We start from the raw sequence: 46,546 nt of genomic DNA, 5'->3' as shown, positions 1-46,546 counted from the left end.
CATCAGAGATGTGTATAAGAGACAGGTTCAACACCGACCTCCAGCACACGATCGAGACGCGCAACCTGATCGACGTCGCAGAGACGATCGCACTCGGCGCACTCGTGCGAAACGAGTTCCGCGGCGCACACTGGCGACAGGAGAACCAGATCCGCGACGACGAGAACTGGCTCAAACACACGCTCGTCTCCTGGGACGACGGTGCGCCCGATATCTTCTACCGCCCGGTCATTCTCGAGGGCCAGGATAAAACCTACGAGCCGAAAGAGCGCAGTTACTGACGCCTCTCTGCGGTTCTGCTCGCGGCCGATTCTTCGAACTCGGTTCCCCGTGTTCCGTTCTCCCGTTTTCCCGCTCTCGACACCCACCAACCACCAGAGCTAAGGCACCCGCCAGGCTATCCTGGGCCGGTATGTTGCTGTCGGGGACCGTCGTCGCCGACGCCGACACCGTGATTCCGGACGGTGCCGTCGTCGTCGAGGACGACATCATCGTTGCCGTTGGAGACCGTTCGACGTGTCGCGACCAGTATCCGGACCACGAGCACCACGCCTGTGACGTGCTCGTGCCGGGCACGGTCGGCGGACACGTTCACTCCGTCCAGAGTCTCGGTCGCGGCATCGCCGACGACACCGAACTGCTCGAATGGCTCTCCGAGTACGTCCTCCCGATGGAGGCCTCCCTCTCGGCCGACGGGATGCGCGCCGCCGCCGAACTGGGGTATCTCGAACTGATCGAAAGCGGGACGACGACCTGCATTGACCACCTCTCCGTCGCCCACGCCGACGAAGCCTTCGAGGCCGCCCGCGAGTTCGGTATCCGCGGACGGCTCGGGAAGGTACTGATGGACAAGGATTCACCGGCCGGGCTGCTCGAAGACACCGACGCGGCACTCGAGGAGAGCGAACGGCTCATTCAGCGGTATCACGGCGTCGACGACGGCCGCATTCAGTACGCCGTGACGCCCCGATTTGCCGTGAGCTGTACCGAGGCGTGTCTCCGCGGCGCGAGAGAACTCGCGGACGCCTACGAGGGGGTGACGATCCACACGCACGCGAGCGAGAATCGCGGCGAGATCGAAACCGTCGAGGACGAAACCGGCAAGCGAAATATCCACTGGCTCGACGAGGTCGGGCTGACCGGGGAGGATGTTGTGCTCGCCCACTGCGTCTGGACCAACGAGGAAGAACGCGAGGTGCTCGCGGAGACGGGGACCAACGTCACCTACTGTCCGTCGTCGAATATGAAACTCGCGAGCGGAATCGCACCGGTGCTCGACTACCTGGACCGCGGGATCAACGTCGCGCTGGGGAACGACGGGCCGCCGTGTAACAACACGCTCGACCCGTTCACGGAGATGCGACAGGCCAGTTTGCTCCAGAAGGTCGACCACCTCGATTCCGAGGCGCTGCCGGCTAAGACAGTGTTCGAGATGGCAACGGTCAACGGTGCGCAGGCGGCCGGCTTCGACCGCGTCGGGAAACTCCGCGAGGGCTGGAAGGCGGACATCGTCGGTCTCGAGACGGACATCACTCGCGCGACCCCGCTTCACGACGTCCTCTCACACCTCACGTTCGCCGCTCACGGAGACGACGTGCAGTTCACGATGGTCGATGGGAAGGTCCTCATGCAGGACGGCGAGGTACTCGTCGCCGACGCTGACGCGATCAGGGATCGAGCCCGCGAGTTCGCGGCCGAGATGGATGTTACTGCGTGACGAATAGTCATTCGACAGTCGACGTGAACTAGCGCCAGAAACCGAGTCGAGAACGCCGAGGCTGAGGCCGGTTGCGGTAACGATGTTGTAGCCGAGAGAGATCTCGACGGTGCCCACGAAACCGGGGAGTTCGGGCGGGGCCGGAATCGGTACGTCGATCAGTGCGAAGAACGCGCCGGTGAGTGTACCGATGAGCAGTCCCAGAACGACGAGTTGGCAGTCAATACCGAGGAGGGCGCAGGAAGCGACAAAAACACGCTGGCTTGCGTTCGACCCACCGTGTTCTCCGTCGACGCGATATCCCCCGTTCTCGTCCTACGCCTTTCGACGAACGACGATACTCAATTTTAATATCGTCGAACAAGGGATGGTGTAGTATGCAACTCAGCGAACGACCGACGGCAGATGTCTCGATCCCGGACGAGTTCGATTCGGCCCAGGCGAAAGTCGTCTATCTCTATTTGCACGTCTGGCCGGAATCGACGGCTGACGACCTCTGTGCGGCATTGAGTATCAACAAGGGGACCGTTCTTTCGATCATCCGGACGCTTCGCAAGCGCGGCTACGTCGAACGGGATGAGGGCCAGTATCGGCTCTGTTGACGGCTATAACTGGCAGTGGGAGGAAACCGGTCGCTGATGCGATCGGGGAAGCGTCTAGAGTTCGATCCGCTCGACCAACTGGTCGTGGTTCTCGTTCGTGTTGACCGCGACGATACGGATCTCGTCCTCCAGCCCCGAGTCGCGGAGTTTCGCCTTGAGGAGGTTGTCCACCTGATAGACGCCGGCGGCGTTGGTCATCGCGATTTCGACCATCACCGGACTGGTTTCGCCTTCGTAGAGCGAAACGCGGCTGATCGCCTGACTCGAGAGCGTGTTGATCCCGCGACCGCCGTGTTCGTAGGGGATGCGCGAGCGGCCGCTTTCCATGTCCAGCGCGTCGGCGACGCGGATGATGCCGGCCTCGGTCGTCAGCGGCGTCTCGGCCGTGTGGTGACAGAGGATCGCGTGCAGAATCTCCCCCTTCATGCGGACCTGTTCGGCGAGTTCGTAGAACTCGGGGAGGATCCGGTCGAGAATGTCGGCAGCGAGCGGGATCGAGTAGTAGACGTGTTCGTCCCGATGGACGACGTGGCCGATGTCGTGCAGCGTCGCCGCGAGGGCGATGATCACCGATTCGTCCGCCTCCGCGAGTCCTTGCTGGCGTGCGCCGTTGAAGTCGACGTTGCCCGCTTTGAGGAGGTCGTACAGACAGAGCGCGCGATTGCGAACGATCTCGATGTGCTTCCGACCGTGATCGTTGTAGCGCATCCGATCGACGGCATTGACGTTCTGGGCCTCGAGATACGTCTGGATCTCCTCGTCTTCTTCGATGCGTTCGAGGACGGCGTTCAGTTTCTCGTCCGGGAAGTTGTGCTCGCTCTCGGGAACGTAGACACGGCTTCCGTTATCGTCACCAGCAGTATCGCTCATACCATCCACGTCGGTTGCAGGCTAAAAAAGCGCTACGCCGGTTGCCGATTCGGTGACGACGCGCTTAGGCGACGTCCTCGACAGCCGCCTCAACCTCCGCGTATTCCGGTTCGACGCCCGGATCGTCGCTGACCCAGGAATACGTAATTTCGCCGTCTGCATCGACCACGAACACCGAGCGCTTGGCGACGCCGTAGACGCCAAGGTCGTCGAAGTCCATCTCGATACCGTACTCGTCGATGATCTCCTTGTTGAAGTCACTGATCAGGCCGAACTCGAGGTCGTTCTGCGCGCGGAACTCGTTAAGCGCAAACGGCGAGTCACGGCTGACTCCGTAAACCGACGCGTCGAGTTCATCGAAAGCAGCGAGCCGATCCTGGAACGTACACATTTCTTCGGTGCAGACGCCCGTGAACGCACCGGGGAAGAACGCAAGGACGATCGGTGCCTCCGCGCCGAGTTCATCCGAGAGACTGAACTCGTCGACGTCGCCGTTTGCGAGCGGTGCGGTAAAGTCGGGTGCGGCATCACCAGTTGCTGGCATCGTTACCACCTTACGTACAGGCAGGAAAGACAGTTTCGTTCGCGGACCGAACCCGCGTGGCGGATCGTGACGAGTTCAGTGAGAGACCGTTCGTGTGGATCATCCGCTTTCTCGCCAGTACAGCACTGAACGGGACTGTAGAGGGCTGCTCACTGACTCTCAGTTCCTTCCGACCGGCTGCTCGGGCGATTCACCGGACAAAACACGTTGTGAATACTGGCGGTGGTCGCTGGCTGAACTCGTCGGAGAGTGACCTGTTGGCGGTCCCTGCAGGACTGCGAGGTCCAAAAAGGTTATAATTGCCAGCGGGTAAGCCACGCATAGAGATGGTAGCCGAAATCGCACCGCTGTTCGCTCCTGTTCCAGGGGGCCCAGAACTACTGATCATCCTTTTCATCGCCATTCTGCTGTTCGGGGCGAACAAGATCCCGCAACTAGCACGCTCGACCGGCGAGGCCATGGGCGAGTTCCAGAAGGGGCGTGAGAAGGTCGAAACAGAACTCGAAGAAATGCGCGACGGTGACTTCGAGGGCGACCTCGACGACGAGGACGACGATTTCGTCGACACGGAGCCGGTCACCACCGAAGACGACGAGACGGAAACCAGCACAGACACCACGACCAACTAACCGTCTTTTGCGGGGCGTGTGGCCTAGCGGAGAGGGCAGGAGGTTCCTAACCTTCTGATCGTGGGTTCGAATCCCGCCACGCCCGTGCAGCGAGCCACGTAGTGACGAGTGAACCGGCGTGGCGGGATTCCTGAACCCTGCAAGTCGCAGCGCCGAGCGAAGCGAGGTGATCGTCTTGCTCCGGTTCGAATCCCGCCCGTGTTACTGCGAGCGCTAGCGAGCGGGTTCTCAAGCGTGGTTCGAATCCCGCCACGCCTAGTCTCTACAAAGTGACTACATACCGTGCGAGTGAAACGCCGATTCTACAGACAGCTCGGTCTCGAGTACGAACCCAACCACCTCGATCAGCGGCTCTCACGGCGTCTCTGCCGAGCCGGCCAACCGAGTTCACCTCCGACTCCGACTGTTCGCGCCGACGCAACGGTCCTTCACCGTGCGGTCCAGCCACCGTCGACCGCCAGACACGACCCCGTGACGTAACTCGCCGCTGAACTCGCGAGGAAGACGACGGGGCCGGCGATCTCTTCCGGATCGGCGAACCGATCGAGTGGAGTTCGATCGAGGATCGATTGGCGGAGGCGGTCGTTCGACTCGAGTTCGGTGGTCAGGTCGGTCGAGACGTAGCCGGGGGCGACGGCGTTGACGCGGACGTCGGGGGCCCAGTCGAGTGCGAGGCTCTTCGTGAGTCCGACCAGGCCGTGTTTGGAGGCGACGTAGGGATGCTGGCGCGGGAGGCCGACGAGTCCGCCGACGCTGGCGACGTTGACGACTGCGCCGCCGTCGTTTTCGTGGAGGGATTGGGCTGCGGCGGTTGTCACCTCGTAGGCACCGGTGAGGTTGACGCCGAGCGTCCGCTCGAAATCCGCGGTCGAGACGTCTTCGGGTCGGCCGAGTGCGTCGTCGGGGTTGAAGCCGGCGTTGTTGACGACGACATCGACGCCGCCGAACTCGGCTTCGGCTCGGTCGACGGCGTCCGCAACGGCGTTTGGATCGGTAACGTCTGCGGTAACGGGAAGGGCGTCGCCGCCGTCGGCGACGATTTCCTGAGCGACTGCTTCGAGTTCAGGTGTCGAGCGAGCGGCGGGGACGACGGCGGCGCCAGCGGTTGCGAGTTCGAGTGCGACGGCGCGGCCGATGCCGCGGCTCCCGCCGGTAACCAGTGCGACGGTGTCGTCGAGATCGAACGGGGTTGTCATGGGGTCTCGTTTGTAGTCCTGTGCGGGGCGTATATCAAACTGGCTTCGGATCCGAAGTGGGCAATCGTCCCTGAATACATACGATATATAATAATTGTGTGGGGGAGATATGCTCGCGAGTTCCGAACGGAGGCAACTGAATCGCAGTACGTGTTGATTCCTTGACTTCCCAAGTTATCAGATATGGTAATGAGCGGATGAATTTTTTGAAGGGTGACTGAGAGGGTAGGTGCAATGGCTATTGACGAAGCCGACCAACCGGATGCAAAACAGGCGTCTGCGGCTGGGGCGTCCGCATCTGGGTCGGGGGACGTGGACTCCGACGAGTCGGATGCCGGTTCGGGATCCGGCGTTCGTGTCGGCGAGTATACGTGGGCGGATTTTATGGAGGAGTATGGGTACGGGGACGAGGTTTCGACGCTCTATTCGGCTGTGCGGGACACCGACGAGCCGACGGATCAACTCGGTCTCGACACCGACGAGAAACCGGAGCCGGCGGTTCCCTCGGGCGGGGACTGGGATCGCGTTTCGTTCGATCCGGAGCCGTATCTCGGCTACCAGCCCGAGGAGTTAGTCGACCGGGTATTGCCGATCGCCGGATCGAACGCCGACGCTCTCGAGACGCCGTTCTTGGAGTACGTCGACCCGGAGACGACGCCCGTCGTCAAGGACGTCTGGACCTGGGAGCACTACAAGTGGGAGTACTACTACGACGAAGACGGAAACCGGCCCCGCGATGACGAGGGTGACATCGTTCGCCACGACAAAGAAGAAGCCCTCGGCTTCGATCCCGACACGCTCGAGGATCGGCTCTCGATCGCCGACGATATCGCGATGGAACTCGACGACGTCGTCGAGGAACGGACCGTCAACATCCAGGAGGACATCGACGAGGACGAGTTCTTCTCGACCGCGGCCGGGAACACGACGGTCAGCAATCGCTACGACCTCGAGAAGACGGTGCCGATGGAGAAGAAGACGCACTTCCGGGAGGTCGAGCGCTACTGGGTGAACAAACCCTACGCCTTCGTCGTCGTCTTCCACTCCGAGAAGGAAAACGAGAAGAAATACTACATGGTCGAGCCGTACCTGAACGAGATCGAGGTGGAACTCCAGGAGTTCCTCTCGGGCAAACTCAGGAAGGCGATCAAGTACTCCGATGACGGCGTCAAGGAGAAGGCAAACGAGGACGGCCGCCGGGTCGTCATCGAGGACGAAACACGACAGTTGTTAAAGCGCTACGACCTCTTCGAGAAGCAGTCGGGGAGCAAGAAAGCGGGGCTTCTGGAGACCGTCCAGACGCTGCTGGACGATGATGACGATGCCGATACAGACGAAGACGAAGATGAAGACGAGGAGACGGCGGACGACGTAGCCCTCTCCCAGAACCAACTCGAGGGCATCGAGGTCCGTCCGGAACCGATCCTCCTCGCCGAGGACCCGGACACGCTAAACGAGTACCAGGTCGAGAAGCTCCTGTACTTCCTCAAACGGAACTTCATCGGCTACGAGCGCATCGACGGGATCAAACACGACATCAACGTCGAGGACATCTCCGTCGACGGCTACAACTCGCCCGTCTTCGTTTATCACTCCGAGTACGAGCAGATCATCTCGAACATCTACCACGGTAAGGATGAACTCGACGACTTCGTCGTCAAACTCGCCCAGCGATCGGGCAAGGGCATCAGTAAACGGCTGCCGCAGGTCGACGCGACGCTGCCGGACGGCTCGCGTGCGCAACTGACGCTCGGTCAGGAGGTGTCCGATCACGGGACGAACTACACCATCCGTCAGTTCAAGGACGTGCCGTTTACCCCGATCGACCTCATCAACTGGAACACCTTCAGCTTGGACGAGATGGCGTTCCTCTGGCTCGCCATCGAGAACCACAAGAGCCTGATCTTCGCCGGGGGTACCGCATCCGGGAAGACGACCTCCCTCAACGCGGTCTCGCTGTTCATCCCGAGCAGCGCAAAGATCGTCTCGATCGAGGACACACGCGAGGTCGAACTGCCACAGCGTAACTGGATTGCAAGCGTCACTCGCCCCTCGTTCGCCGACGACGAGCAGGGCGACGTCGACGAGTTCGATCTGCTCGAAGCCGCCCTCCGCCAACGGCCTGACTACATCGTGATGGGCGAGATCCGCGGTGAGGAGGGGCGGACGCTGTTCCAGGTCATGTCGACGGGACACACGACCTACACCACGTTCCACGCGGACTCCGTCGACGAGGTGTTAAAGCGATTCACGACGGACCCGATCAACGTCTCGAAGACGATGTTCACCGCCCTGGACCTGGTCTCGATCCAGACCCAGACCCGAGTCCAGGGCCGGAAGGTCCGCCGGAACAAGTCGCTCACGGAGATCAACCACTACGAGGCCGAACACGACGAGATCAACGTTCAAGACGTCTACCAGTGGCAGGCCGAAACGGACGAGTTCCTCAAGATGGGGGACTCGAACACCTTAGAGGAGATCCAGTTCGACCGCGGCTGGAGCACGGAGAAACTCGAGGAGGAACTGTTCAAACGCGAGGTCATCCTCGCCTATCTCATCAAGAACGGTCTCAACACCTACGCCGAGGTCGCCGCGACGGTCCAGGCGTTCATCAACGATCCCGATACAATCCTGACGCTCATCGCGAACGGCCAACTCGAGGAGAGCCTCGACGACCTCCGGGAGATGGAAAGCGTCCTGATCGACGTCGACCAGGAGAAAGAAGAACTCGTTCCGCGCCCGGATTCGACCTCCGAAACGTACAATCTCTCGATGGACCTCCTCGAGCGAGCCGAGGAGTCGCTGTTCGAAGACTATCGTGGGAAGGTGCCGAGCGGTCTCGCGAGCGCACTGGGAGAAGTCGCCGACGAAGACCCGATCGAAGTCGACGGAACGGACGACGAGTTCGACTTCGAGAGCGGTATCGAGGACGGCATCGCGGAGGAGTGGACGTTCGGCGACGGCGCGACCGACTTTGCGGATACGGCGGCGACGATGGCGATGGGCGCGGACGACGACGAACCGGACTGGTTCGCAGAGACGGACAGCAGCGGGTTTGGTATCGAGGCGACGACCGCCGAGACGACCGCTGGCAGTGGTGCCAGTGCGGGCACCGGTGACGGGGCTAGTGCGGACACCGGAGCGGCCGATTCCGGTGTCAGCCCCGGAACTGAGACCGGCACCGGCACCAGCACCGGAACCGACACGACGACTGAACCCGCGTCTGCGAACTCGACATCCCCCGAGATAGACAGCCTGGAGACGGCGGACGAGTTCGCTGCGGGCGAAGCGCCGGCCTGGAGCGATGGAACTGCCGGAGCAACGGAGTCCGGTTCCGGAGAGACGAGTGACGTTACCGTCTTCCCGTCCGACGATGCCGACGGTGATCTGGGCGGTCTCTTCGACGACATGGGCGAGACGCTCGATGAACTCGAATCGGCGACTGCGGGTGCGGAGTCAGGGGATCGGACCGTCGATACAACCGCGACGGATGAGGTGTTCGCCGGCGACGAGTTCGATGATGTGTTCGATCCAGATCCGGGTTCGGGTTCGGGTCCGGGTCCGGATTCGGATTCGGATTCGAGTTCGGAGTCGATGGACGACTCGGCAGGTGGCGAAACCAACGAGGCGTCGTCACAATCGCCGAGCGGATCGGCCGATCCGAGTGGAGCCGAGGGCGGCCGCCGGACTACCGACGAGTCGGTAACGGAGCCGAACGCGCAGTCAGGGTCAGGGTCAGGGTCAGGGTCAGGGCCAGGGCCAGGGTCAGCGTCTGCGGAGGCCGACCAAACAGCCGCTGACTCGACTGCTGCCGACGAGGAGACAGAATCGGGGCAGCCGACGGTTCCCGAAAGCGCCGTTCCGTCGATCGAACTCGGCTCTGGGACACCGGTCGAAGAGCGAGGGCCTGGACCGACGACGGATGTTTCGACGGGGTCGCCCGATTCGGCGTCAGATCAGGACCGGTCAGACGAGTACGAACACGAGGCGACTGCAGACCCTGGGCCAGATTCCGAGTCCAATCCCGGTCCAGATCCGTCAGCGCCGTCTTCGACCCCTGATAACGGAACGGAGGACGATCAAACAGGCGATGCAGGTGACACAGGCGACGTGGTGACGTTCGACGAGTCGACGATCGAATCAGCCGCTGACGCGGGTGCGGACACGGGTACAGACACCGACGCAGACACGGACAGTGAGAGGGAGAGGGCCGTAGAGACGGGAGACCGAACCGCTGATCCGAGCGCGAACGAGACCGGCGACACATCGAACTCGATCTTCGGCGAGCAATCGGAGTCGGTCTTTAGCGACGACGAGGACGATAGTCGCGCCGATTCCGGCGGCGAGTCGATGTTTGATGCAGAACGGACGACCGAATCCGACTCGAGTATTTTCGCCGCCGAGGACGAGACGAGTGCCGATGCGGACGACGAGACACCGACTGAACCCGCCAGCCAAACCGACGAAGACGAGGCGAGCGACGAATGAGCCTGCAAACCGATACGGGCGACTCCGAAAGTGTTGCCGGCGGATCCGATATCCTCGGTGAAACGTTCTATCCGCTGTATAGCCGTCTCTTCGGCGAGGACAGCGAGTTCGTCGCCGACGTCGAGACGAAACTCGCCCAGGCCCGGATGACCGACACAGTTGAACTCTATCTCTCTCGCGCGCTCGGCATCGGGTTCATCAGCGGCCTTGCACTGTGGCTGATTGGTCTCACACTCGGGTATACGCTCTTTGCGACCGGGCTGATCGCCGTCGATACCATCATCGGGTTCCCCGTCGGGAACGATACGCTACTCGCGATTATCGAGGCGCTCCGAGTGCCGGCGCTCGTCTTCATCACCGGAATCATATTCGGGACGATCGGCTTTGCACTCGGCTTTGGCTCGCTCACTGCGATCCCGTACTCGCGCGCGTCGGCACGCAAGCGCGAGATCAACATGTTGCTGACCGACTCCGTCTCGTTCATGTACGCGCTGTCGGTCGGCGGACTAAACCAACTCGAGATCATCGACGCGATGGCCCAGGCCGACGACACCTACGGCGAGGTCGCAAAGGAGTTCCAGAGCATCGTCAAGGAAACCGAGTACTTCGACGTCGACTACCGGACCGCGATCCGCACTCAGGCGATCGAAACGCCGAGTGACGAACTCTCGCAGTTCCTGACAGATATGCTCTCGATCGTCAACAGCGGCGGCGACATGGAGAGTTTCCTCGAAGACAAGAAGGAAAAGCACATGCGCACGGCCAAGCAGGAACAGGAACTCACCCTCGAGACGCTCGAACTCTTCGGGGAGATGTACATGACGCTGTCGCTGTTTCCGCTCTTGCTCATCATCATCATGGTCGTGATGCAGATGATCCCACAGGCGGATGTCACCAATAACATGCTGTACATGACCGTCTACGGGCTGATTCCGCTTACCGGGGTCGGGTTCCTCATACTGGTCTCGACGGTCAAACACGACGAGCCCGGCGACGGCTACCTCTCGAATGCGACCGGCAACAGATACGTCGAGAGCAAGGCGGAACAGGGACTGCTCAATCTCGGTCTCGTCGAACAGTTCACCGGCGAGCACAGCGTCTTCGATCGGATCAAGAACCGCGAGGGAACCCACGAAACGATAGAGGTCCTAAAGCGACCGCACATCTTCTTCAGGGACAACCCGCTGTACACGGTCGCGCTTACGATCCCACTGGCGCTTGTCGTCGTGACGACGGCGATGATGACCGGTTCCGCACCGCTCTCGTGGAGCGCCCTGCTCGATAACGTCATCTGGGGAACCGTCATCTACGTCTACATTCCGTTCTATATCGTTGCGATTCCGCTCTCGATCTTCCGCGAGTGGAACGTCCGCCACCGAAATACCGTCGTCAACACGCTCTCGGAAGACCTACGGAAACTCTCGAGTGCGAACGATACTGGTCTCACACTCCTCGAATCGTTCAAGTCCGTCGCCGACACGACGAGTGGCAAACTCGCCCGCGAGTTCGAACTCATGCACACGAAAGTCAACTACGGGACGAGTCTGAAGTCGGCGCTCATCGAGTTCAACAACAAGTACCACATTCCGCGACTCGCCCGGACGACCCGGCTCATCACGGAGGCACAGGAGGCCTCGAACCAGATTACGGACGTGCTCCGGACGGCCGCAAGCGCGAGCGAAAACCACGACGACATCGAACGCGAGCGCAAGTCCCGCACGCGGATGCAGGTCGTCATCATCATCATGACGTTCCTGACCGTCCTCGCTGTCATTGCGATCCTCAAGACGCAGTTCATCGATACGATGGCCGGTCTCGAAACCAACAGCGGCGGTGCCGGCGAGGCCAACAGTGAACTCGCACAGGCCGACCTGAGCGACAATATCCAGATCGATATGCTGTCGGCGCTGTTTTTCCACGCGGTGACGCTGCAGGGGATCATCTCCGGATTCATCTGTGGCTATATCCGCGATGCGGACGTACTGAGCGGGCTCAAATACGCGATCATCCTAGTGACGATCGCCCTTCTCGGCTGGACGATGGTGGCCTGACATGCGCGGGAAACGGACAGAGACGAGTTCGATCGAGGCTGAAACGAGAACGCGAACTGGAACTGGAATCGGAACCGAAACAGGAACCGAAACCGGAATCGAACGCCGGTCTCTAACCCGCGGACGGCGTGGACAGACCACGCAAGACTTCGTGGTCGGGATCGGGATCTTCATCCTGGCGATGGCGTTCGTGTTCTCGTTTCTCCCCTCGCTGATCACGCCGTTCGATTCGTCGGCCGGCGGTGCGGAGATCGCACAGGCCGACCGAATCGCAGACCAGGTCGTCACAAACCTCTCCGAGAGTGATCGGCCGAACGAGATCAATGCCAGCGAGTTCGAAGACCGCTATGCGGGACACTCGGCCGCGGAGTTGCGAACTGAACTCGGATTGCGTGCGAGTGAGAACGGGGGTGAAACGGTGGCTTTCGACCGGGTAAACGTAAGCGTTGAGACGCTTACCGATGGACCACCCGACGAACAGTACGTGAACTCGACGGCACTGGCTGCCGGAGAGACGTACAACAATCAGTCAGCAGCAAGTGCCGCGAGAATCGTTACGGTGGCCGATGAAGAGGGGATCCTCGACGACGGTGACTGTGAGCCAGCGTGCAGACTCGTCGTGAGGACGTGGTGACCGTATGAGGAACCGACAGTCACCACCCACGGACTCCACTCACACCGATCGCGGTCAGGCCTACACGCTCGAGGGGTTCATCGGCGCGATGGTCGTGCTGCTGGCCGTCCTCTTTGCGCTCCAGTCAGTGGTCATCACGCCATCATCCGGCGGACTGGCCGACCGATCGGTCCAGTCGCAGGTCCAACAGGAAGCGCAGGATGCACTCGTCGTCGCCGATCACGACGAGAATATATCAGCGTTGCTCCGCCACTGGGACGAAGACGGCGGCTTTGCAGGTACAAACGGGTCCGTTGCACCCGGTGAGGATCACGAGACGTTCACGCAGAACGAGCTGGAGAACGCTTCCGTTCTGGGTGGGATTCTGAACCAACGGTTCGCGAATCAGGGGTGGAACTACAACCTCGAGTTCCACTACACGGACGGAACTGAGATCGAGACCGAACACAAGACGGCAGTCTATCAGGGAAGTCCGTCGGCAGACGCGATTACAGCAAGTTATACTGTGACTTTGTATGATGGCCAGTACGTTACGCCAGCTAACGACCAAACACTCGAGGAGTTTGCATCGGATTCGGAGAACGAGGATCCCGTGATTCCTCCCGCAGAAGGCGTTGATGATTCGGTCTACAACGTTGTGGAGGTGCGACTGGTCGTATGGTAGCGGACCAGCCTGCCGAATCCCAGAATCGGTCCCGGACTCAGAAACGGAAGCGGACTCGTAACCGTGTTCAACCCGTGCAAGGATCTCCCGGTGATCAGCAGCAACGCCACGGCCGGGGCCAGATCATCCTCATCGGCGCTATCGCACTCGCGTTCATCATCCTCGGTATCGTCGTCGTCTTCAACGGCGTTCTCTACACCGAAACCATCTCTTCGAGTTCAACCAGCCAGAGCGCTGCCGATGTCGAGGTGACCCAGTATGAACTCGAAAACGGTGTGGCTGGGATCGTGCATCGATCTAATCTCGATGATGATGACTATAGCATCAACGGCTATCCATCGCTCTTCCGGAACGTAACGGCGAGTGGGGGCGCTGTGATGACCGATATTGGTATCGAATCGAGCCCGGCCAGTGAGGCGACGGGTGCAACTGGAGATGTTGACGATCTCAACGGTGGGAACATCTCTGCCGACGATCACAACGCGCAGGTCGGCCACTTCGTCCTCGAGATCGAGGAGTTCAACGGCGATGGAATAGTTATCGACAACTCGACCGACTCGACGAGGATCGACAGCGGAACGGTCGGGTCGACTCCTGCACGAATCGATCTTGTCGCTGGCACGGTCAATGGAACCTCTCGATCGGACGTTCCGCAGGTGTTCGATCCCGACACGGAATACGACGACGTGACCGTCACCGTCGGCTCGAACGTCGATGGGACGTACGAACTCGTCGCGAAAGGGGATAATAGCCTGGATACCAGGCTGAACACACACAACGGTGCGTGGGCAGTAACGGCCACGATAACCTACGAATCGAACACAGTCTCGTTCGAGCAAACAGACGATGTCTCGGTCTACGGAGGCGGCACATGAGTTTCGATTCCAGTTCCGCCACCCATTCCCTCGAACGGAGCGATACCGATCGGGGGATGTCGATCGCCGTCACGCACGTGTTGACGATCGGGATCACGACCATCTTGATCGCGCTCTTACTCACCAGTGCTGGCGGGTTGCTCGATACGGAGACGGATCGGTCTGCAGAGCACTCATTAGAGACGATCGGTGAGCGGATTGCCGGTGAAATTGAAAGCGTCGACCGGCTTGGCGACGATACCGTGACGATCAGAGCGTCCCACCCACGAACGGTCGCGAACTCCGGATACACCGTCGAGATAGCCGAAAACTGCGAGGCACCGCTTCTGGATGGCGAAACGGACTGTGTCAAACTCACGTCGAACGGGGCCGATACTGTCGTTTACGTCCCCGTTGTCGTCACCGAAGTAGAGATCAACGAGAGTTCAGCGCCGGGTGGAACAATCGAGATCAGCGCCGATGGGGACTTCCTGACGATCGACGGTGGGAACCGATGAGCGGGCACGATCCAAACCCGCCGCGTTCGTTCCACACCGACGAGCGCGCGATCTCCGAAGTCGTCGCGTTTATCCTCGTCTTCGGTATCATCCTCTCGTCCGTCGCGCTCCTCTCGGTGACCGGCTTCCAGGCGATGGAAGACTATCAGGAAAACGAACAGTTGCGAAACGCCGAGCGGGCGATGGACGCTCTCGCGGAGAACTTCAACGACGTCTTACAGTACAGTGGGATCGAAGAACGCGATAGTGAACTCTCGTTACGAGAGGGGACGGTGACGACCGGAGACGGCGGAACCGAACTGAACGTCTCCGTCGATGGAACCCCGATCACAAACCGATACGGTAGCGAGTTCTACGATCCCGATACGGAGACCGTGACGCTCGGCGAGTTCAGATACGCGGCCGGCTCGGAGACGATCGCCTACGATGGCGGTGCCGTCGTTCGAGAGGGCGAGACCGGCAGTGCAGTCGTAAGACAGCCGCAGGTGATGTGTTCGCCTGAACGCGATCGAGCAGTAATCTCGCTGGTGGCGCTCAATGCGACCGAGCGGTCGATCCAGAGCAGTGATGGACTCCAGTTTACGATGACTCCCACTGATCGGACCGTCGAGATTATCGACGTTTCGGAGGATGTCTCGATCGACGTTGAGGAGTCATCAGCCGAACGCGCCTGGGAAGAGGGCGTTCTCGAGCGCAACGGCTGGAATAACGGCGTGTGTGACAGCGTCGATGAAGTGCTCGTGACGGTCGTTGAGGCGACGATCGAGTACTGATATGAGAGACTGCGCTACGCCCACGCTTCCGTCAGCATCGCTCGCAAGCCGGCCCGTGCCGTAAGGGACTCGACGCGAGCAGCGTGCTCGTCGGCAGTGCCCGCCGTCTCGAGATACAGTCCGTTCGAGAGTTGCTGTGGCGACTCCATCGGAGACCCATCGGCGACGATTGGCTCATCGTTCAGGACCGTCCGCTCGCCATCCGGCGGCTGCCACGGCACGGCAACACCACTCAGTCCGCGTTCGAAGAGGTACTCCGCCGCCTGAACGAGCGCCTGGCGTGAACTCGAATGGCCGATTGCGCCGATCGAACCGCGGTCATTGAAAAACCGGACGACGTAGCTGCCGTCGCCGTCGGTCGTTTCGGTTTCCGTCTCGATGCCGAGTTCAGTTTCGGTATCGACCGTTTCGGTCTCTGACTCCGTCGTCTCTGCCGGGCGATCAGTGTCACTATCAGCGCCCGCCGAGGCTTGCGCATCTGCGGCCACTGACCCCGTCCCCACGGTCTCCTCGTCGGTCGCCGACGAGTCGGTAAACTGAAACGATATTTCGGCCGAGTCTTCGCTAGCTGTCGCTACATGGCTGTCATCGTCCGCAAACACCACGATGAGCTGTTCGACGAATCGCTCCGTTAGCGCCTCGAGTTCGTCAACCCTGTCGCCTTCCGACCGCGTCGTCGAAACGAGTTCAGCGACGAGGGCGTCGACGACTGCCCGGCGCTCGAGGGCGAGTTGCCGGGCGACTGCGGAGCGAGCGCTGGGGTCGAGTTGCTGGCCGATGGTCGACCGGGTGAAGTGATCGACCGAGGGAGCGTGGTCGGCGAGCGAGGCGAGGTCACAGACGAGGTGGTCGACGCCGACGGAGACGGTGTCGGTGTCGGTGTCGGTGTCGGTGTCGGTGTCGGTACTGGTACCGGTGCCAGTGGTTCCAGTACTGTCGGCAAGCCAGATGAACTCGTGGCCGTTCGTGTAGAGAGCGCGGTCGATACCGCTCCAGGTCATCGTTTCGAGGAGGGAGACGGCGCGGGATTGGTCGAGTGTGGCCGCGGCTGGTTCGACGGCGACGAGGAAGGCGGGGACGCCTTCGATTTCGAGGACGTACTCGAGTGGCGTGCCGTCGATAGTCGTATCGGTCGTACACGAGTCTGCGTGGACGTTCCAGCCGAGCGTTTCGAGGAGTGGATCGACGAGCCAGACGCGTGTCGAGGGGCGGTCGGCTGGCGGCGAGGAGTCGATCACGGACTGTGATCGAGCGATGAACGACTGAAGCGCAGCGCCAGTCATGAATCTGTCTCGGGAGAGCGTACTCGGCGGAGGATCATGTAACGCTCGACTACTCTCAGGTGTGGAGGACGGATCTCACGCGCACTGTCACTCGGCTCTTACTCCGAGCCGCCCGTTGGCTCGACGACAGCGGTCTCGGCGTCGATTTCGGAGTCAGAATCGGTATCGCCGTCGGCATTGTCGGCATCGTTGGCATCGTCGGCGTCGTCGGTGGTGTCTGTCTCGCTGTCGGCTGCGGAATCTGTGTTCGTCGCCAGAGTCGCGCCACCAGCCGTATCGGTGTCACCCTCGCTACCGGCCGATCGTGTCTGGGTCGGTTGCTGGCGAGTCTGTTGAGCATCGCCCCGCTGGTAGATCCGAAGGCGGGCATCACGGACCTCGAAGGCGGATTTGAGCGTCGGTGGAATCGTCTCTGCTTTCCCGATCACCAGATAGCCGCCCGGCGTGAGCGATCGGGCGATCGTCTCCAACATCGGCCGTTTGTAGGCGTTGTCGATGTAGATAAACAGGTTTCGGCAGACGACGAGTTCGAATCCGGATTTGGGAGCGTCGTTGATCAAGTCGTGTCGTTCGAACGAGACGGAGCGGCGAATCGTCTCATCGACTCGGTAGGTGCGGTCGCGTTGCTGGATGTACTGATCGGAGGGTCCGTAGTCGTCGAGAAACGACAGTTGGTCACCCAGATCGACGGTGCGTGGTTCCTCGTAGATGCCCGTCCGGGCCGTCTCCAGTGCGGGGACACTGATGTCCGTTCCGAGAATCTCGACCCGCTCGGCGTCGATCGCCGGATCGGCGTGTGCGAGCAGCGATAGCGAGTACGGTTCGCGGCCGTCTGCACAGGCGGCACTCCAGATTCGGATCGGCTCGTCGTCTCCCACGGCACTGTAGTGACGAAGGATCTTCCGGATTCCGTCCCAGACTTCGGGGTTCCTGAAAAAGCCGGTTACGTTGATGCTCAACGCCCCGAGCAGCGCCTCCCGTTCGTCCGGGTCGGAGCGCAATGTCTCGAGGTACTCGAGATACGTATCGCTGCGCGTTCGGCGCATCCGCGAAGCGACCCGTCGGTCGAGATAGCTGTCGTTGTAGTGACTCGTCGCGAACGCGAGTTCGTCCTCGACGTAGCCGATCAGGGCAGCGAATCGCTCGGGATCACCACGAACGTCATCGGGGTCGACGTCGGTACCACCGCTCATAGTTCCGTCACACCTTGATTGCCATTCTCGTCAGAACTTTTCACGAGCAGGGTTCCGGTTTCAGGGGTGAACTCGACGGTTCGGCCGCGGTCGCCGCCGAGATCCGACGCGACGAGCGGGACGCCTAACTTCTCGAGTTCAGCTTTGGCGGCGTCGATGTTGCGCTTGCCGACGCCGTCACCGAAGCTATCGAACTCGAACATGTCGCTGCCGCCGGCGAGTTTCGCCTCGACGGTGGTGTAGCTTGCACCGCGTTCGACCATGCGCCGCAAAAGGGCCCGGATAGCGGTATCCGCGTACTTTCCGGGTTTGCGGTCGCTGTTTTCGGCCTCGTCGCCGTCGGGTAACATGGTGTGGGCGAGGCCGCCGATCTCCGTTTCCGGATCGTACAGTGCGATCGCCACGCACGACCCGAGTCCGTAGGATTTGAGTGTATCGTCGCCGTCGCTGACGGTCAGTTCGGAGATTCCGACCTGAACCGACGTCGGCGCGCCCGGTTCTGTGCCGTAGGTCTTCATGTGTCGGTATCGGTATCCGTGCCAGTACCAGCGCCACCGTCAGTGCCAGTACCGGTAACGTTCTGGAATTCGGCCGTCGTCGGTTCCTCTTCGATCCGATCCACGTCGAGATCGTTTAGCGCCCGTTCGAGGTCGGACTCGTCCGGAATCGCATAGACTTCACAGTCGAACTCGCGTCCGGCGGCCACGATAACGGTATCAAAGACGAACGCGAACTCCTGGTCCTCGCCGAGTTGGATCACGACGGGATCGACGGCCGCAGCCCCGATATCGTGGATGAACTCGGGCGTCGAGTGGTCGATCGTCGTATCGAGCACGTTCGCCCAACCGTCGAGAAACCCGCTCGCCATGATATTTCCCAGCTCCTGGATTGCGCTCTGGCCCATCTGGCCGAAGCCCTCCGTCTCCTCCGTGTCACCAGCCCCCGTCGGCACCATGGCGTCGACGATTTCGTTTGCGGATTCCTCGTCGAACAGGAATAAGAGGTAGCCACTTGGTACGCCGTCGAACTCGAAGGCGACGCCGACGAGTCGTTCATCGGGCACCTGCTCGGGAATCGTCTCCAGGGAAACGAAATTGAGCCGGCGAATCTCGACGCTCGTATCGATACCGGTCAGCGTCGTCGCCGTCTTGGCAACCTCTTCGGCACCGCGTTCGGCCATCCGGTCGAAGCCGTCGAGTTTGTCGTACTCGATACCGCCGCTGGTCCGGAGCCGATCGAGCAACGCCGCCATCGACTCGCGTTCGGGAAACAGATAGTGACTGAACCCGACCTGGGTCTCGACCGTCTCGATCTGACTCTGAAAGAGCAACGCGAGGTCGTCGCCCGCGGGTGCCTTCTCGACCTCGTCGAAGAAGGTATCCGCCGAGCGCCCCTCGACGAACTCCGGCGTCGAGACATCGATAACGGTTTCGAGCACGTCGGCCCAGCCGTCGATGAACCCGTTGTTCATGATGTTTCCAACCTCCGTCGCAGCGCTGCGGGTCATCTCGTTGAACTCGTCGAGTTCACCGGCCTCGCCCGAGAGTTCGGACTCCGTGTCCGTGTCCGTAGCTGACTCCTCGAGTAAACTCTCGACGATCCGCAGGGCGTTCTCGCGCTCGAAGACGATGACCGAGTAGCCCTCGATCGCCCCGGTGAGTTCGACCCGAACGCCGACTTTCGACGTCGAATCCTCGAAGTCGCGTCGGATCTCCCGACCGCGCATGAAGTTGAGTTTCGTCACGCCAGCCCGGGTCTCGACGTCAGTCATGTGTGTCAACCGCCCCGCTGCCAGGCCGGCCCCCTCTCGAGCCATTCGGTAGAACGTCCCGAGTGCGTTGACGTCGAGTTTCATGCGGTTTGAACGTCGATACCGTTGACCAGTTCGACGAACTCTTCTAGGTCCGGGAACGCGTAGATCTCGGCCTCGATCTGGTAGCTCGGCACCGTCAGGTCCGAGTCAAAGAACAGGGCGAGATCGTCGTTTCCGAGCCCGGCTGTCCGGGTAACGATTTCTTCACCGGGAGCGTAGACGAGCTGTGGTGCCGCGGTATCGATCATCCGCCCCATCACGTCGGCCCAGCCGTCGATGAAGCCACTCGCCATCATGTTCCCCATCTCCTCGACGGCGCTTCTGGCCATCTTTCCGGAGACATCGGACATATCATCGACGACATCGTTGAGCATGATCGCCGTGATCTTCTTCGCGCTCTCTTCCGGGAACAGGATGAGAATGTGCCCGTGTGGCGGGTTGAGAAGGCGAACGCGCACCCCGACTCGCTTGCCGGGTTCGAGTTGCGAATCGATGTCGTCAACATCGATAAAGTTCGTCTTCATCACCTCCATCTGGGCGTCCTCCCCGGTCAGTTTGGTCATGTTGTCGGCGACGCCGTTCGTCCCGACCTTTGCCATTTCGTTAATGAAACTCAGTTTCCGAATGTCGACCATCAGCGTCATGAATTCCTCCGTCGATATGCGTCAGTGTCTGCAACCGCAACCGGTTCTCCGTGTCTCGATTTCGATACCGTTCCATTCATAGTGTCGTCACATCTAGAATATTGACAATTTTCCCGCGGCCACGAACCGTTGCGCCGCTGAGCCCCGGCAGATTTGCCATGAACCCTTCGAACGGCTTGACAACGACTTCTTGCTGGCCGTAAACGGCGTCACAGCGAAGCGCGATCGGTCGCACATCCTCGCGGATCCGAACGACCATCCCGCGTGCCGGACTTCGCGGACCCGGCCTGTCGTCTCGGCTGTCCGTTGCAGCCGGCCCAGATCGTGCTCCGGCCGTGGCTGTGTCAAGTGCGGTGCCTGCACTGGTCTCGGTGCTGGCACTGGTATCCGTCTCCGAGCCGGCTGCCGGCTCGTCGGTCACACCGAGTTCTTCGTCGAGTCGAATCACCGGTGTTCCCCGTTCCTGCGTACTCTCGTCGGTATCGTCATCGTCGGTGGCTGTCGCATTCTCATCATCGTTACCAACATCATCTCCGTCGGTCTCTACAGCCCCCACCCCAGCCTCGACGTCGACCTCGACACCACGGTCCGTCTCGCTACTTCCAGCACTATCCAGCAAGACCGCCTCACCATCGACTTCCTCGACCAGTTCGACCGGAACGATATCCGAAACCGCCTTCGTCGGAATACCGAACTCTTCGCCGCCGCTTTCGACGAATAGCACGTCGTCGATCGCGATAGACACGGGAACCGACATCGTCACGGTCGTTCCCTCATCCGGTTCGGCCTCGATCGAAACTGACCCATCGAGGTCCTCGATCGTCCGCTTGACGACGTCCATGCCGACGCCGCGGCCACTGACATCCGTGACCCCTTCGGTCGTCGAGAAGCCAGGGTGGAAGACGAGATCTGCAACCGATTCGTCGTCCAGTGCAGCGGCGTCATCCGCAGAGAGGATGCCTTCTTCGACCGCTTCAGAGCGAAGCCGCTCGGGATCGAGACCACTGCCGTCGTCCGACACTGTGATCACGACTCGATCCCGCGAGCGAGACGCCGAAACCTCGACAGTCCCCTCTTCCGGTTTGTCGGTGGCGTCCCGCTCTTCGGGGGATTCGATCCCGTGATCCACCGCGTTTCGGACGAGGTGGATCAACGGATCTCGAAGTTGGTCGAGAATGCTCCGGTCGAGTTCAACGTCCTCGCCGCTCATCTCGAAGGCGACGGTCTTGCCCTGGTCGCGGGCGATATCGCGCACGACGCGCGGCAGTCGGTTCGCGACCGTCCGAAGCGGAACGAGTCGGACGTCCATCACCGTCTCCTGAAGGTCCGTCGTCAGGTCCTCGAGGTCGTCGAGTTCGTCGGTGATCGCACCGGTGTCGGCAATAGACTGGCCGAACTGGCCGGATTCGACCTCGTGGCGGAGCCTGACGCGACTCGTCACCAGCCCCTCGACGAGCGTGAGCAGTTCGTCGATCTGCTCGACATCGACCCGGACGGACTGGATTTCGTCAGTCTCCTGGTCCGTGTCCGGCCGTTCGACCGTTTCCGGGACGGTGATGTCGGGGATCTCGAGGGCCGGTTCGTCGATGCGTGGCGAATCCGTCGCGGAGGATTCTCCGCTGAATGCAGCGCCACCGTCCGAACTGTCTGCGCTCGAGTCGGGTGTCGTCTCGAACCCGGAATCGGTCCCGACATCGGCGGCTGAATCGAAGTCGGATTCGAACGGCTGTGGCTCGTTCTCGAGTTCTTCGTCGAGATCCGCGAACGCGTCGTCGAAGCCACCGAATCCGTCCAGGTCGTCCGTTGCGGAGTCACTCCCGGGATCTGCTTCGGCTGGCGTTTCTGTTTCCGCCGTCGACGAATCGTCGACTTCTGCATCGAGGCTGCTCGTGAACGCCTCGGCATCGGCGGCGTCCGCTCTATCGATGTCGTCAAACGCGACGTCATCGTCGGTGACTGACGGATCGAAAGCGGTCTCGACTTCGCTGAACGCGCTGTCTCCATCGGCCTCCTCATCACTGCCTCTCTCGACATCGGTGGTGTCGAAGTCGGCGTCCGTGGGTTCGAACTCGGGAGTCGTCGATCCCGACTGTGAATCAAACCCGGACGCCTCGGCGACAGGTTCCGACTCGTCCAAGGCCGTGGAATCGCTGTCTTCGTCGCCGAAACCGGTTGTATCTCCTGTTTCAGCCGTCTCGGCCGCCGCTGTCTCGGCTCCCGACTCGACTCGCCCGTCATCCTCGCTTGCCACAGTCTCGTCGGTCGAGTCATCCGTCGGCGTCGACAGCGTCGAGTCGGACTCGAATTCGTCGCCATGAGCGGCTCCACTGAACTCCCCAGTATCGCCCTCAGCGTTCGGTTCGATACCAGCATCCGATTGCTGGGTACTATCTGCTGATTCGGCATCGACCGCGGACGCATTGTCAGCGGCGACACTGGGATCGTCAGTGGCGGGTGATGCCGTCTCATCTGACCCGATTGTCTCGTTCGTTTCGTCCGCCTCGTTCGCCTCGTCGAACCACGCCGCAGTCTCACTACCGTCGGTCGACGAACCACTGAGCGGATCGGCGTCCGTCTCAGCCGCCGTCTCCGATGCCGTCGCTGACTCCCGCGTCGTGGCCGTTGTAGACTCGGCATCCGACTCGAACTCGAACGCGGATGCGGATGCTGTTTCGGGTGCAGTGTCGTCCGAACCGGCCGTCTCTACAGACGTTTCTGAATCGAACTCGAACGTATCGTCAGCAACCGATTCGGCCGCCTCCTCGGGTGATTCGGTCGACTCGGGTGATTCGGCCGGTTCAACCGCTCCGTCCGCAGTGTCGGCCCCGGGTTCGGATTCGGTATCACGTTCGGACGCAGACTCGGATGCGGATGCGGCTCCAGCTGCAGATTCGGACTCGGCGACCCCACCAGCATCAGTCTCGCGTTCCTGCGCATCGGCCGTCTCGTCTGTACCAGCAGACTCCTCACCGACAGCATTGGACGCTAGCGTCTCACCACCGTTATCGTCCGCAGATACCGACGCGTCGTCGGCGACCACCAGCTCATCGAGTTCAGCATCGGATACGGACTCGACTTCGTCCGTGTCCAGGGGGTCACCGGCGAGGAACTGCTCGTCCGCGTCGGCCGCATCACCGAGGAGTTCGTCCATGCTGACCTCGTCCTCCTGGTCGAACTCGTCGAACTCGAGTTCGGCGAGTTCCGCCTGGAGTTCGTCGAAGCCGACGGTGTCGACCTCGTCTTTGAGTTCTGCGAAGACGGCCTCCGCGTCGTCGACATCGTCGCTTTCGTCGCTTTCGTCGCTTTCGTCGGGGGCAGCCGTCGCAGAGGCCTGTTCCGTTTCAGTCGCCGTAGTCGAGCTGTCCGAGGAATCGGAGGCGTCGGTTTCTGTGCTCCCGTCGGCTGAGTCCGGGCCCGTGCCCGTATTTAGGCCCGCATCTGCCGTTGCGGATGGATCCGACGGTGCCGGACTCCCGAGGTCGAGATCGTCGACATCCGCGTCGGCGTCTGCAAGCAAATCGTCGAACGCGCCCGCATCGCCCATGTCGTCGAAGACATCGAGGTCGCTATCGTCGACCTCCTCGACTTTCTCGTCTAAGTCGTCGAACTCGGTGAACTCGTCGAGAAGGTCGTCGACTTCGAGTTCCTGTGCCTCGTCGGCGCTGAGTTGGCTGCCGGGTTCGGCAGTCGTTGTGTCGGCTGTCTCCTCTCTGTCGGCGATGAGATCGTCGAACTGCGTCGTTACGTCGACGAGTTCGAAGTCGGCGACTTCGCCGACGGGATCGAGTCCGGAGGCGATCGCGTCCTTGCCGACTGCACTGCCGAAGACGGCGTCGAAGGTCGTGCCGTAAGCGCCGTCCGCGACGGTCGATCGATCGGGGTCGGTCCCGATCAGATCGAACGCGTCGATCAGCGCTTCGACGACCAGAATGCCGTTGTCGATCTCCTTGTGGTCGTCTTTTTCGCCATCGTCAGCCACCTCGATTCGTGCGAGGTAGGCGTTGTGGTTGTCGTCCGCTGGGGGCTCGAACTGCGAGAGAACGCGCTCTATTTCGGCCGTCGAGGGCGAGGAAAGACCGTCCGTTTCCGCGGCCGGCTCGAGTTGCGCCCGGAGGGAGTCGATCGTCGCCGATGGATCGGTTTCGATCTCGCCCTCGAGGGCGACCTCCTCGACCATCCGTTCGAGTTCGTCGACGGCGTCGAAGACGGCGTCCATCAGTTCCGGCGAGACCGTCAGCCGGTTCCGGCGAACGGCGTCGAGAACGTCTTCGATTGCGTGTGCGAGGTTGCTCGCGGATTCGAGTCCTGCAGCACCGCAGTTGCCCTTGAGCGTGTGCGCGATCCGGAAGATATTGTCCATCGCTGCTTCGTCGTCCGGATTGCGCTCTAAGGTCAGCAATGCGTTGTTCAGTTCGGTAATCCGGTCTTCGCTCTCGCGAACGAAATCGGTCCAGTAGTCAGTCATCGCTCTCACCTTCGCTGCCGTTGCCGGTGTCAGCGGCCGTAAACGCATTCAGGATCGTCGGCACGACTCCCGTATCGGGGACGACCGTGTCGACGCATCCCGTTTCGATCGCCTGACAGGGGATGCCAAAGACCGGGCTCGTCGCCTCGTTCTGGGCGATGGTGTAGCCGCCAGCGCCCTGGATCGCTTCGATCCCGGCGGCTCCGTCGCTTCCCATTCCCGTTAACACGACGCCACAGAGCGGTCCCGCGACCTGCTCGGCAGCGGTCTCCATCGTCACGTCGATCGCCGGCCGCAGTCCGTGGCGACGCTCGCCGTCGTCGAGTGCAACGCGAAGCGACTGCGTGCGCGTTCGGCCCGCCGTCGTGTCGGCATCGATCTCACGCTCGCTATCCGTTACCCGCAGATGGGAGCCGCCCGCGGCGACGACCGCCTCGCCGGGTCCGATCCGAGCACCGTCCGTCGCCTCACGGACCGCGTACTCGCTGTGCGCGTCGAGTCGTGCCGCGAACCGGTCGGTGAACTCGGGCGGCATGTGCTGGACGACGACGACCGTCGCCTCGAGCGCAAGTGGCAACCGAGCGAACAGTTGTTCGACGATCTTCGGGCCGCCGGTCGAGGCACCGATAACGATAACCGGCGCATCGGTCGCGCTGAACTCGTCCGTGTCGGATCGAGCGCGGTCAGCCGCCGGCGTTGCGGTCGCCGGAGATGACGGCGTTTCGGGGCCTGCTGGAGACGAGTTCACTGACGATGCTGTCGAGCCGATACTCGTACTCGCATCCGCTCCCGTCGTCCCCGCCGGCGTCGCGGATCGGGACGGTGCGTCGGCGACTTGCGTGGACGAGGAGTTGGCGACGTGCGTCGAGGTCGCGTGTGCACTCGCCGCAGCGCGGGCGAGTGCGAGCGAGGACACGTCGGCGGCCGCGAGTTCGTCGACCTTCGCGACGACATCATCGGCGAGGTGGCCGATGTTTCGCGATCCCGACCCGTCGGGCTTGTGCAGGAAGTCGATCGCCCCGCGTTCGAGAGCGTCGAGCGTCGCGTCGGTGCCCTCGCCGGTGTAGGCGCTGAGCATGAGAATCAGCGTCGGATTATCGGCCATGATCCGTTCTACGGCCTCGATACCGCCCAGTTCGGGCATTTCGACGTCCATCGTCACGACGGCCGGGTCGAACGACGCGACGATATCGACCGCTTCGACCCCGTTCGTCGCCGTTTCGACCTCGTAACCGGCCTCGGTGAGCGCGTTGCCGATGACTGTTCGCATGAATCTCGAGTCGTCGACAACGAGTACTCGCGTCATGCCGCAATAACGTCTGTCAGCGCCTTCCTGACGCTTGGCTCCTCGAACGGTTTCGTGACGTAGCCGTCAGCGCCGGCCTTGACGGCGAGTTTCATCTTCTCTCGCTGCCCGACACTCGTACACATGATGACGCGAGCGTCGGGATCGATCTTCTTGATCGCCGCCGTCGCCTTGATCCCGTTGCACTTGGGCATCACGATGTCCATCATCACGATGTCGGGATCGTGTTCTTTGTACAGCTTGACCGCTTCAGCACCGTTTGACGCCTCCCCGATGATGCGGTGATCCTGTTCCAGGATCTGTCGCAGTAAATTCCGCATAAAATGTGAGTCGTCTACGATGAGCACCCCTGTCGACATTCACTAGTACACCACAGTCCGGTAGCGATACAACTACCATAAATGCTGTCTCCCGATTATCAGACGTGATAAGTGTCGATACCAATCCGACGCCGCTCTCGGGTCAGGACTCGAGTTCAGCCGACGAGGGCTCGATCGGGCCGGAGGCGAGCAGGAGTTTTTCGACGTCGATGACTGGCGTCACCTCGATGATCGTCCGTGGATCGTCCTCTCGTTCGTTTTCGCGGTCGTTTTCGCGGTCGTTTTCGCGGTTGTCTGCGGCGCGATCCGCGCTGGCAGCCGTCGGTGATTCCAGCGTAGCGTCGGTATCGGCGTCACCCTCGGCGCTGAACTCGTCGGCCGATTCGATGACGGCTGCACTGCTCGTTCCGACGCTGCCCGCGTTGGCTGCCGTCGTTTCCGAACTCCGCGTTTGGCCGCGTCGTCGTTCCGTTCGCTCTTTCGTGACGAGTTCGCTGACGAGCGGGTGTTCGAGTGCGTCACCGGAGAGGTCGCTGTCGTCGATGGTGGTCGAGTCGAAGACGTTGCTTTCGGGGACGGCATCGACGCCGTAGACCTGCTCGACGCGGATCGCAGCGGACTGGTCGTCCGAGCCGCGGTCGAAGACGAGGAGCTGTTCCCGCTCGGCAGTGTGCGTGGCCGTTTCGGACGGTGACTGGAGCGCGTTTTGCGCTGCACCGGCAGCCGCTTTCGAGGCCGGCGCATCCGCCGCCTTCGGCGGGAAGTGCACGGTGGGGTCGATTACGGCCGTGATATCGCCCCGAAGATCCGTGATGCCCGCGATCGCCTCGGGGGTACGCGGGACGCTTGTCAGGTCGTCCGGCCGGTCGGTCGTCGTCCGCACGTCGGCGACGGGAACGGCGAGCCGGTAGCCACCGACCCCGAACCCGACGACCCGAACCCGGTCTTCTTCGTCCTCTTGATCGATCGTCGACTGCTGTGAACGGGCGTCTGCATCGTCGATGTCGATTCCAAGCAGTTTCTCGGGCAGATCCGGGGCCATGTTCCTGTTGGTGTATTCCAGTCCAGTGGTAAAACGTTGACTCCTGTGGATGTCAGCCGTGTTGATAGTGACGTTTAATCGACACGCCATCCCGCCACCCGCTGTGACTCTCACTGTCGCCGGTCCTTCTTTCGAACTGCACAAAGTACTTGGCACCACCCTCGAAGGTCACACATCACTATGACGTCGGCTGCAAACGACCCCACGGTCGACACAGCGTCCTCCAGCGATTCCGACCAACTCCGCGTTCTCACCTTCGACCTCGGCGACACCCGCTACTGCGTCCGCGCCGAGGCCGTTGCCTCCGTTCTCAGTATCGCGGATACCGACGGCCTCGACGCAACCGCCGATCCGTGGAACGCTGGCAGCGTCGCCGTTTCCGGTGAGCAGGTTCGCGTCGTCGATCTCCACCGCATCTTCGAATCGACACGCCGCCCCGTCTCCGAGCTCTCGGAGCCGCTTCTCCTGGTGTTCACCGATACCGACGCCGACGGGCGACACTACGGCTGGCTCGTCGACGATGTGGACGTTACGAAAACCGTCTCCCGCACTGAACTCGAACCGACGCGAACGAGTACCCGATTCGTTACCGGACGGATCGAGTTCAGTGCGGGCGGGGACGACGATGGAACGGCGGTCGTCTTCCTCGACGAGGAAGCGATTCACGGCTAATTCGACCCGGTCTCTCGAATAGCGAACTGGTGCAGCCTCGCCGCGTGTGACCGTTACCGGAGTCCTGGCGGCGGGCCGTCGTTGTCGTCGTCTTCGAGTTCGACATCGAGTCCCAACTCCTCGCGTTCCTGCTGGAGTTGCTTGACCTGCCGGTAGTAGTAGGCGATCCCGATCGAGCCGATCACGACGACCAGGCCGACGAGTCCGAGGAACAGCGGGATGTACCCCGTCTGGTAGTAGCGAAGCGAGATCGTACTGTCGAGTTCGTCCCAGGTGAGTCGCTCCCGGTCGTCGACGACTTCCCGATCGTAGCCGCCCGGTCTGGCGTTTCCGAGGAGGAAGTTCGAGGTGCGGTGGCCCTCCGGCACGGTGACCTCGTAGGATCCCGAAACGTAAGCGGGCAACTGGAACGTGTTACTCCCGGCCTGCCCCGACAGCGCAATCGTTCCGTTGCCGTCCGGAACCTGGACGTTGGTACTGGACTGGCCCTGATCGATCTCGAGTTCGGATCCCGTCACTTCGGTGCCGTTCGGATACCAGTAGCGGACGCTGTGGATGTCGAGCGGTTCCTCCTGGTAGAACGACGATCGGTACAACGAGAGCTCGTCGGTGTCGTTTAGATCGTAGACGGCGCGGAACTCGCCGTTGCTGATGAGGTTGCCGCCTTCGATGTCGATCGCCACGTCGGAATCGGAGTCGCGGAGATCGTCGTAGGACTGGTTGCGGTCGAGTTCGTCGTCGGAGATGCCGCCACCGAAGGCCGAACAGCCGGCCAGGCCGACGAGGAGGACGACTGCGACCGAAGCGAGAACGAGCCGGCGGTTCATGTTAGGGGACGACACATCGCAGTTCGGCCGGGAGGTACTCACCGATGCTCGCGAGCAACCCGGGCGGGTCCGTGTTCTCGGTGCAGATGACGCTCTGTTCGAGGAGTCCGAGCCGTTCGATCGTGACGTAGTCGTGGGCGTGGCCCGCGCGGTTGAGCGTGGCCCGAACCTCCGCACGGGTCGCGCTGTTGACGTTGAGCCGACCGTCGCCGCGGCTCCACTCGTAGAGGCGGTCGCGTTCTTCGTCCGCGAGCCGCGAGGGGGGTTCGGCTCCGGCCTCAGGCTCGCCATCACCGCCGCTACCACCGTAGACGAACCGCATCGGCATGTGTTGGACCAGCCCGTACCGATCGCGGATCTGCGTCGGCGAGCCGGGACCCAGTCCGAGTTCGGCCGCCGGAATCCGGACCGGCTGGCCGGCGTCGAGGACGAGTCCGTCCTCGTCCCAGGATTCGAGCGTGCCGACGTAGGTCTCGCCGGCCTCGAGATCGGGGACGATCTCGCCGAACTCCTCGCGGAGCACGTTTCGCGCGACGGTTGCGTCCTCACCCTCGATTGTGACCGACGGGAAGTCGTCGTGGCGCACCCCGAGTTCGAACTCGACTTCGAGGTCGCCGATTTCGTTGCCGACCAGCGACCGCAAGGAGTCAAGTGCCCGTTCGCGGGCGTCGCCCTCGACGTACAGTTTGGTTGCGAGTACGACCATTCTATCGATCAGGCGTCCACATCCACGTTGGCATCGATATTGAGTTCGTCCTCCAGCGCCGCGAGACGGTCTTCCATCGCCGTCACGAGCCGGTCGTTGTCCATCGATTCGAGCGGCGAGCCACACTCGGGACACTCGAAGCCGAAGTCCATGGCCTCGCCGAACTCGAACCGGATCGAGCAGATTTCACAGAGATAGAACTCGTGGTTGCGTTCGTACTCCTGGCGCTGTTCTAAGGCCTCGTGGAGTCGGTACATCTCCGATTCGAGGTTTTCGGGGATGTTGTCGTACTCGAAGGTCCACAGGTAGGTGAGCCAGCCCGAGTCCTCGTCGCGCAGCCGGCGGTAGCTGGCGAGGTCGTTCTCGTACAGGATAAACAGCGCACGCCGCACGTCGTTCAACTCGAGATCTAGGTCCTCTGCGAGCTCCTCGTCGGTCACTTCCCCGTCCGGCGGTGCCGCCGCGACGGGCATCCCCTTGGGACCGACCAGCTCGTGCAAGTACTTCTGGATGACTGGATCCTCGAGCAGGTCCTCAAAAGCCATTACCTATCCGTAACGCCATGTGGCAATTAAGTCTTTTGAGGGACGCCGCCTCGATCCGGCGGCGGTGTCGATCCCAGCTCGTCGACGGTCCATACGGACTGCTGTAAGTCATTTCCGGCGCAATCGCAGGACGGGCGCGGTTGCGCCGGTAAATCGGTACAGCAGACCGTATCAGAGCAGGCTGTCGTCTTGCTCGCTCTGGGTTTCGGATTCTCCGCTTCGGTCGTTCTGTGTGGGTTCTTGGCCCACGTCTTGATCTCGACCGTGATCGTGACCCTGGCCCTGGCTGCGATCGGCATCTTGCTCTTCCTGAGGAGTGGCTTCCTCCCAGCCGAGGGTGACCGTGACCGCCTCGCGCTCTCCGCCGAGCATCGGCGATCGCTCCTCGACTTCGATCGCGTACTCGAGGGGCTCTCCCGGTGAGAGCGCCAAGAGTTTATTGCCGACCTGAATGTCCGCGGTGGGGCCGCTCTCGAGTTCAGCGGCGATCGCTCGCAGTCGGTCGGCGGCCGCTTCTCGTGACGTTTCGTCTTCGTACGTCGTCGTGTCGGCCATAGGACTCCTGGCACCGAACGGACACAAATAGGTTGGCCGGGAAGGGGCAGGCCGCGCGGAGAAACCGTGGTCCGGTACTTACGGTGACGCGTCGGTATCGTCGTCTGTTGACACCGATTCGACCCGCTTGCCGGTCTCCATCGGGACGACCGTCCGATCGGCGTCGGCCCACTCGCGTTCGAGTTCAGCGCCCTCGAACAGTCGGTCGAGAAAGACCGCCAGGCCGGCGACTTCGGAGTGGGGCTGGTTGGTGACGCCGACGTTCCAGTCGGCGTCCTCGTAGACGTCGAACGAGACCTTTTCGGAGCCGACGACGAGGAGTAGCGGCTCGCCGTCGTCCCGGTGGACCTCGCGGATGTCGGCCTCGACGTCCTGGATGCGTTGGCCGTACATGGTGAGATGGACGACGTGCCCCTTCCAGTTGCGGATTAAGGAGTGGGGTGAATCCGTCAGTTCGGCCGTGAAAGGGCCGCCGAAGCGATCCGTGATGTCGTCGACGGTGTCTTTCGACTGACCGGCGTTATCGGGGAACCAGACGCGGTCGGCACCGAGCGCGCGGGCGGTCAATCCCACGTGGGTCGTCATCCGCTCGTCCCGGCCGGGACGGTGGCCGAGTCGGAGGACGGCGACCGCCGGACCGTCCGGAGTGTCGTCGTGCATGCTCGGATGCAGTTTCGGCGCGGGTTAGGGGGTTTCGCTTTCGAATCAGCCCTGTGCGGCCAGCGATCGTCGGTGAACTACTTTGAGATCCGATGGCAATACACGCGCATGGACAAGATCAACGACGCCGCACTCGAGTGGGACGAGTACGATCACGGAGCCACGGCTTTCCGCCGAAAAGAACTCTCGAACGCCGTGGGCGCGAGTGAACTCGGCTGTAGCCTCTACGAACTGCCGCCGGAAATGCGCTCGTGGCCCTACCACTATCACACGGCGAACGAGGAGGCGCTGTACGTGCTGGCGGGAGAGGGGCAACTCCGCTATACTGACGGCGAGCAATCGCTGACCGCGGGCGATTACGTGACGCTTCCGTCCGACGAACGGGGCGGCCACCGCGTCGTCAACGACGGCGACGACCCGCTTCGCTATCTGGCACTGTCGACGATGAACGAGCCTGACGTGACGGTGTATCCCGAGATGAACAAATTCGGCGTCTTCGTCGGTTCGCCGCCGGGCGGACGGGGCGAGCGACCGTTTCACGGCTACTACCGGATCGACGACGAAACGGAGTACTGGGACTCCTGACGCGATCCGAAGCGATTGATATTAGTTAGCACGCGACTAGTGGACGGTATGCCCAACGAACCGAACGACGAGCGGTGGTCGTCGATCACTGGCGGTTTCGTCGTTCCGATTGCCGGTCTGCTGGCGCTACTGTTCGCCGTGATGGCCGGAATGAGCGTCCAACCGGCCCTCTCCGGATCGCCGTCGGATCTGGCGACGCCGATCATTTTCGCCGGCGTTGCGCTGCTGTGTTTCCGGGTGAGACAACGAGGGCTCGCGGCTCGAGCGGACGACTGAGACGCGCCGTCGCGCTCGGACAGGCCCGCGTCACGCGTCACTGCTGTTTGGCCTGCTCGAGCGAGAAGAAAAACCCGTAGTAGGCGATGACACCCGAGAGCATGAACATGTAGTAGGCCCACGTGGGCGCGTCCAGGAAGACGAACTCGAAGAGGAAGCTCACGAGCCCGACCCAGACGACGGCGAACAGCAGATCGTAGACCATTCCGGTCCCGTTCTCCGTGACGTGTTCGCGCAGCCGGTCGGCGACGCTCATGAGCGGACTCCTCTCGACTGGATGACTGCTGTGTGTATCATGTCGAAATAGTGTGATCGATTGGCTGCTGTCGTGTGTCCGATTCAGTCGTCCTCGACGTGGTCGACGACCAGCACGGGAACGTGCGTCGAGCGGAGCACGCGTTCGGTGACGCTACCGAGCAATGCTCGTCGGACGCCCGACCGACCGTGACTGCCGATCACGATCAGGTCGATGTCGTTGTCCTCGGCGTAGTCCGCGATCATTCGATGTGGCTGGCCGCCGGCGTGGCGCTCGTAGGCGGTCAGCCCGGCCGCCTCGGCCGCGTCCGTGACGTAGCCGGTCGCCGCCTCGGCGTCCTCGCGCAACTCCGTCATCTCCCTGAACTCGCCCTGTCGAATGCGGTCGACCTGTTCGGTGCCGAGTCCGTAGGCGATCGCGTCGGTGTCGGCGACGAACAGCGAGTGAACCTCCGCGTCGTACTGCGCGGCGATATCGATCGCCTGTTCAACCGCCGCCTGTGCGACCGTGCTCCCGTCGGTCGGAACGAGTATACGCTCGTACATGATCAGTCGTCCGCGGGCGCGTTAGCATTGCCGTTCTTTTCGGCGACGATGTCCGCCGCGGTCTTGTCGCTCGGCATCGGGTCGGGGCTGTGACACTGCCGAACCATCTGCTTGGTCTCGAGCGGCGGCTCGGTGGTCGCGAGCGAGACGACGATCGTGATCGCGAACACGATCGGCGTCCCGATGAGCGCCGAACCGATAGCCGGCATCCAGGTCGTAAGCACATCGATCCCCCAGCCGGGGCCGAAGTGACCCTCGTTGAACATCGGGATGAGCCAGATGATCAGGCCGGAGATCATCCCGGCGAGCGCGCCCGGTCGGTTGGTGTTCTCCCACCAGAGACCGAGGAAGAACATCGGGAACAGCACGATGGCGGCAAGCGAGAACGCGAACGAGACCAGCGCGGCGATCGCTGCCGACGGGTCGAGCGCGAAGATTATCGTGAGCGCCCCGATCAGGATGATGCTCAGGCGACCGACGAGGACCTGCTGGCGCTGGGTCGCGTCCTCGTTGATGATGTTCGCGTAGATGTCGTGGGAGATCGCCGACGAGGCGGCGATGAACAGGCCGGCCGTCGTCGCGACCGCCGCGGCGATGCCGCCGGCGGCGACGAAGCCGACGAACCACTCGGGAAGTCCGGCGAGCTGCGTTGCTAACACGACGAGCACGTCACCGGCCGCGCCGGTCATTCCGGGATCGCCGTAGACGGCACCGATCTGGTCGCCGTACAGCGCGGTTCCGAACGCGGCGAAGGCGGGTGCACTCAGGTACAACAACGCGATGAAGAACAGCCCCCAGGTACACGACCAGCGGGCGACCCGTTCGTTCTCGACCGTGTAGAACCGGACCAGCACGTGCGGGAGTCCGCACGTCCCGAAGACGAGGCTGAAACACGTCGCGATCCACAGGTAGTAGCTCCCCTCCGCAAACGGTTCGGAGAACTCGGAGGCGAGACTGTCGATCATCATGCCGTACTCGAGCTGCGGTAACAGCGTGGAGTATCCTGCGGTCCAGCCGGTAACCAGCAGTCCGAGCAGGAACGCGCTGATGAGGATAACGTACTGCAGGACCATGTTCTTGGTCGCGCCGAGCATCCCCGACAGCGAGAGGTACGCGACGGTGATGACCATGAAGATCACCATCATCGTCTGGTAGCCGGTCAGCACGCCGCCGGTGACCGCCGACCAGTCGCCGAGAATGTACATCCCGACGAGCCCCATCCCGCGGGCCTGTCCGAGCGCGTAGACGAACCCGATCAGGAACGTGGTGATGGCCGCGAGAGCGCGTGCGGTATCGGAGTTGAACCGGTCGCCGACGAAGTCCGGCGCGGTGTACTTTCCGAACCGCCGCATCTGGGCGGCCATGAAGATCAGCAGGACGAAGTAGCCGGTCGTCCAGCCGACGACGAACGCCAGGCCGTAGACGCCCGAGACGGCGACGGTGGCCGCCACCCCGAGATACGTCGCGGCCGACATCCAGTTGGCTCCGATCGCCATTCCGTTCTCGATATTCCCGATCGATCGGCCGGCCACCCACATGTCGTCCGTGTTCGCGGCCTTGAACATGAAGCCGGCCACGATGAACAACAGCATCATCCCGATGACGATGATCGACGGAACCAGTTTGAACGAAATGTCGAGTCCTTCCGGGAGCAATGCTTCGTCCGACTGCAACGGAATCGTCTGTAGTGCACCGACCGCAAAATCCGCCAGCAACGGGACGTTCCCGCTCATTCGCCGATCCCCCCATCAGCCGCGGCCGCGTCGTCCGCAACGGTCTCGGTCATCTCCGGTTCGGCAACGTCCTGTGAGATCCCGTACTTCTCGTCGATCTGATCGCGCTTTCGCGCGTACCAGACCGAGAGGACGAGCGCCGCCCCCGGTCCGACGACCGCAAGCAGGAGGTAGTGCAACGGGAATCCGATTACCGGTATCTGCGTCGTCATGATCTCGGGTGCAAGACGCGTCGCCGTAATCGGCGCAAATGTCGTCAAGACCCAAATCGTAAAGCCGATCCATATGATGCGGAGGTGATCCCGCATAAATGGGGTCGCCGGCTTCAACAGGTTGATTTCGACGTCCATGTAGTCGATTTGCTGTTCGCGCTCGACGTCGGTCATCCCCCCGTCAGTCGCAACGTCTTTGCCACCGTCTTCCGAATCATGAGTGTTTTTATCTGGCATGGGTGTGTATGTCGTATCGCGTCTATGTCTTGTTTCAGTCCGAATGAATCGGTGGAAACGAACTGATTCAGTCCGTTTCGACCTGTGCTGCGATGTCGTCGACGACCTCGGGGTTCCGAAGCGTCGACGTGTTTCCGAGTTCGTTTCCGCTCGCGATGTCTTCCAAGAGTCGGCGCATGATCTTGCCCGAACGCGTCTTCGGGAGTTCGGGCGTGAAGATCACGTCTTCGGGTTTCGCGATGGGGCCGATGGAGTCGAGGACGGCCTCTCGGGCGCGCTCTTCGAGTTCAGCGTCGCCCTCGTAGTCGTCCTCGGGAATGGCGTAGACGTAGACGGCTTCGCCTTTGACCTCGTGGTCGCCGCCGACGACGGCGGCTTCGGCGATGCCGTCGACGCCGACGACGGCGGATTCGATCTCCATCGTGCCGAGGCGGTGGCCGGAGACGTTGATCACGTCGTCGACGCGGCCGAGGATCGTGATGTAGCCGTCGTCGTCGATCTTGGCACCGTCCTCGGGGAAGTAGACCCATTCGTCGGCGTCCTCGTCGGAGTACTCCTGCCAGTACTCGGAGAGGAACCGCTCGTCGTTGTTGTACAGCGTCCGGAGCATGCCGGGCCACGGTTTGTTGACGGTGACGTAGCCGGCCTCGCCGGCGTCGACCTCCTCGCCTTGTGTGTCGACGACGCGGGCATCGAGGCCCGGCAGCGGCGGCCCCGCGGAGCCGGGTTTCATGGTGTTGACGCCCGGCAGCGTCGTGATCATCATCCCGCCGGTTTCGGTCTGCCACCAGGTGTCGACGATCGGGCACTCCTCGCCGCCGATGTGTTTGTAGTACCACTTCCAGGCGCGCGGGTTGATCGGTTCGCCGACGGTGCCGAGCAGGCGCAGCGACGAGAGGTCGTGTTCCTCGGGGTAGTCGCTGCCCCACTTCATGAACGCCCGGATCGCGGTCGGTGCGGTGTAGAAGACGTCGACGCCCTCGCGTTCGACGATCTCCCAGAGGCGATCCTTGTCGGGATAGTCCGGCGTGCCTTCGTACATCACCGACGTCGTCCCGAGCGCGAGCGGCCCGTAGACGATGTAGGAGTGGCCCGTGATCCAGCCGATGTCGGCCGAACACCAGTAGGTGTCCTCGGGTTCTAAGTCGAGGACGGCGTGGCTGGTCCAGGCCGTGTAGGCGAGGTAGCCGCCGGTCGTGTGTTTCACCCCCTTCGGCTGGCCCGTCGTCCCCGACGTGTACATCAGGAACAGCATGTCCTCGGCGTCCCGCGAAACCGGCTCGACCGACTCGCCGTCGTACTCGGCGACGAGTTCGTCGTAGTCGCGCTGGTTGTCGGCGAGCGAGTGGTCGAGGTCGTCGCCCAGTCGGTCGACCACGACGACGTCGGAGACCTCGTGGTCGACGCCCTCGAGGCCCTCGTTGGTCTTCGAGAGGTGATCGAGCGCGTCGCCGCGGCGGTAGTAGCCGTCGCAGGTGACCAGGTATTCGCTGTCGGCCGAGTTCATTCGCGTCGCGAGCGCGTCCGCAGAGAAGCCGGCGAAGACGACGCTGTGGGGTGCCCCGAGGCGGGCGCAAGCGAGCATCGCGATCGGCAACTCCGGAATCATCGGCAGGTAGAGCGTGACGACGTCGTCTTCCTTGACGCCGAGACCGCGAAGCGTCGCGGCGAACGTCTCTACCTCCTCGAGCAACTCGCCGTAGGTGTAGCTGCGGGTCTCCCCGAGTTCACCTTCCCACTTGATCGCCTCGCGATCGGCCGCACCGTCCTCGATGTGGCGGTCGAGGCAGTTGTACGAGGCGTTGAGCTCGCCGCCGGTGAACCACTCGTAGAACGGTTCGTTTCCGTCGTCGAGGACGGTATCGTACGACTCGTCCCACGAGAGGAGATCGGCGGCCCGCTCCCAACACTCGGGCCAGTTCTCCTCGAACTCGTCGTAGATCCCCGGATCCGTAACGTTAGCCTGCTCGACGAACGACTCGGGCGGTTCGAACGCCTCCTGCTCCGCGAGCCGCGCCTCGAGCGTGGCATCCTCCTGTGACATGATACAGACTATCAATGCGGGACCGCCATAGTAAAGCCAGCCTCTAGGTGTACAAACCAACGCGACCGGTTTTGCGGACGGATCGCCACAGTTGCCCCGCGAACTGACCACAATCGGCGAGATCACACAGCAGATTCGTCGACAGACCGAACGAATGATCGCCGTCTGAGCCCCGCTGACCGGCCGATAGCCGGTCCACCCTAGAAGCCTAGTCGATCGCTTCGGTCACTCGTGCCGTTCCGTTTCCGACGGATCGTCGAAGAACGTCTGCAACAGTTCGTGTTGGCCCTTTCGCAGGTGATTGTGCAGCGTCGGCGAGGAGATCCCCATCGCGTCCGCCACCTCCTCGGCCGTGCTCTCCCGGGGCCAATCGTAGTACCCCCCGAAGTACGCGGCTCGCAACGCTGCAACCTGTTTGTCAGTTAATCGATCCTCGAGTCCCTCCCTGAACTCGCGGGCCGTCTGAACGGCTCGCTCGGCCTCTCGCTTGCCGATCAGCGACGACTCCGGAAACACCGACTGTAGCCCCTCGAGAATCGTCCGCAGATCGGCTTCGGCCGCACACTCGGCCGTGATCGTCGTCGTTCCGTCGTCGGTAACCGCCTCGCGAACGGTCACGCCGTACTCGGTCAGCGTCCGCGTCGGCGAGGACCCCTCGACGACGACTTCGATGCGCCAGCCGTCCGGCTCGGTCTCCAGGAGACGACAGTCTTCGATTCCCGGATCGGCCGCCGCCAGGTCGAACACGTCGGCGGGCGGCGCGTCCGCGAGCCGGAGATAGTACAACTGCGTCGACTCCGAGATCGGCACCAGCGAATCGAGTTCGAACCGGCAGCCACACCGGCGGGAGGCCTCCACGAAGAACGAACTCGCGTCCTGGCAACGGATGTCGACCTCGACCACGCGATCCGAGAGCAGCAGGTTCCGCCGTCGAACGGCGGTGATCGCGTAGCCGGTCTGCCGACCGATCGTCGCGAGCCACCGTCGCTCGCTCTCCGTAAACGCGTCCTCGCGGGTCGTCCCGACGCCGAGCGTGCCGTAGGTCGTATCGCCGTAGGTCAGCGGGACGCCGGCGAGTTCAGTGCCGGCGAACTCCTCGACGGATCGATCGACGACCGTCGTCGCGATCGGCGTGTCGGTATCGGACCCCCCTGACTCCGTCGTCGCCTCGCTGTCAACCACGGCGCTGTCTCCGTCTCCGGTGCCTCTCCCCCACTCCGCCGGCACGAGCCGATCGATCATCCCCGCATCGACGCCGCTCGTCGTCCGCCACCCGTCGCTGTCGGCCGTCGCCGTCGTCCGATCGATCCAACTGAACTCGTAGGGCTGACCGTCCGCGAGCGCGCGACAGGCCGCCGCTTCCACTGCTTCGTGGTCGCTCGCATCGAGCAGTCCCCGCGTCACCGCCCGATACCGACGAGCAACCGCCGCCTGGCGCTCGAGGGCGGCACGCTCCGATCGAACCGCTTCGAGTTCGTCGTGATGGGTCGAAATGTCCCGGACGAAGACGGCGTAGCCGTCGTGTCGCCCCCGATCGTCCCGCAGCGGTGAAACGACTTCGGTCGCGCGAACGCGGGAGCCGTCCCGGTGAACGCGCCACCCTTCCTGTTCGATGCCGGACTCTTCCAGTGCAGTCGCGAGCGTCCGCTCTGGGACGCCGTCTTCGACCGCCTGGTCGGTGTAGAACGCGGAGACGTGCGTGCCGACGATCTCGCCGGCCCGATAGCCGAACAGGGCGGCGGCACTCCGATTCCACCGTTCGACGTACCCCTCCTCGTCCAGTCGGACGAGGGCGTAGCGGTCACTCGCGGCCAACAGTAGACGAACGACGCTGTCGTCGCTCATCGGCCGCCCGGAGCGGGCGTTCGACGCTCCGGGTCGCGGTGACGACGGGCGTTCGACGGCGTCGAACGCCTCGACGAGTTCGGAATCGGTCGGCGTCGGGAAGTAGGATTCGAGCGCCTCGAAGCTCCGCCAGCCGCCGGCGGCCTTGACGGCGCGCGGGTTGATATCGCGGTCGACGAGCGCTCGGTGCGCGAAGTATCGGCGCAGATCGCTCGAAGAAACGTCGGCGAGGGCCGGCTGATCGAACCGTTCGCTCGCCCGCGTTGCCACCTCGGCGACGAGCATCTGCAACCGCCGGGCCGTCACGTCGAAAATCCGGTCGTCGGCCCCCAGCCCGTTGCTCCGGGCGTACCGACGCGCCTCCTGCTCGACCCGCGTCGGGAGGTACGCAGTGTGGCCGGTCCCCTCCTGATCACCGACGGCGGGGACGCGAACCACGTATCGCGGCGGATCGATCCGCACCTGCTCGATGTCGCCGACCGTGAGCGCGGCGAGTTCGGCCGGGCGGAGACCGACTTCGCCACAGCAGCGCACGACGAGTCCCTCCCGGTAAGTTTCTGCGGCGTCGAGAATGAACTCGTACTGGCGGGGAGAGAGCGGGGCCGTGTCGGCTGCCTCCGCAGTCATGTTTCGCGCTTTCAGCTGAGAGGAATATAATTGTATCGGCTGTGATCGCCGTATTCGGCCGGTATCAGAAACGGGGAGGGGTTTAGCTCCGATTCTATTTCGCTGTATTTGAAATCGCGAAATTCAGGATCGATCTCGCTCGCTTTGGATTTCGCCGACGATTTCCGGGTTTCGAAGCGCGCTCGTATCGCCCAGTTCTTCGCCGTTGGCGATGTCCTCGAGGAGGCGGCGCATGATCTTGCCCGAACGCGTCTTCGGGAGTTCGGGCGTAAAGACGACCGCTTCGGGGGTTGCGATCGGACCGATTGCATCCTCAACACTTTCGAGAATTCGCTCGCGGAGGTCGTCACTGGGGTCGCCTGCGGCGGAGACGTACGCGTATATTTCGGTGCCGCGGCGATCGCTCGACCGGCCGACGACGGCCGTCTCGGCGACGCCGTCGACCTCGGCGATCGCGCTCTCGATCTCCATCGTGCTCAGGCGCTGGCTGGCGACGTTGATCACGTCGTCGACGCGCCCCAGGACGGTGACGTAGCCGTCGTCGTCGACGGTAGCGGTATCGCCGCTGAAGTAACACCAGTCGTCGGCGTCGGGGTCGGAAAACCGGTCCCAGTACTCGGCTCGATAGCGGTCGTCGCCGTCGTACAGCGTCCGCGCCATGGCGGGCCACGGACGGGGAATCGTGAGATAGCCCGCCTTCCCGGGATCGACCTCGTTGCCGTCTTCGTCGACGACTGCGACCTCGATCCCGGGTAGAGGCGGTCCCGCAGCACCGGGTTTCATCGGGTCGATACCCGGCAGCGTCGAGACCATGATCGCCCCGGTTTCGGTCTGCCACCAGGTGTCGACGATCGGACACTCCTCGTTGCCGATGTGCTCGTAGTACCAGCGCCAGGGCCGCGGACTGATCGGTTCGCCGACGCTCCCGAGGAGCCGTAGCGACGAGAGATCGTGACGGCCGGGGTACTCCGTCCCCCACTTCATGAACGCGCGAACCGCCGTCGGAGCGGTGTAGAAGATGTCGACCGCGTTCCGGTCGATGATTTCCCAGAGCCGATCCCGGTCGGGATAGTCCGGCGTCCCCTCGTACATCACCGTCGTCGTCCCGAGCGCGAGCGGCCCGTAGACGATGTAGGAGTGGCCCGTGATCCAGCCGATATCGGCCGCACACCAGTAGGTGTCCGCCGGTTGAATGTCGAGGACGGATCGAGCGGTCCAGGCGATCTGTGCGAGATAGCCGCCGGTCGAATGGACGACGCCCTTCGGATCGCCCGTCGTCCCCGACGTGTACATCAGGAACAGCATGTCCTCGGCGTCCCGCGAAACCGGCTCGACGCTCGCACCAGCGAACTCCGCACAGAGATCGTGATAGTCCCACTCGTCGTCGCCGAGGACGTGTGGAAGCTCCTCTCCCAGGCGGTCGACGACGACCGTCTCGACAGCCTGTTCGACCGCGAGTCGGGCGTTGTCCGCCTTGCTCTTCTGGTTGAACGCATCACCGCGGCGGTAGTAGCCGTCGCAGGTGACCAGGTATTCGCTGTCGGCCGCGTCCATTCGCGTCGCGAGCGCATCGGCCGAGAGCCCCGCGAAGACGACGCTGTGGGGTGCGCCGATCCGAGCGCAGGCGAGCATCGCGATCGGCAACTCCGGAATCATCGGCAGGTAGATCGTCACCACGTCGTCGGCCTCGACGCCCAGCTCTCGGAGCGCTGCGGCGAACTCGGTGACCGCGACGAAGAGGTCCTGGTAGGTGTACGTCTCGCGCTCGCCGCGCTTTCCCTCCCAGCGGATCGCGGCGTGGTTCTTCCGGCCGGCCTCGAGATGCCGGTCGATGCAGTTGTACGAGGCGTTGAGCTCGCCGCCGGTAAACCACTGGTAGAACGGCGCGCCGCTGTCATCAAGGACAGTGTCGTACGCCTCGTCCCACGAGAGCAGGTCGGCAGCCCGTTCCCAGCACGCGGGCCAGGCATCCTCGAACTGGGCGTCGAGAGGGTTATCGCCGGCCGCGTTCGTCACTGTGGCTTGCTCGACGAACGACGTGGGCGGGTCGTGTGGCGACCCGGTGGGCTCGGGACGGTTCCGTCCCCACCCGTTCCGATCGTCCATATGTCGTTCGGACCGAAGTCGGTCAACGGAATAAACGTTCCTCCGCCGGAAAGGCAGACGGCGACGCGACTAGTTCGACCGAACCGGTTCGGCATCGTCCTCGACGACGAGCACCGGGCGATCCGCAAAGCGAACGACGGCATCCACGGTACTCCCGAGCAGCGCCCGCTTGAGTTTCGAACTCCCGCGAGCGCCGATGACGACCGCGCCCACGTCGTGCTCCGTTGCGACCGCGAGAATCTCCTCGTGTGGCACGCCCGAGCGAATCTCCGTCTCGACCGGCACGCCCGCTGCAGTCGCTTCGTCCGCGAGTTCAGCGAGCGCGGATTCGGCCGCCGCGCGCCGTTTGCGCTCGCGTTCGTCGGGGTCGACGATGGCGTTGTCGTACTCGGTGCGCGATTCGAGCACGGCGAGACCGTACACGGCCGCATCCAGTTCGGTCGCAAGGGAGACGGCGTGATGGGTGGCAGTCGTTGCGGCGTCGCTGCCGTCCGTCGCGACGAGAAGTGAGTCGTACATACCGGCCCGTATGCGGTCCTCGGTGAAAGAGGTGAACCCGGATCCGGTATCGACAGCGCGTCCGGTGGTCAGTCCCGTTTCGGCATCGTCGAGAACCGGGCCGGTGTCTTCATGTCCGCGCGGTCTCCCGGTGACGGTGCGACCGTGGAGTATCGCGCGACGCCGCGCGAGGTCCGTTCGCCGGCCGAATCGGAACCGAGATCCGTACTGAGATCCGGATCGAGAAGGCCGTCATCGGTATCGTCATCAGCAGTCCCGTCGCCGTCGCTCTCGTCGCCCCCGTCCTCCCTATCATCGTCTCCCACACCGACATCGACGCCAGCCGCGGCGAGTCGCTCCTGTAATCCCTCGATATCCTCGCTAAACGACGTCAATCGCTCGCCCACCGCCGACCCGAGTTCGTCCTCGATGAACTCGAGTGCGTCGCTGTCGGTCTCGGTGTCAGCGTCGTCATCCGCCTCCGTGTCGTCAGCTGCAGCGGCTGCAGCGTCGCTCTCGGATGTGTCGTCACTCCGGTCGCCATCGCCGTCGGTGTCGCCGTCTGCATGAATCGCCGCCTGCAGTTCACCGACCGCGTCGTCCAGCGTCTCCTCATCCGAACGCTCGTCGAGCCGTGCGAGCCGCAACAGGCGCTCGAGATCCTCGACGTGCGCCGGGTCGCCGCGCGTGATCGCCTCCGGAAGCGTCTCCGGCTCTGTTCCGTCCGGCAGTGTCCCCAGACCGATCGCCTCGAGTAGCTCCCGCGGGTCGGTCGACGCGAGCAGGTCGCCGGCATCGGCCGCAGCCGCCGTCACCGTCGACTCACTCGGGGAATCGTCGCCGTCGACCAGCGACCCCGCCTGGGCATCGGCCGTCTCGAGTATCTCGGTCACCCGCGTCCGGAGGTCGTCGTCACTCATGATTCTCACCCGGTCTGTGTGGGGTACTGGGGTGCGAGCGTCGTGAACGTTTCCCGGCCAGTTCCGGGTTGGGGTTGGATTTCGCTCCGGCGTCCACGCACGCACCTCGGCGACTCCGGCATCGCCGCCGTTCTTCCGCCTCGATTACTCACTCGGAGTCGCTACTCTCCCCGTCGGTGTCGTCGCCACCGTCTCCACCGCCACCATCTTCCCCACCACCGCCAGAGTCACGTTCATCCGCGTCTCCATTCGCCCCGTCGCCCTCCTCGGCAGCCACCGTCTCGATAATCTCGTCCGTCATCTCCTCGCGGCTGAGGTTCGCCTTGACGCCGACTTCCTTGGCAACGGACTGGAGATCCTGATACGACATCACGCCCAGGAAATCCACCAACGTCTCCCGCCGAAGGTTCTCTAGATCCTCCGGTGCCTGCTCGAGTTCGGTATCGGCATCTCGGTCATCCGCATCAGCAGTCTCAGCCGCCTCGGCACCGCTCTCATCCTCACCGTCCGCCCCCTCCTCCTGCGTCTCCGTTTCTGAACTCGTCTCGAAAACGCCCTCGAGACTGGTTCCCTCGGTGACGTTCTGGGCGATGGACTCGACCGAGTCGCGCGCGTTGCTATCGTCGAGCGCCGTCACGAATCCGGTCCGAATCGCCGTGACGAGTTCAGCGAGGAGTTGTTTGAGTGTGAGGGTGTCGGCTGTCGGTTTTGTGCCTCCGTTCCCATCTCCGTTTTCCTCTTCCTCTTCACCTTCGCCGTCGGCCGCATCCGTCCCCGATTCGAACGCACTCGAAAGCGTGTCGTGGATTTCGCCACCGACGGAGGCACCGATGGTTCGTCCGAGTCGCTCGCCGAACTGGCGGCCGACGGAGGCACCGATTTCGCCGGCGTCGATTCCGTCCTCGATGGAGCCGCCGTCGATGAGGTCGGCGACATCGAGTTGGTCGGTGACTTCCTCGGCGACGAGTTCCTGCAGTCCGGTGTCCTCACTCACGGATCTCACCTCGATTCGTGGGGCAGGGCCGCTGGCGGCGTCGACGGTAGTTGTGTCGATGCTGCAGGGGCTGAGAGCAGGGATCGAGATGGGACTGGTGGGAGCGGTTAGTCATCCTCTGTGTCGGTGTCTTCGCCGTCGTCACTCTCGGTGTCACTGGTCTCGTCCGAGTCGTTTGTGTCGGTGTCCCCGTCTCCGTTTTCGTCGTTGTCCGAATCGCCGTTATCTCCATCAGTCTCCTCGTCATCGGTTTCCTCGTCGTCTCCGCTCTCTGCATTTCCGTCACTCTCCTCGGCGTCATCGGTGTCTTCAGCATCCGCAGTGTCGGACTCGCCTTCGACTGCTTGCTCTTCCGCCTCGTCCGTCTCCGAACCGCCTTCGTCTTCGTCCGCTTCCTCGTCTTCGCTTCGGCTCAGAATTTCCTCGAGTGAGAGTTCACCGATCGTCCGCCCGAGACTCGCACCGAGCTTGCGTCCGATAATCGCCCCAAGTAACGCGCCAAGCGCCTCTCCCAACGGTTTGTCGTCGTCGATCTCGTCCTCCCACTGCGTTCCCTCGAGTAGTTCATGAAGATCGATGTTTTCGGCGATCTTCTCGTAGTCGATTCGTTCCATTACCGAGTTCGAGTTCGAGTTCGCGTTCGCGTCCGTGTCCATGTTTGTGTCCGAATCCGACTCCGAATCTGACTCTGAATCCGTCTCAGTACTCATACTTAGGCCTCCGGCTGTGCGTCGGCGTTCGAAGACTCCTGTCCGCTCGATTCCTCACTAGCCGTCTCCGCCTGTTCGACCAGTTGCTTGATGACCTCGCGAACGACCGTCGCGATGAGTTCCTCGACCGGCAACCCGGGAAGCAACCCGACCGCCTTCTGTTTCGCCGTGTCTCCCGCCGACGAAAGCGAACTCGTGATCGGGGCGAGCGGCCCGGTATCCGACTCGGTATCGTCGCTTTCGCCGTCTTCCGCGTCGGAGTCATTGGTACCGTCTTCGGCCTCGGCGTCCTCGTCTTCACCCTCGGCTTCGGCTTCCGCTTCGTCGCCCTCGGGTTCCTGCTCGCCGCCTTGAGGCCGGCCGAGCAACGTCTTCACCTTTCCCAGCAGCGCCCCAGGGAGCGATTTGAGCCAGTCGAGCGCGGTACCCGGAGCAGATTTCAGCCAGGTTATCGGCTTTCCAAGCGCCGACTGCAACATGTTCACCGGCTTTTCGACCAGCGACGTGACCTTGTCCAACAGCGCCGCTGGACCGTCTAGCAGCCCGGTCACGCTCGAAAGCAGATTGCCGAGTAAGTTGTTCTCGCCCGGCCGGGCCGACACGTCGAGCGTGACCGGGTTCAGGTTGACCTCGAGCCCGAGCAAATCGAGAAACAGGCCGTCGAGATCCAGGTGGAGGACGCCGTTCGCCTCGTCACCCTCGTAGACGTCTTCGGCGTCCTCGACGTGGGCGCTGGTCGGCTCCTCGTCCTCACCTTTACCTTCGCTTTCGTCGCTCTCATCGCTCTCCGAACCGTCACCGCCAGCCTCGGATTCTTCACCGGCCTCCTCGTCCCCGTCTTCGGCCTCGTTCGGTTGCTCCTGATCCTCGTCGTCCGCCTCGCTCTCGTCGGCGGTGCTGTTCTCGTCCTCTCCCTCGTCGGTCTCGCTGCTCTCTTCGCCGCCATCGGTGACGAGCCATCGTCCGGTATTCGTCGTCTCGATCCCATCTCCGTTTCCGTTTCCGTTTTCGCCTCCGTCTCCAACTCTCTCCCGCACGCGCGCCTCATCGCTGCGGCCGACCTGTTTACTGGCGTCGCCGCTGTCTGTCCCATCTATCATTATCTGGAACAATACACGAGAAACAGCGCTGTGGTAATTGCCCTTGCGTGTGCACCCGTTTTGGCCGATCCGGGGAGTACTCTCCGCCACCGGTGTCGCGGTCGTGATAGTCGCCGCTGCGAACCGGTGACCGGAACCGCCGAGTTCAGCGCGGCAACGGCGGGACGAAACCGGCCGGCGAGTGCTGTACTCGCCTACTCGCGGGTGCCGGAGACGAACTCGAGGAACCGATCGAACGCGCCGCTCTCGGGATGGACGTGTGCGTAGGTGCCGAGCGAGTGGTACGC

General features: G+C 62.6%; 42 protein-coding genes, 1 tRNA gene and 3 pseudogenes (1 of these 46 running past the window's edge). 15 read left to right on the top strand and 31 right to left on the bottom strand.

Annotation, left to right across the window (positions count from 1 at the left end; genetic code table 11):
• Both C480_RS02880 and C480_RS02875 read left to right on the top strand, forming a co-directional pair.
• Positions 1-281: pseudogene (locus C480_RS02880) on the top strand (FAD-binding protein); the annotation flags it as partial.
• 131 nt (positions 282-412) lie between these two features.
• Complete coding sequence (locus tag C480_RS02875) at positions 413-1,717, top strand: 5'-deoxyadenosine deaminase (protein WP_006664115.1); 1,305 nt, start codon at positions 413-415, stop codon at positions 1,715-1,717.
• Between the two features lie 39 nt (positions 1,718-1,756).
• Here the strand turns inward: C480_RS02875 and C480_RS22005 are convergent.
• Positions 1,757-1,942 (bottom strand): annotated as a pseudogene (locus C480_RS22005) (XapX domain-containing protein); the annotation flags it as partial.
• A 152-nt stretch (positions 1,943-2,094) separates the two neighbouring features.
• On the opposite strand from C480_RS22005, the gene C480_RS02870 reads away from it, so the two are divergent.
• Complete coding sequence (locus C480_RS02870) at positions 2,095-2,319, top strand: helix-turn-helix domain-containing protein (protein WP_006664114.1); 225 nt, start codon at positions 2,095-2,097, stop codon at positions 2,317-2,319.
• 54 nt (positions 2,320-2,373) lie between these two features.
• On the opposite strand, the gene C480_RS02865 is transcribed toward C480_RS02870, so the two are convergent.
• Positions 2,374-3,189 (bottom strand): HD domain-containing protein, encoded by an 816-nt coding sequence (locus C480_RS02865; RefSeq protein ID WP_006664113.1) that lies wholly within the window; start codon positions 3,187-3,189, stop codon positions 2,374-2,376.
• Positions 3,190-3,253: 64 nt separating this feature from the next.
• A complete protein-coding gene (locus C480_RS02860; protein WP_006664112.1) occupies positions 3,254-3,733 on the bottom strand; it encodes a redoxin domain-containing protein in 480 nt (159 codons plus the stop codon).
• Positions 3,734-4,059: 326 nt separating this feature from the next.
• On the opposite strand from C480_RS02860, the gene tatA reads away from it, so the two are divergent.
• Both tatA and C480_RS02850 read left to right on the top strand, forming a co-directional pair.
• The gene (gene tatA / locus C480_RS02855; protein ID WP_006664111.1) at positions 4,060-4,362 is read left to right on the top strand and encodes a twin-arginine translocase TatA/TatE family subunit; all 303 of its coding nucleotides are present in this window, start codon (positions 4,060-4,062) and stop codon (positions 4,360-4,362) included.
• 12 nt (positions 4,363-4,374) lie between these two features.
• A tRNA-Arg gene (locus C480_RS02850) sits at positions 4,375-4,447 on the top strand.
• A gap of 343 nt (positions 4,448-4,790) precedes the next feature.
• Here the strand turns inward: C480_RS02850 and C480_RS02845 are convergent.
• The gene (locus C480_RS02845; protein ID WP_006664110.1) at positions 4,791-5,558 is read right to left on the bottom strand and encodes an SDR family NAD(P)-dependent oxidoreductase; all 768 of its coding nucleotides are present in this window, start codon (positions 5,556-5,558) and stop codon (positions 4,791-4,793) included.
• Positions 5,559-5,792: 234 nt separating this feature from the next.
• Between C480_RS02845 and C480_RS02840 the strand changes: the two genes are divergently transcribed.
• From C480_RS02840 to C480_RS02810, 7 genes are all read left to right on the top strand, one after another.
• Positions 5,793-10,046: an ATPase, T2SS/T4P/T4SS family gene (locus C480_RS02840; RefSeq protein WP_049903114.1), complete on the top strand. Its 4,254-nt coding sequence runs from the start codon at positions 5,793-5,795 to the stop codon at positions 10,044-10,046.
• Positions 10,043-12,097 carry a type II secretion system F family protein gene (locus tag C480_RS02835; protein ID WP_006664108.1) on the top strand — a complete coding sequence of 685 codons (2,055 nt, stop codon included), beginning with the start codon at positions 10,043-10,045 and terminating at the stop codon, positions 12,095-12,097. Before C480_RS02840 ends, C480_RS02835 begins: the two co-directional genes overlap by 4 nt.
• A 1-nt stretch (position 12,098) precedes the next feature.
• Positions 12,099-12,731, top strand: coding sequence for a DUF7287 family protein (locus C480_RS02830; RefSeq protein ID WP_006664107.1), 633 nt, complete (start codon positions 12,099-12,101; stop codon positions 12,729-12,731).
• 4 nt (positions 12,732-12,735) lie between these two features.
• A complete protein-coding gene (locus C480_RS02825) occupies positions 12,736-13,395 on the top strand; it encodes a DUF7288 family protein (RefSeq protein ID WP_006664106.1) in 660 nt (219 codons plus the stop codon).
• A 74-nt stretch (positions 13,396-13,469) separates the two neighbouring features.
• Positions 13,470-14,270, top strand: coding sequence for a hypothetical protein (locus tag C480_RS02820; protein WP_006664105.1), 801 nt, complete (start codon positions 13,470-13,472; stop codon positions 14,268-14,270).
• The gene (locus tag C480_RS02815; protein WP_006664104.1) at positions 14,267-14,767 is read left to right on the top strand and encodes a DUF7266 family protein; all 501 of its coding nucleotides are present in this window, start codon (positions 14,267-14,269) and stop codon (positions 14,765-14,767) included. The genes C480_RS02820 and C480_RS02815 overlap by 4 nt, the downstream gene beginning before the upstream one ends.
• Positions 14,764-15,540 (top strand): DUF7289 family protein, encoded by a 777-nt coding sequence (locus C480_RS02810; RefSeq protein ID WP_006664103.1) that lies wholly within the window; start codon positions 14,764-14,766, stop codon positions 15,538-15,540. Before C480_RS02815 ends, C480_RS02810 begins: the two co-directional genes overlap by 4 nt.
• A 14-nt stretch (positions 15,541-15,554) precedes the next feature.
• Here C480_RS02810 and C480_RS02805 read toward each other — a convergent pair whose 3' ends face one another.
• From C480_RS02805 to C480_RS02765, 9 genes and pseudogenes are all read right to left on the bottom strand, one after another.
• Positions 15,555-16,823, bottom strand: a complete 1,269-nt coding sequence (locus C480_RS02805; protein ID WP_006664102.1) for a hypothetical protein — start codon at positions 16,821-16,823, stop codon at positions 15,555-15,557.
• A gap of 299 nt (positions 16,824-17,122) precedes the next feature.
• Positions 17,123-18,016: pseudogene (locus tag C480_RS02800) on the bottom strand (CheR family methyltransferase); the annotation flags it as partial.
• Positions 18,013-18,534, bottom strand: coding sequence for a chemotaxis protein CheD (locus C480_RS02795; RefSeq protein WP_006664100.1), 522 nt, complete (start codon positions 18,532-18,534; stop codon positions 18,013-18,015). The pseudogene C480_RS02800 and the gene C480_RS02795, both read right to left, overlap by 4 nt.
• Complete coding sequence (locus C480_RS02790) at positions 18,531-19,871, bottom strand: chemotaxis protein CheC (RefSeq protein ID WP_006664099.1); 1,341 nt, start codon at positions 19,869-19,871, stop codon at positions 18,531-18,533. Before C480_RS02790 ends, C480_RS02795 begins: the two co-directional genes overlap by 4 nt.
• A complete protein-coding gene (locus C480_RS02785; RefSeq protein ID WP_006109569.1) occupies positions 19,868-20,473 on the bottom strand; it encodes a chemotaxis protein CheC in 606 nt (201 codons plus the stop codon). The genes C480_RS02790 and C480_RS02785 overlap by 4 nt, the downstream gene beginning before the upstream one ends.
• 76 nt (positions 20,474-20,549) lie before the next feature.
• Complete coding sequence (locus tag C480_RS02780) at positions 20,550-24,938, bottom strand: ATP-binding protein (protein WP_006664098.1); 4,389 nt, start codon at positions 24,936-24,938, stop codon at positions 20,550-20,552.
• Entirely contained in the window at positions 24,931-26,244 is a 1,314-nt protein-coding gene (gene cheB, locus C480_RS02775) for a chemotaxis-specific protein-glutamate methyltransferase CheB (RefSeq protein WP_006664097.1), read from the bottom strand. The genes C480_RS02780 and cheB overlap by 8 nt, the downstream gene beginning before the upstream one ends.
• Entirely contained in the window at positions 26,241-26,603 is a 363-nt protein-coding gene (gene cheY, locus C480_RS02770; protein WP_004214542.1) for a chemotaxis protein CheY, read from the bottom strand. Before cheY ends, cheB begins: the two co-directional genes overlap by 4 nt.
• 103 nt (positions 26,604-26,706) lie before the next feature.
• Positions 26,707-27,606 (bottom strand): chemotaxis protein CheW, encoded by a 900-nt coding sequence (locus C480_RS02765; protein WP_006664096.1) that lies wholly within the window; start codon positions 27,604-27,606, stop codon positions 26,707-26,709.
• A 180-nt stretch (positions 27,607-27,786) separates the two neighbouring features.
• On the opposite strand from C480_RS02765, the gene C480_RS02760 reads away from it, so the two are divergent.
• Entirely contained in the window at positions 27,787-28,278 is a 492-nt protein-coding gene (locus tag C480_RS02760) for a chemotaxis protein CheW (RefSeq protein WP_006664095.1), read from the top strand.
• A gap of 53 nt (positions 28,279-28,331) precedes the next feature.
• Here C480_RS02760 and C480_RS02755 read toward each other — a convergent pair whose 3' ends face one another.
• The 5 genes from C480_RS02755 to C480_RS02735 all read right to left on the bottom strand — a co-directional run bounded on the left by C480_RS02755 (position 28,332) and on the right by C480_RS02735 (position 31,571).
• Positions 28,332-29,105 carry a DUF5803 family protein gene (locus tag C480_RS02755; protein ID WP_006664094.1) on the bottom strand — a complete coding sequence of 258 codons (774 nt, stop codon included), beginning with the start codon at positions 29,103-29,105 and terminating at the stop codon, positions 28,332-28,334.
• A 1-nt stretch (position 29,106) separates the two neighbouring features.
• Positions 29,107-29,811 (bottom strand): DUF2110 family protein, encoded by a 705-nt coding sequence (locus C480_RS02750; protein ID WP_006664093.1) that lies wholly within the window; start codon positions 29,809-29,811, stop codon positions 29,107-29,109.
• Positions 29,812-29,819: 8 nt separating this feature from the next.
• Complete coding sequence (gene tfe, locus C480_RS02745; protein ID WP_006664092.1) at positions 29,820-30,356, bottom strand: transcription factor E; 537 nt, start codon at positions 30,354-30,356, stop codon at positions 29,820-29,822.
• A 171-nt stretch (positions 30,357-30,527) separates the two neighbouring features.
• Positions 30,528-30,911, bottom strand: a complete 384-nt coding sequence (locus tag C480_RS02740) for an amphi-Trp domain-containing protein (RefSeq protein WP_006664091.1) — start codon at positions 30,909-30,911, stop codon at positions 30,528-30,530.
• Positions 30,912-30,989: 78 nt separating this feature from the next.
• Complete coding sequence (locus C480_RS02735; RefSeq protein WP_006664090.1) at positions 30,990-31,571, bottom strand: tRNA (cytidine(56)-2'-O)-methyltransferase; 582 nt, start codon at positions 31,569-31,571, stop codon at positions 30,990-30,992.
• Between the two features lie 108 nt (positions 31,572-31,679).
• Between C480_RS02735 and C480_RS02730 the strand changes: the two genes are divergently transcribed.
• Positions 31,680-32,156, top strand: coding sequence for a cupin domain-containing protein (locus C480_RS02730; protein WP_006664089.1), 477 nt, complete (start codon positions 31,680-31,682; stop codon positions 32,154-32,156).
• A gap of 48 nt (positions 32,157-32,204) precedes the next feature.
• A complete protein-coding gene (locus C480_RS02725) occupies positions 32,205-32,432 on the top strand; it encodes a hypothetical protein (RefSeq protein WP_006109557.1) in 228 nt (75 codons plus the stop codon).
• A 37-nt stretch (positions 32,433-32,469) separates the two neighbouring features.
• Here C480_RS02725 and C480_RS02720 read toward each other — a convergent pair whose 3' ends face one another.
• The 13 genes from C480_RS02720 to C480_RS02660 form a co-directional block, all read right to left on the bottom strand.
• Positions 32,470-32,688: a hypothetical protein gene (locus C480_RS02720; RefSeq protein ID WP_006664088.1), complete on the bottom strand. Its 219-nt coding sequence runs from the start codon at positions 32,686-32,688 to the stop codon at positions 32,470-32,472.
• An 83-nt stretch (positions 32,689-32,771) separates the two neighbouring features.
• The gene (locus tag C480_RS02715; RefSeq protein WP_006664087.1) at positions 32,772-33,233 is read right to left on the bottom strand and encodes a universal stress protein; all 462 of its coding nucleotides are present in this window, start codon (positions 33,231-33,233) and stop codon (positions 32,772-32,774) included.
• Between the two features lie 2 nt (positions 33,234-33,235).
• Positions 33,236-34,966, bottom strand: a complete 1,731-nt coding sequence (locus tag C480_RS02710) for a sodium:solute symporter family transporter (protein ID WP_006664086.1) — start codon at positions 34,964-34,966, stop codon at positions 33,236-33,238.
• On the bottom strand, positions 34,963-35,415 hold the full coding sequence (locus C480_RS02705) for a DUF4212 domain-containing protein (protein ID WP_006664085.1): 453 nt from the start codon (positions 35,413-35,415) through the stop codon (positions 34,963-34,965). The genes C480_RS02710 and C480_RS02705 overlap by 4 nt, the downstream gene beginning before the upstream one ends.
• Positions 35,416-35,482: 67 nt before the next feature.
• Positions 35,483-37,459, bottom strand: a complete 1,977-nt coding sequence (gene acs / locus C480_RS02700; RefSeq protein WP_006664084.1) for an acetate--CoA ligase — start codon at positions 37,457-37,459, stop codon at positions 35,483-35,485.
• A gap of 225 nt (positions 37,460-37,684) precedes the next feature.
• Positions 37,685-39,931: a bacterio-opsin activator domain-containing protein gene (locus tag C480_RS02695; protein ID WP_006664083.1), complete on the bottom strand. Its 2,247-nt coding sequence runs from the start codon at positions 39,929-39,931 to the stop codon at positions 37,685-37,687.
• 123 nt (positions 39,932-40,054) lie between these two features.
• Complete coding sequence (gene acs / locus C480_RS02690; RefSeq protein WP_006664082.1) at positions 40,055-42,037, bottom strand: acetate--CoA ligase; 1,983 nt, start codon at positions 42,035-42,037, stop codon at positions 40,055-40,057.
• 69 nt (positions 42,038-42,106) lie between these two features.
• A complete protein-coding gene (locus C480_RS02685; protein WP_006664081.1) occupies positions 42,107-42,556 on the bottom strand; it encodes a universal stress protein in 450 nt (149 codons plus the stop codon).
• Between the two features lie 68 nt (positions 42,557-42,624).
• Positions 42,625-43,455: a hypothetical protein gene (locus tag C480_RS02680; protein ID WP_006664080.1), complete on the bottom strand. Its 831-nt coding sequence runs from the start codon at positions 43,453-43,455 to the stop codon at positions 42,625-42,627.
• A 148-nt stretch (positions 43,456-43,603) separates the two neighbouring features.
• Positions 43,604-44,449 (bottom strand): hypothetical protein, encoded by an 846-nt coding sequence (locus C480_RS02675; RefSeq protein WP_006664079.1) that lies wholly within the window; start codon positions 44,447-44,449, stop codon positions 43,604-43,606.
• A 107-nt stretch (positions 44,450-44,556) separates the two neighbouring features.
• Positions 44,557-45,159: a hypothetical protein gene (locus tag C480_RS02670; protein ID WP_152424003.1), complete on the bottom strand. Its 603-nt coding sequence runs from the start codon at positions 45,157-45,159 to the stop codon at positions 44,557-44,559.
• A gap of 2 nt (positions 45,160-45,161) precedes the next feature.
• Entirely contained in the window at positions 45,162-46,259 is a 1,098-nt protein-coding gene (locus tag C480_RS02665) for a hypothetical protein (protein WP_006664077.1), read from the bottom strand.
• Between the two features lie 194 nt (positions 46,260-46,453).
• Positions 46,454-46,546 carry the 3' portion of a cobyrinic acid a,c-diamide synthase gene (locus tag C480_RS02660; protein ID WP_006664076.1) on the bottom strand. The gene runs 1,308 nt beyond the window's last position, so only the last 93 of its 1,401 coding nucleotides appear in the window; its start codon lies beyond the right edge, outside the window; it ends in the stop codon at positions 46,454-46,456.

Source organism: Natrialba aegyptia DSM 13077, from assembly GCF_000337535.1.
GTDB classification, from domain to species: Archaea; Halobacteriota; Halobacteria; order Halobacteriales; family Natrialbaceae; genus Natrialba; species Natrialba aegyptia.
Note: the sequence above shows the minus strand (reverse complement) of the source record. Positions and strands in the feature narration are given on the sequence as shown.

Coding starts and splice junctions, on each gene's coding strand:
- C480_RS02875 (WP_006664115.1), top strand. CDS start 413: ATGTTGCTGTCGGGGACCGTCGTCGCCGACGCCGACACCGTGATTCCG.
- C480_RS02870 (WP_006664114.1), top strand. CDS start 2,095: ATGCAACTCAGCGAACGACCGACGGCAGATGTCTCGATCCCGGACGAG.
- C480_RS02865 (WP_006664113.1), bottom strand. CDS start 3,189: ATGAGCGATACTGCTGGTGACGATAACGGAAGCCGTGTCTACGTTCCC.
- C480_RS02860 (WP_006664112.1), bottom strand. CDS start 3,733: ATGCCAGCAACTGGTGATGCCGCACCCGACTTTACCGCACCGCTCGCA.
- tatA (WP_006664111.1), top strand. CDS start 4,060: ATGGTAGCCGAAATCGCACCGCTGTTCGCTCCTGTTCCAGGGGGCCCA.
- C480_RS02845 (WP_006664110.1), bottom strand. CDS start 5,558: ATGACAACCCCGTTCGATCTCGACGACACCGTCGCACTGGTTACCGGC.
- C480_RS02840 (WP_049903114.1), top strand. CDS start 5,793: ATGGCTATTGACGAAGCCGACCAACCGGATGCAAAACAGGCGTCTGCG.
- C480_RS02835 (WP_006664108.1), top strand. CDS start 10,043: ATGAGCCTGCAAACCGATACGGGCGACTCCGAAAGTGTTGCCGGCGGA.
- C480_RS02830 (WP_006664107.1), top strand. CDS start 12,099: ATGCGCGGGAAACGGACAGAGACGAGTTCGATCGAGGCTGAAACGAGA.
- C480_RS02825 (WP_006664106.1), top strand. CDS start 12,736: ATGAGGAACCGACAGTCACCACCCACGGACTCCACTCACACCGATCGC.
- C480_RS02815 (WP_006664104.1), top strand. CDS start 14,267: ATGAGTTTCGATTCCAGTTCCGCCACCCATTCCCTCGAACGGAGCGAT.
- C480_RS02810 (WP_006664103.1), top strand. CDS start 14,764: ATGAGCGGGCACGATCCAAACCCGCCGCGTTCGTTCCACACCGACGAG.
- C480_RS02805 (WP_006664102.1), bottom strand. CDS start 16,823: ATGACTGGCGCTGCGCTTCAGTCGTTCATCGCTCGATCACAGTCCGTG.
- C480_RS02795 (WP_006664100.1), bottom strand. CDS start 18,534: ATGAAGACCTACGGCACAGAACCGGGCGCGCCGACGTCGGTTCAGGTC.
- C480_RS02790 (WP_006664099.1), bottom strand. CDS start 19,871: ATGAAACTCGACGTCAACGCACTCGGGACGTTCTACCGAATGGCTCGA.
- C480_RS02785 (WP_006109569.1), bottom strand. CDS start 20,473: ATGACGCTGATGGTCGACATTCGGAAACTGAGTTTCATTAACGAAATG.
- C480_RS02780 (WP_006664098.1), bottom strand. CDS start 24,938: ATGACTGACTACTGGACCGATTTCGTTCGCGAGAGCGAAGACCGGATT.
- cheB (WP_006664097.1), bottom strand. CDS start 26,244: ATGACGCGAGTACTCGTTGTCGACGACTCGAGATTCATGCGAACAGTC.
- cheY (WP_004214542.1), bottom strand. CDS start 26,603: ATGTCGACAGGGGTGCTCATCGTAGACGACTCACATTTTATGCGGAAT.
- C480_RS02765 (WP_006664096.1), bottom strand. CDS start 27,606: ATGGCCCCGGATCTGCCCGAGAAACTGCTTGGAATCGACATCGACGAT.
- C480_RS02760 (WP_006664095.1), top strand. CDS start 27,787: ATGACGTCGGCTGCAAACGACCCCACGGTCGACACAGCGTCCTCCAGC.
- C480_RS02755 (WP_006664094.1), bottom strand. CDS start 29,105: ATGAACCGCCGGCTCGTTCTCGCTTCGGTCGCAGTCGTCCTCCTCGTC.
- C480_RS02750 (WP_006664093.1), bottom strand. CDS start 29,811: ATGGTCGTACTCGCAACCAAACTGTACGTCGAGGGCGACGCCCGCGAA.
- tfe (WP_006664092.1), bottom strand. CDS start 30,356: ATGGCTTTTGAGGACCTGCTCGAGGATCCAGTCATCCAGAAGTACTTG.
- C480_RS02740 (WP_006664091.1), bottom strand. CDS start 30,911: ATGGCCGACACGACGACGTACGAAGACGAAACGTCACGAGAAGCGGCC.
- C480_RS02735 (WP_006664090.1), bottom strand. CDS start 31,571: ATGCACGACGACACTCCGGACGGTCCGGCGGTCGCCGTCCTCCGACTC.
- C480_RS02730 (WP_006664089.1), top strand. CDS start 31,680: ATGGACAAGATCAACGACGCCGCACTCGAGTGGGACGAGTACGATCAC.
- C480_RS02725 (WP_006109557.1), top strand. CDS start 32,205: ATGCCCAACGAACCGAACGACGAGCGGTGGTCGTCGATCACTGGCGGT.
- C480_RS02720 (WP_006664088.1), bottom strand. CDS start 32,688: ATGAGCGTCGCCGACCGGCTGCGCGAACACGTCACGGAGAACGGGACC.
- C480_RS02715 (WP_006664087.1), bottom strand. CDS start 33,233: ATGTACGAGCGTATACTCGTTCCGACCGACGGGAGCACGGTCGCACAG.
- C480_RS02710 (WP_006664086.1), bottom strand. CDS start 34,966: ATGAGCGGGAACGTCCCGTTGCTGGCGGATTTTGCGGTCGGTGCACTA.
- C480_RS02705 (WP_006664085.1), bottom strand. CDS start 35,415: ATGCCAGATAAAAACACTCATGATTCGGAAGACGGTGGCAAAGACGTT.
- acs (WP_006664084.1), bottom strand. CDS start 37,459: ATGTCACAGGAGGATGCCACGCTCGAGGCGCGGCTCGCGGAGCAGGAG.
- C480_RS02695 (WP_006664083.1), bottom strand. CDS start 39,931: ATGACTGCGGAGGCAGCCGACACGGCCCCGCTCTCTCCCCGCCAGTAC.
- acs (WP_006664082.1), bottom strand. CDS start 42,037: ATGGACGATCGGAACGGGTGGGGACGGAACCGTCCCGAGCCCACCGGG.
- C480_RS02685 (WP_006664081.1), bottom strand. CDS start 42,556: ATGTACGACTCACTTCTCGTCGCGACGGACGGCAGCGACGCCGCAACG.
- C480_RS02680 (WP_006664080.1), bottom strand. CDS start 43,455: ATGAGTGACGACGACCTCCGGACGCGGGTGACCGAGATACTCGAGACG.
- C480_RS02670 (WP_152424003.1), bottom strand. CDS start 45,159: ATGAGTACTGAGACGGATTCAGAGTCAGATTCGGAGTCGGATTCGGAC.
- C480_RS02665 (WP_006664077.1), bottom strand. CDS start 46,259: ATGATAGATGGGACAGACAGCGGCGACGCCAGTAAACAGGTCGGCCGC.